The organism is Brevibacterium paucivorans, assembly GCF_016907735.1.
Taxonomy (GTDB): Bacteria; Actinomycetota; Actinomycetes; order Actinomycetales; family Brevibacteriaceae; genus Brevibacterium; species Brevibacterium paucivorans.
On sequence record NZ_JAFBCP010000001.1, the window covers coordinates 802,795 to 860,465 of the forward strand.

The following is a 57,671-nucleotide window of genomic DNA, read 5'->3' on the forward strand; positions in this document are numbered from 1 at the left end:
CGGCCGTGACACCCCAACCTGGGGCCGCCTCGACACCCAAAGAACGCAAGGGGCCATCATGGGGCGGCGTCATTGCGATCGCAACGGTCGCGGCCCTTCTTGCCGGCGGAATAGGAGCCGGCGCCACCTACGCCCTGCAGTCACTACAGAACTCCACTTCTGCACAAGAGACCTCGACTGCAGACGAGAAGATCAAGACCGCTGACGTTCCCGACTGGGCCTCCATCGCCTCCGACGCAGCCAAGAGCGTGGTCGCCATCCAGGTGGGGCGCGACGGAAAAGTAGGCGAACTTGGGTCCGGGTTCGTGTACAAGAACAAAGACAGCGACAGCCTGTTTATCGTCACCAACAACCACGTGGTTGCAAGCGGAGACTCCGCCGGTGGCGAGGTCAAAGCTGTCTTCCGAAGTGGCGCCACCGTGGCTGCGGAAATTGTTGGCCGCGACCCGGAAACTGACGTCGCCGTTTTGAAAATGAAGGATGTCCCCCGAGGTGTCGACGCGCTTCCTGTGGGCAACTCGGATGCTCTCAAAGTGGGCGAGCCTGTCATGGCATTGGGTAACCCACTGGGATTGGCCGACACCGTGACAACAGGAATCGTTTCCGCACTCAACCGCCCCGTAGCCACGGCAAACCCAGGCAAGAGCGACCAGCCGGAGGTCGCTACGATCACTAACGCGATCCAAACCGACGCGGCAATCAACCCCGGTAACTCCGGTGGCCCGCTGGTGAACGGGGCCGGGAAAGTGATTGGGGTCAACAGCTCTGCGGCCGCGCTACCAGGCACTGCCGAGAGCGGTCAAGCTGGTTCGATCGGTATCGGGTTCGCCATTCCGATTGCGCAGGCGACATGGATTGCCGACCAGCTCATTGATACTGGGCAGGCAAGGCACGCGTATCTGGGCGTGAAAATCGTCTCTGGAGACGTCTCCAGAAGTGGTGTGACGGTCGGTTCAGCTGTCGTTGACGATGTGGAAAACGGTTCGCCAGCTGAGCAAGGTGGCCTCAACAAGGGCGATCACATCGTGGCGTTTAACGACACCCCCGTGAATGGAGCTGTGAGCCTCCAAGCTCTCACGCGTTCAAAGAAGGAGGGTGACACGGTCAAACTCACAGTCGTCCGAGGTGGTCAACCCACTGATCTGAACGTCACCCTGGCCGCCAAATAGGTGGAGGAACTCTGTGGATGACGGTAGCCACTGCGTGGCTTCCGTCCTGTGGACGTGGGACAGTTTTCCACAAGCGCTGTTTTGCCTGTTTCATTTGCGCCCGTAGGCATGCACTGTGAGAACACATCAACTCAAACGATGTGATATCTCCAGAAAGGAACGCAATGTCTTACTTCGAAGTCGATTCAGAGCGCGTCATCTCCGCGGCCGGCATGGCCAACAAGAGCGTCGAAACTCTCAGTACAGAAACTGACGCGTTGATGTCCCAGCTAAACTCCCTTGCCGACAGCTGGAAAGGTGGCGCAGCGCAGAACTTCCAAACGGTTGCAAACGAATGGGAAGGCGTCCAGCGGCGCGTTCACGAATCTCTTGGAAAGATCCGCGACGCATTGCAGACAGCAGGAACCCAGTACTCCGATGTTGAGAACGCCAACATGAGAATGTTCAGCGCGTAGCCCGCACATGTCCGCGAGTGGCATGTCTCTGTGGTCGTCTCACTAAAGAAATTCACAGCGGAACACAGTAATGTTAGGTGTGGACGTATCGACCAAATTAACGGTCAAGTAGGTGACCAAGGAGACATCCGCTCATGAGCATCTTTAAGCGCATCGCCATGCTTTTCGGCGCAAAAGCCAACAAGGCTTTGGACAAGGCCGAAAACCCCAACGAAACCCTCGACTACTCGTACCAAAAACAGCTCGAACTGCTTCAGAAGGTTCGTCGCGGTGTAGCTGATGTGGCGACAAGCCGTAAACGTTTGGAACTCCAGATTGGCCAGCTCGAACAGCAGCAGGACAAACTGCAGGGTCAGGCGCAGAAGGCAATGGAAATGGGTCGTGAAGACCTTGCTCGTGAAGCTTTGACGCGCAAGTCGGGCCTTAACCAGCAAATCGCAGACCTGCAGGCTCAGCACCAGAACCTGCAGGCTGAAGAACAGAAGCTCGTCAACGCGTCGCAGCGTCTGCAGAGCAAGGTTGAGTCCTTCCGCACTCGCAAAGAAACCATCAAGGCGAACTACAACGCTGCCGAGGCTCAAAGCAAGATCGGTGAGGCGTTCAGTGGCATCTCCGAAGAGTTCGGCGATGTGGGACTGGCAGTTCAGCGCGCCGAAGACAAGACTGCTGCCTTGCAGGCTCGTGCTGGAGCCGTTGACGAACTGATCGCCAGTGGTGCTCTCGAAGACGTCTCCGCAGGGCCCAACGACGACATCGACCGCCAGCTCGCTCAGTTGTCGAGCGACTCCGATGTTGAAACTGAGCTCGCTCGCATGCGTGACTCACTGCCCGCTTCCAACAACGCGTCACGCCCACAGTTGGAAGAAGCACAGGACGCACAGGTCGAGGGAGAACAGAAGTGATCATTCGTGTAATGGGCGAAGGCCAGTTCAATGTGGCCGACGTCGATGAAGACCAGCTTCAAACGTATGACAACGAAGTAGAGAAAGCAGTCGCCGACAAGGACCTCGAACACGTCCAGGATGCACTTACACGCCTGCGTGACTTCGTTCTGGAACACGCCACACCAGTAGACGAAGACTACCTAGGCCCGTCAGATATCGTGATTCCTTTCGCTGACTCAAACCTTGAAGAGATCGATGAACTGCTGACTGGCGAAGGGTTCATCCCAGACCTCTCATAAAACCACATAAAAGGAGGCTCCCGTGTCTGCGCGTGGGCGCTTTGTCAAAGACCATGGCCTGAACTTCCGAATGAGCATGGCCCTGTTCCTCAACGGGCTGATTTACGTCATTCTGATTTTGGGTATCTGGTTCGTGCTGGGGCGTAGCCCAGCAGGTGTTGCAATCGCCCTCGTGATTAGCGTGGGAGCCTTCTTTTTCCAGTGGTACTTCTCCGACTCTCTCGCGCTCCGCGCTATGCGCGCACGGGTGGTCTCCGAGCAGGAAGCACCGGAGCTTCACGCAATCGTCGACCGCTTGTGCCAACTTGCAGACTCCCCCAAACCACGTGTGGCATATTCGACTTCACCTGTACCAAACGCCTTCGCGACAGGACGTTCCCCGCAGCGTTCCGTGGTCTGTGTGACGCAAGGGTTACTGCAAACACTTGAACCCAAAGAAGTCGAAGTTGTCCTCGCCCACGAACTCTCCCACGTTGCGCACCGAGACGTCACAGTCATGACAGTCGCAGGTGTTTCCGGTGTCGTTGCGGGGCTCATGGTTCGCATGGGCTACTACTCGCGCTACCGCGGTTCAAGCAATAACAACAACGGCGCCTTAATCCTCCTTGGACTCATGGCGGTAGGTGCCATCGTATACGTGCTCAGTTTCTTCTTGATTCGCGTTCTTTCCCGCTATCGTGAGCTCGCAGCCGACCGCGCGGCCGCTCTTCTCACCGGCGCCCCGTCGACTCTCGCCTCGGCCCTGACAAAACTCAGCGGACAAATGACCAACGTTCCCACGCAAGACCTGCGTGCGCAGGGGGCCGCAAACCACTTGGCATTCCTGCCCGCGGTCAACGGAAAGTCAGTCAAACAACTGTTCTCAACCCACCCGTCGCTGGAAAAGCGCCTCGAACAGTTGAGCAAGATTTCGACGCAACTGTCGCGTCCGCAGTAGACCTGACACACGCTCAATGGCAACGACAACGAAGGCACGGTATGGGATTCTTTGACGCGCTCATGGGCCGTAGCAAGCCCAAGAAACCAAAACTCGACAACCTTTTTGCAGTTCCCGGAGCAACCCTCACGCTCGAGGTGGCAACTGATTTCACGCCCACGGGAGTCGCTGCGGTTGCCTTCCGCGCCATGGAGGGTGCCGCGATTGCTCAAGCCGAACGCGAAAGTGTCGACCTCATCAAGATGGACGACGCCACCAGTGTTCGACAAGAATCCGACGAGTTCGGATACACGTGGCAGGTGATCCGCGACCAAGACAAAGACATGTCACGGCTCATGACAAACGTACACGCGATTAACTCGGCGCTCGAAAACCAGGGCTTCGGGCCCATGCTCTTGTGCTCTGCCACGTACTTCCGTGACTCAAAAGGGCAAAATGCCGCCATCGTGTACCTGTATAAGCGCGGGACCTTCTACCCGTTCGTTCAAACGGGGAAGAACACACGCGACACGTCAGTGGAGTTCAACCTCAAAGCCGCTATCGGCGCCGACCTCCCCATGGAAGATGACACGTCTAAGTGGTCACCCCTGTGGGATGCCCCCGGCATGACGGACCGTTAGCCGCGACCTGAAATTTCGAACTCAACCCCAGCGACACTCACCACATCGCCGATCCGCAGGGTGGCACCTCGGCGGGTATCTACCTGGCCATTCACGGTCACTTCCCCACCCTGGATCATCTCTTTAGCCATGAAGCCGTCTTCGGCTACACCGTGAAGTTTAAGGGCTTGGCCAAGCTTGATTGTTTCGTCGCGAATCTCGAGTTTTTCCATCAGAAGTCGAACCCACCAAAGTCTCCGCCACCGAAGTCTCCTCCGCCGCCAAAGTCGCCTCCGGCGTCTGCGCCACCGGCGTCCCCGTTCATAGCGTCGTGGTATCCGTCCGCGTACAAGCCGTCAAAATTGTGCGCGCCACCAAACATCATGGCTCCCATTAGCATGCCCGGAAGCAATCCAGAACCAGCGTAAGAATTGAAGTACCCCCGGTTATACGCGGCGTACGAAGGTCCGGCCTCCCAGTAGTTCCGGCGCGTGTAGCCGTCCGCTGTGGTGACCTTGCGGGCGGCGGGTTCGGCACCCACGGCAACACGTTCCGCATCCGCTGCGCACACCGGAATCGGCCGAGGTTGCCCTCCCACGGGCGCCCAATCGACGTTTTCGACGCTGGGGCCGTGTTGCGGGTTGAAAAAGCACGGCGGGGTTCGAGTGGGTAGGGGCTTCCCGTCAACGCGAGCCCGGACACAACTGGCCGCATACCGGCCGTCCTCCAGCGCCTCCGTGACATGTTTAATGGCTTCCGGGTCTTTGACCCGCTCCAAGGTTTCCTTTGCCGTTTCATACGCATTCAGAGCACGCTGGTAGTCCTGACGACCACCTTCGTTCAGCTCAACACCTGCAGTAATGGTGTCCAAGTACGCGACTTCCTCGCCAAACTCAGTCACATCTTCGTGAGCGGTTTTCTTCACTGCTTCCAAGGCTGCCTGCGCACGAGCGTGTTCCTGTTGTTTATTTGATCGGTGAATCATAAACGCGCCCACGAACGTCACCGCGAGCAAAACAAGAAACACGTAAAGCATTCAAACCCTTTCAGGGGATGAGACCTTAATTGAGTGTCACTATTATCGCGAATCACTCTGAGCACAAGCTGAGTTCTACCAGGTGTTTCACCACTATTTGAGCGGGTAAGAGGTATGCGAGCGACGCCTTTGCCCGCGCGTACTTTCTAACTTGTGAGTTCAGCACAGCCCTTGATGATGGTGAGAACACCACCCAGCATTGCTAAAGACAACATGACCACACGGGAAAACTGCACCGGAACCTTACGCGAACCGAAATCACCGACCACCTGGCCAACTAACAACGCGGCAACCACGGCGAGCCACACCTCGGGAGCCAACTGCGGCCACGCCGACTCCTCCAAAACCATTTTGCTCGCAACCGACGCCATCCCAACCGTGATGAAGACCGGCTGGATGGACGCAGCAAAAGCGATCTGTTGCCACCGTGTAAGCACGGCGTAGGAACTCAAGAACGGCCCGCCCATGCCGGCCGACGCGTTCATCACACCCGCACCGGCACCAAACAGGAAGGCGTTTCGCGAACAAAACTTGATGGGGTCGAAGATTCGGCTCAGATACAGCGACGTCGCAAGTGAGCCCACAATCAACACACCGATGAACACGTGGAGCCAGGAGCTGGGCATACTGTTTGCGAGCAAGGCACCCGGGAACGTACCAGCAAGAGCGCCCGCTATGAGCACACCTGACTGCCTCCAGTGGACATTTCGCCACGTTCGAGCGAACACAATGACGGACGACAACGCGCCCAAGATATTCACCAGCACAACGCCCGGAATTGGGGCAAGAACGAGAACAATGAATGGCCCCGAGACCAACGCAAACCCCATGCCTGCCATCCGCTGTAAGAGCGCGCCCACAAAGGCGGTGCTACAGATCACAAAAATGGCAAGAGTCATTCGCCCACTGTAACCCAATGTGGCCCTCTACCGAGCGGTAGAGGGCCACATCTGAGACGAGCGGTTACGGACTAGAAGTCCATGCCACCCATACCACCAGTTGGGTCAGCAGGAGCCGCAGGTGCAGGCTCAGGCTTGTCAGCCACAACTGCTTCGGTGGTGAGGAACAGACCTGCAATCGATGCAGCGTTCTGCAGTGCTGAACGCGTCACCTTAACAGGGTCGTTAATTCCTTCAGCAAGCAGGTCGACGTATTCGCCGGTTGCTGCGTTCAGACCGTGGCCGTCTTCCAGACCGCGGACCTTTTCAGCTACGACGCCAGGCTCCAGACCTGCGTTCGTTGCGATCTGCTTGAGAGGCGCGTCGATCGCGACCTTCACAATGTTGGCACCGGTTGCTTCGTCACCTTCAAGCGAGAGGGTGTCGAATGCCTTCTTGCCTGCCTGGATCAGAGCAACACCACCACCGGCGACGATACCTTCGTCAACGGCTGCCTTAGCGTTGCGGACAGCGTCCTCAATACGGTGCTTACGTTCCTTGAGCTCAACCTCGGTAGCAGCACCAGCCTTGATGACTGCGACACCACCAGCGAGCTTCGCCAGACGCTCCTGGAGCTTCTCGCGGTCGTAGTCGGAGTCGGAGTTTTCGATCTCCTGGCGGATCTGAGCTACGCGACCCGCAATCTCGTCGGAGTCTCCAGCACCTTCCACGATCGTGGTTTCGTCCTTGGTGACAACAACCTTGCGTGCGGTACCCAGAAGGTCCAGGGTCGCGTTCTCGAGCTTGAGACCAACTTCTTCCGCGATGACCTGACCACCGGTGAGGATCGCGATGTCAGCCAGCTGAGCCTTACGGCGGTCACCAAAGCCAGGAGCCTTAACAGCAACCGACTTGAAGGTTCCGCGGATCTTGTTGACAACCAGAACTGCGAGTGCTTCACCTTCAACGTCTTCTGCGATGATCAGAAGAGGCTTACCGGACTGCTGGATCTTCTCCAGAACCGGCAGAAGGTCCTTCACGTTCGAGATCTTGGAGTTGACGATCAGGATGTATGGGTCTTCGAGAACCGTTTCCTGACGCTCGGCGTCGGTGACGAAGTATCCGGAGATGTAGCCCTTGTCGAAGCGCATACCTTCAGTGAGCTCAAGCTCAAGACCAAAGGTGTTGGATTCTTCAACGGTGACAACGCCTTCTTTACCGACCTTGTCGATAGCTTCGGCGATCAGTTCACCAATTGCAGGGTCACCAGCCGAAATACCAGCGGTAGCAGCGATCTGCTCCTTGGTTTCGACGTCCTTAGCGGTTTCGAGAAGAACCTTGGTGACTGCTTCGACAGCCTTTTCGATTCCGCGCTTGAGGCTCAGTGGGTCAGCACCGGCCGCGACGTTACGCAGACCTTCACGCACCAGAGCCTGAGCGAGAACCGTAGCGGTAGTCGTACCGTCACCAGCGATGTCGTCAGTCTTCTTCGCTACTTCCTTAACCAGCTCGGCGCCGATCTTTTCGTAAGCGTCTTCGAGCTCGATTTCCTTAGCAATGGAGACACCGTCGTTGGTAATCGTCGGTGCGCCCCACTTCTTTTCCAGCACAACGTTGCGACCGCGGGGTCCCAGCGTCACCTTGACTGCATCAGCCAGGGTGTTCAAACCAGTCTCGAGGCCACGACGAGCTTCTTCGTCAAATGCAATGAGCTTTGCCATAGTGGCGAGCATCCTCCCTGTGCGGGTGGCTTATGTTCACGTCATACAGAGCCCGCGACGGCGGGGTTTATCTAACCGATTCCCTTCTTCGGTTTAACAAACCCTCATCTGCACTCAGTGCTTGCCACGTCTAGATTTAGCACTCTCCACCATCGAGTGCAAATGCAGAACGCCTGAGGCGCCCGAAAGTCTATGAAAATCGCGTTTAGAGGGGCGTAACAGCTTCAGCCTGCGGGCCCTTGTCGCCCTGTCCTACGTTGAACTCAACCTGCTGGCCTTCTTGCAGTGAACGATATCCATCCATCTGGATCTCCGAGTAGTGCACGAAGATGTCTTGGTCGCTGTCGTCAACGGTGATAAACCCGTAGCCCTTTTCAGCGTTGAACCACTTGACCGTTCCCTGCGTCATTGTCATCTCCAACTGTGTATTGCTTCGTTGCGTACGTGTAGCACTCCCGATACTACAGAGGTTTAACCAATGTTTTTGCAGGTCGCAGCGTATTTATGCCCTGTTAGCTCCACACATTTGCGCCCATATATCCAAAGGAAATATCGCCAAAGACGCAAAACAACACAAGGGCCCTAATTTTTCACGCAGATGCGACACGTAGCGTCGATCCTCGTAGGAAAATGCACAGAAAGAATTTTTCAACACGGCGTGTGCAATAACCGAACATGCCCCACGTGTTTATTCACTAACGCCGGCTTCTTCACCAGACGGGTCACCAGCACCGCCGTCGGCTTCGCCACCGGACTGATCGCCGCCGTCGGATCCACCACCGGATTGATCACCAGCTCCACCGTCAGAGCCGTCAGATTGGTCGCTTCCTCCACCACCGGAGTCGCGACCAGCCCCACCGGACCTGTCGCCAGAACGGCCACCGGAGTCGCGACCAGACCCGCTACGGGATTTGCCGCCAGAGCGATCACCAGAGTCGCGACCAGACCCGCTACGGGATTTGCCGCCGGAGCGATCACCAGAGTCGCGACCAGCCCCACCGGACCTGTCGCCAGAACGACCGCTGGATCCACTTCCCGACCCGCCACCTGTGCGACTATTGGCCACCCCATCAGTGTCTTCACCGGCGCCCTCGCCAGATCCACTACTAGTCTCGTCAGAGGGCTCTTCCGAACCCGCGTTTTTGGCAATATCCGAGTTCAGCAACAGGGTGATGTCCGTGCTGTATTCGGAGCTGGACTCGACTTCTTCTACTCCGATGAGTTCGGCCAGCTCTTTGGCTTCTTCCTCAAAATCGTCCGCGTAGTACACCACCGACGTCGACGAAGCTGACCGTCCAGGCTCCGTCTTGACATCCTTCCACCCGGCGTCTTCGATCTTCTTTGCGATCTCTTTTTCAGCACCGGTCACACCAGATGCGTTGAGCACCTGCACAGTACCCGAGTGCTCCTTGACATCGACCGTAGTTTCGGTAGGTGCCGGTGTTTCGGTTTCACTGTTTGCAGGCTCAGCCGTCTGCTCTTCGGGGTCAACGGCAGAAGAACCAATGATCCGCACTGCGCCGATCACGAGTACAAGAGCGACGACCGCCAGAACGGCAATAAGCGAAATCGCTGCCGTCTGACTCATACCACTCGATTGGCGACGGTGCGCTCCCTTTCGCCCCGAAGGAACGATGGAGTCGAATTCGTCTCGTGGGTATTTGGTCATGTTTTAACGGGCCATCCTCTGTGCTCGATCACGCTGGCGTCCGTCCCGGATTCGACGGAGGCGTTTGATCAAAATAGGGTCTTGCTCATACGCGTGCGGGTTATCCAAAAGTGAGTTCAGAATCTGGAAGTATCCGGTAGAGCTCATGTTGAACTGTTCTCGGATCGCATGCTCCTTGACACCACCCAGAGTGTGCCACTGCCGCTCGAATTCGAGCACCTTCTGCTCGAGCTCACTAAGCTTCTCAGACTCCATGTCACCTTCCTTCACTGCGCGCTATTCTACCCACCATTGACCGGCACGCATTTCAGACACTTCGAGGGAAGAAGAAACGGGAGTGCTATGCACTCCCGTTTCTGTCTCGCCGAGGTCGTTCTCACCCACCATTGGCACAGTGAGTGTCCGCGGGTGAAGTTCAGCGAATCGCTACGTTGATCTGCTTGATCTGGGTGAAGCCTTCAAGCATTCCTTCTAGCGAAGCCTCGCGTCCAAATCCAGAGGTCTTCATACCACCGTAGGACTGACCGACCTGCTGGCCACCGCCCTGGTTGACCTGGACCCAACCGGATTCAATTGCGTTAGCTACGCGCAACGCACGGTCGATGTCCTTGGTGAACACGTATGCTGCAAGTCCGTAGTCGGAGTCGTTTGCCATAGCAATGACTTCTTCTTCGGTTTCGAATCGGATGACCGAAAGAACCGGGCCAAAAATCTCTTCGCGGCTGGTCTGCCAGTCGTTCTTGGCGTTCGCGAACACAACAGGTGCGTGGTAGAAACCAGGCTCACCAACCTCCAAAGAGTCGCTGCCGTCATATGCGACGTCCACACCCTCCATAGAGCGACCGATTTCAATGTACTGCGCGATCTGGTCATACTGCTTTTCGTTGATCACACATCCGATGTCGGACGACTCGTCGCGTGGGTCACCGACCTTCATGCCCTTGATGCGCTCAACGAGCTTGCCCAAGAATTCGTCGTAGATGTCAGCGTGGATGAACAGACGCGAGCCCATGGTGCAAGACTGCCCCTGACGTGCAAAACGTGTCGACAGCAATACCTGATCCAGAACCTCGTCCGACATTGCGTCGGGGAACACGAGGTTGGGGCTCTTACCGCCCAACTCCATAGACGAGTGAGCGAGCCGGGAGCCTGCCACCTCGGCAACATGGCGACCCACGCCAGTGGAACCGGTGAAGGACACCTTGTCGACGTCAGGGTGCTGCGTGAGCGCTTCACCAATGACCGATCCCTTACCCGTGACAACGTTGAGAACACCAGCTGGGAGGATGTCGCCAATCACCTGAGCCATTCGCAGAATCGTCAGTGGGGCGTCTTCTGCACACTTAAGAACAATCGTGTTTCCAGCAGCCAAAGCTGCAGGGGTTTTGAACGCGGCGATCATGAGTGGCGAGTTCCACGGAAGAATACCGGCAACAACACCGAGTGGCACACGCTTGGTGAACTGCAACTGATCTGGCCCCGTTGGCAGGGTATTGCCTTTCACTTCGCCTGCAACTCCACCAAAGTAGCGGAACAGGTCCACGAGGATGTTGGTTTCTGGGCGGGCCTGCGTGCGAACCGCGTTACCGGTGTCCAAGGCAGTGAGCTGAGCGAGATCCTCAGATGCTTCCTCAAGTGCATCGGCACACTGGGTGAGCAACTTCTGGCGTTCCTTAAAGTGCAACTGTGACCATGCGGGGAACGCGGCGCGGGCTGCTTTGACCGCTACATCAGCGTCTTCAGCTTTTCCGTTAGGAACGGTTGCAATGACCTGGTTGCGGTCAATGGGAGTGATGACGTTTGAACGGTCACCGTCAACCGCTTCAACCCATTCGCCACCAATGAACATCTGCCAGTCTTGTGCCTGAGGGAAATCAGCCATGTCGATCCTTTCGTTGGATAAACCTCCCAGCCAGCATAGCGACACTGAGTGACGCGCGACACATCAGCCCACGATCTTCACACCCGAAAAATTTGCACACGGGCTGTGCGCCCTGCACTAGGCTCGAGAATATGGCTCTGACTGACATCATGGCCCCCGACTGGGCCCACGCAATGGAACCTGTAGCAGACAAGATCGCCCGCATGGGCGACTTCTTGCGCGCTGAGATCGCCCAGGACCGTGGCTATCTGCCTGCCGGGAACGCGGTTTTCCGTGCCTTTGAAGAGCCCCTGGCCAACGTCAAGGTTCTCATTGTGGGACAAGACCCCTACCCCACAGTTGGCCACCCCATTGGACTGTCGTTCGCAGTCGACCCGCACGTCCGCCCTCTCCCCCGCTCCCTTGCCAACATTTACCGCGAACTGTACGACGACCTCGGCGTTGAACCTGCCCAACACGGCGACCTGCAGGCGTGGCAGCGCCAAGGCGTTATGCTCCTCAACCGGGTTCTCACCGTTTCGCCAGGCGTCCCAGGGTCGCATAGGGGCGCGGGCTGGGAGGACATCACTGATCACGCAATCCGGGTATTGGCTCGCCGAGGTGGTCCGCTGGTTGCGATTTTGTGGGGCCGGCAGGCGCAGTCCCTGGCTCGCGAATTAGGGGACGTGCCCACCATCGAGTCGGCGCACCCGTCACCTTTATCGGCTTCCCGCGGGTTCTTTGGGTCGCGGCCGTTCAGTCGAGCGAATCAGATTCTTCAGGATCAGGGTTCTGAGCCTGTTGTTTGGCGTTTACCCGACGCTTCATAAACGGGCGCACAATAAAGTCACCCAGGATTGCTCCCACACCAATAGCAGCGTTCGCGGTCAGTGCGGCGAACAGGGCAGACAGACCGTTTGCAAGGCTCACGAATTCTTCCGGTTCAACGATCTTGTACACCGACGAGAAGATCGACAGACCTTGGAGGAGCGGGAAAATGGTGGGGATCATGAGCACGATGACCGGTGCGCCACGTTTGAACGCGGCCGGCCGGCACAGGAAACCCACCACGGTCGACGAAACGAAGCACGCCAGAATGTTTCCCACGCCCAGCACCATGAGCCCGACGAGAACCACAAAACCGATCAGTCCAATGACCCCAGCGATCATCACGGTTCGTTTGGCGGCTTGATACCCAATAGCGCCACAGGCCGCTACCAAGAATGCTGCGAACAAGGCAACGATTGTGGTCAGGGCGTCAATCCCACTCGAGCGGACAATCACGTCGATTTCGCGCAAGTGCATAAGGCGCCCAACGTACAGGCCAAATGCAATGCCGGACACAATCCCGGCAAAGGACATAAACAGCGTGATCGACCTGCCCGCCGCTGTGAGCGGGAAGTCCGTGAGCGCATCCTGTACCGCAGACACCAATGTCACCGTGGGGAGCAGGAGCACGATTCCCCCGGCGATCATGTATTGCGGACTGGCGATCAGTCCGAACGAGTACGTGACCATCGCGACCAACGTCACCACGACCGTCTGCGCCATGATCACGAAGAATGGCGGCACGCTGACGCGGTAGAGGACCTTGCCGAACCAGTCGGACGCAATCGCGATCACAAAACCCAGAATCGAAGCCACGCCGTTTCCACCGACCAGGTTGATGAAGCACATGACAAGAACACCCCACGCCAGGGTGACGACCCATTCAGCGTACGGCCGTTTCTGCCGGCGAATCGCGTCGAGCCTGGAGCGTGCTTCGTCGTAGTCGATCTTGCCGTCGACCATGTCAGCGACGAGCGAATGAACGGAAGACAGTTTGGCGAAGTGAAGAGACAGTGCGCGCACCACACGCACAACCGTGAGGAGTTTGCCGTCGGGGTCGGAGTAGTGAACGGTGAGCGACGTAGCCGTCAGGTCGACTTCGGCATTAGGAAGTCCCATGGCTGAACACGTGGCGATAACAGCGAGTTCAGTTTCGGCACTCGAGGCGCCCCCGCGCAACATGATCGCCCCCAGGTCCACAGAAAGGTCCAAGATGAGGCGGGCTTCGGACTCGGTTTTTGCACGGGCTTCGACAGGCTCCTGAAAAGGGGTTCCTTTGAGCATCGCCACAATAGGAACCGGCTGAGTGGGCGGCGAAGGGTCAGAGACGATCTTCTCTACCGTGCGGCGGGCAATGTCTTCTGCGCGTTTGCGCGTGGACTTGCGTAAAGGTGCCGAGGTGGTCGCCAGGAGTTTCCTGGCCCGCGACTGACGCTTGGGTTGCGGCGCAGGTTCGGTTTTCAGCGCCGACTGAGGAAGGGCCGCACCGCGGGTTGTTGGTTGCGTTGTTGGCTTCTGCTCGCTCACGCTGACATCAAACCTTCTGCACCGTTGAAGCTCAATGAATGTAGGTGTCCCGATGTGCGCGGACGGTAAACGTTCACTGTGCTCCTTTCGTGGACGTGTGGGGTGTGTGAGCGTCTTCGCGTCAGAATCGTACACTCCTACGTTACCCGCATTCTGGGCGACTTCTACACGCACGGTGGGCATAGTGTGAAGGTCGAATGTGAGGAGGTCTGAAGGGGGCCGATTACGCCTGAAAAGTCGTATTATGAGGTCACAGTACGCACTCCATCAGGTCGAAGGAAAAATGTCAGATTCCACCCATGACGCTGAGCAACAGGAACTCGAACCACAAGCCGAACGCATCCATCGCTACGCGGCCTTAGGCGATTCGTTTACCGAAGGCCTCATGGACGGTCAAGGCGACACGTTCAATGGGTGGGCCGACCGGTTCGCAATCGCACTGAGCGAGACTCCGCTTTCTACTCCAGAGTTGGAGTACGCGAATCTGGCGGTGCGCGGAAAGGTCCTTCACCAGGTCATCGACGAACAACTGGCGTTTGCCCTCGACACCAAGCCCGACCTGGTGTCATTCGTCGCAGGTGGAAACGACTGCATGCGGCCGGGAGCTAAGGTTGACCACCTCGCGTCAGTGATTGAGAACTCGATCATCGCCCTTCGCAGGGAAGGCATCCAGGTTCTCATGGGCAACGGGTACGACACCTCGGCGTTTTCACCTCTTTTACGCGCGCTGCGGTCACGCGTCGCCATCTACAACTCACACTTGTGGACCATTTCGCAACGCCACGGGTGCTACATGCTGGATCTGTGGGGAACGCGCCGGCTCTACCGCCCGCAGATGTGGGCCCAAGACCGTATCCATTTGAGTAGCGAGGGGCACGCTGTTGTCGCTGAGAAGGCATTGTCCACCCTGTTGAACCGGTCAGCCGAAAAGAGCGGTTTCAAGATCCCCAAGCAACCGGCGAAGCCCGTACGTGAAAAGCTTGCCCACGAAGCTTTGTGGGTTCGCGAACACTTTGTGCCGTGGGTGGGTAGGCGCATCCAAGGGGTGAGCTCTGGGGATTCGATCAATCCTAAATACCCTGACTACATTCCGGTCTCGCAGATCAGGTAAGCGCGGAGGCGACGCGCTTTGGTCGACCCTACGCACCACCTAGTGCGTTTTGCAGGGGTCCGGAAACGAAGTACAGAACAAACATCCCGGCAGTTAGATACATGAGCGGGTGAATGTCCTGGAACTCTCCGCGCGCCATTTTCAGCACCACGTACGTCACGAATCCGGCCCCGATCCCGTTGGTGATCGAGTACGAAAACGGCATGAGAACGATCGTGAGGAACGCTGGAATCGCGATCTCGGGGTTGGCCCAGTCGATCTTGACCACCTGTTGCATCATGAGGAATCCCACGAGGATCAAGGTGGGCGCAGCGGCTTCGGACGGGATCACTGAGGCCAGCGGCGAGAGCACGATCGTGGCCAGAAACAGCACCCCGGTCACCACGTTTGCCAGCCCGGTGCGGGCGCCGTCCCCGGCACCCACAGTTGACTCGATAAACCCGGAGTTCGCCGAGGTGGCACCCAGTCCACCTCCGATCGCGCCTACCGCGTCGGCAATCATTATGCGCTTGGAGTGTGGAATCTGCCCGTGTTTGTCAGCGAGCCCGCTGGTGTTTGCCACGGCCATCATGGTGCCCAGCAGGTCAAAGAAGTTGGTAAGAAGCAGCGTGAACACGATGAGCACGCCTGTAATAATGCCCACGGAGCTGAAGGAACCAAGCAGGTTGAAGTTACCCAAAGTCGAAAGGTCGGGAAGGCTCAGCCACTCTTGGTTGAGCGTGGGAACGGTGAGCTGCCAGCCGTTGGGGTTAACCACCTCGCCACCGGATACTTTGGGGCCGGGCTTGAAGATGGCTTCGACGATGAGGGCGAGCGCGGTTGCTCCCAGAATCGACACCAGGATCGCTGAACGTACCTTCTTGCTGTGCAGAATGAACAGCACTAAAAGGGTGGCGATAAACACCAGCATGGGCCATCCCACCAGGTAACCGTTGTTACCAAGCTCAAGGGCGTTTCCGCCTGCGTTAGCGATAAACCCTGCGTTGATCATTCCGATCAGCGCGATGAACATTCCGATACCCACCGAAATAGAGGTCTTCAGTTGATCGGGAACGGCGTTGAAGATGGCTTGTCGGAAACCGGTGAGAACCAGGATCAGAAGAATGATCCCCTCGATGACAACGAGCCCCATCGCATCGGCCCATGTCATGCCGGGAATCACGACGATTCCGAAGGTAATAAAAGCGCTCATACCCAGTGATGACGACACTGCCATGGGGAAGTTACCAATGAGCCCCATGAGGATGGTCAAAATACCGGATATGAGCGATGTGGCAGCTGCGATTGCTGCGAAATTGGGTTCGGTTCCCCCGCCTAGGAACTTGCCGGTGGAGTCGGCGGCTGCTCCGATGATGAGTGGGTTGAGCACTACGATGTAGCTCATTGCGAAGAACGTGGAGAGCCCTCCGCGCACTTCGCGGCCTACCGTTGACCCGCGAGCTGAGATCTCAAAGAATCGGTCAATCGTGTCGCGGGCCAACGTCCCTCCCAGAGTCCAGTGGAATAGTCACTGGATCAGTCTAATGTGATCTATGACCCTGGTTTGTAGGGAGGGATGTCTGGAAGGTCCTCCGAGTAGTTGTCCCACTTCTGGCGGGCTTCCTTCCGCGTCCGAGGTTTTTGCTTCTCTGCGTTTTCGTTGGCTTCGCGTACTGCGTTGACCTGCAGGAGCGTGGTGCGGATTTCTTCGCTCAGGTTGCCCAACTGCCCTGGGTTATTAGGGAGCAGGAGCACGTTGGAGCGCCCGTTGCGTGCCACGTCCTGCATGGTGTCGAAGTACTGGGTCATGAGCAGAAGTTGTTCTGCAGTCTCTTCAATACCCACCTCGCGCAGAAGTTCGTACTGTTCAGCAATACCAGTTGCGATCGCTTTACGCTGAGCTGCGATACCCACACCTTGGAGGCGCTTGGACTCAGCTTCGGCTTCTGCCTGTGTGACGAGCTTGATCTTGTCAGCTTCGGCGAGGGCCTGGGCTGCTTCGCGGTCACGCTGTGCCGCGTTAATGGAGTTCATCGAGTCACGCACACGGGAGTCTGGCGAGATGTCCGTGACCAGCGTGTTCACGATGCGGAATCCGTAACGGGCCATGGATTCGGACAGACGCTGTTCGACGCTGTAGGCAATGTCGTCTTTGGATTCGAATGCGGAGTCCAGGGTCAGAGTTGAAAGCGCGGAGCGCACGGTGTCGAACACGTACGACCGGATCTGCTCTTCTGGGTTGGCCAGGCTGTAGTAGGCATCGCGTACTGATTCGGGGCTCACCACGTATTGCACAGCTACTGGCACCATGACGAACACGTTGTCTTGGGTCTTCGTTTCAATGTTGACTTCCAGCTGCTGGACGCGCAATGAAACGGGTTTTGTTGTGGTTTCAATGAACGGCATCTTAGTGTTTAACCCTGCGTTGCACACCTTCTTGAACCGCCCAAAGCGTTCAACGATGACGGCTTCCTGAGTACGCACGGTAAAGAAAATGCTAGTGCGCAGACCACCAAAAAGAAGAACCGCAATAACGATGATGAAAATTACGAAGACAACGAGTGCTGTCCCCAATCCTTCAAGCAATCCCATGTGAGTCGGGCCTTTCGTGTTTGTGTGATTCTTCTACTTATCCTAACGATTCAGCCCTCTGATCTAGGGATTAACCATGTGCCGGTTCTGTAACGACTCAACGGCTCACGCACGGGTTATAAGGCCACGCGTTCATTTCAGGAACACAGAAGCCCTTCACCAGGGAGGGTGTTTCTGGTGAAGGGCGATGTGAGCCCCCTGTCGGATTCGAACCGACGACCCTCCGCTTACAAGGCGGATGCTCTGGCCAACTGAGCTAAGGAGGCGTTGCTTCAGACCTAGCTGATCTGAAGCCAGTTCAGTTTAGCCGAATTCCGGCACCAAAGTCACATTTGGTTGCCTACCCGGCTTACTTCTTCTTTTCGCCACCGATCTGACCGGTCGCTTCAAGCAAGGTCCGTCCAAACGCTTGCGGGTTCGCCCACACTTTAGGCTCGATGTCCTTGCCGTTGACCTGGATGCGCGGGGTACCGCTCAGGTCTTTGTCCTGTGCCACCTTGGTGGACTGCTGAACGTACTTTTCAAACGATGTGTTCGTCACGCAGTCGCGCACACTTGGCTGTTCGTCAAGCGCGGTAGTCTTAGCGTCCAGATCGACTTCGGCTTTCTTGAGAATGTCGAGAATCTGGTCGTCTTCCATGCCGTTTCCGCCTTCTTCGGGCTGCTGCGCGAAGAATCCTTGCAGAACACCTACCAGTTTGTCGTCGTTCTTCGCATCCGCAGCGCACATGAACGCGTTGGCAGCGCGGGTCGAGAACTTGTTTCCGCCCGAAGCTCCGTCGAGGATCGAAACCGGGTGGTATGTAACAGTGATGTCGCCACTTTCTATGAGTTTCGCGAGGCTGGCACCGTTGGCGTCTTCAAAGTTCTTGCACGCAGGGCACTGGAAGTCCAAATACACGTCTACGTGTGCAGCGTCGTCCTTCTGTTTACCGGTGTCATATGCCGGCAGTCCCTCGGGGACGTTTTCTTTATCCGACGGGTGAGCAACGGCGACGTCGCCGTTGTCGCCCTTCGCCAAAGTAATTCCACCATTGACCATTGAGACCGGACCAACCGCAGGACGCGATGACTGAACGATCAGCACAACAATCACTGCAATAACAGCGATAACGACGATGCCGATCCCTGACCACAGGATGGTCTTGGCACGCTTTTCTCTGTTGGCCTGAGCTTGCGCAATCTGACGAGCTTTTTCACGCGCAGCTTGCCTGCGTTCAACTTGGTCTTTGGCCATTTTTCCTCTTCTACGGTTTCACCCAAGAGCACTCGCTTGCTCGTGGGCACATTATCACAACGGTTGAAGACACAACTTCCCTATGCGTCATTTACCGGCAAAAGCTCAAACGGGCTGTCTTGCACCGGCCACCAGGTCACTCCGACCCCACTGGCAACCGTCAGCAACGCCAGTATCGCGAGCACGCTCGCCAAGCCGATTGCACACCAATGCCCCACTGCCGACTTACCAACTGCCACTGCCGCAATCTGGCGCGAACCTCGGCGCAGATTCGACGAAGTGGGGCCAAACCACATGACAACCGCGCCAGCGCTCGCGGCAGCGATCAGCGCGGTCTCCTCGGCGTACCCTCGTGGCACGATCCCGGCGACGTCCAACCACATCATGAGCGCCACGGCGCATGCCGCAATGAGCGGCAAAATGAGCCCCACGGCCGTCAAAAGCCCCGCAGTCAGAAGTGCAACAGGCGTGCGTGCCACAGTGCCGGATGCGCTCGCCTTTCCGGTTGCCATGATTCGATCGCGGTGACTTTTCACCATGGTTCCTACCGTCCGCGCAAGAACTTGCCACACAATTACCACACCCAAAGTGATCATCGGTGCCAGTGCGGTGAGCGCGATCGACAACAATACGAGCGCAAGCACAGTCAAGGCCGACAGCTTCGACGCCCAGGCAGGGGGTCCCAGCACCGCCGGCTGTTCGTAGTGGTTTTGCGAACTGTATTGGGGGTGCGGGGTCCCAACCGGCGCAGACGCGTAGGCCGGTTGCTGAGTGAAATCCTGCGGGGGTGGCTGAATGTTGGCCGGCGGTACGTGTTGCTGAACCGGGTGGCCTCCCGGCCGTGGGCTCCCCATGAGTCCCATGGCAGAATGACGGTCCTGGCTGTGTGCGCCGAGGTCGTTGTTTGGGAACGCGGGCCCGTTGTCGAACGCTGGTTGTCCGGCAAAAGCCGCGTTTCCGTCCGGTGGCGCGGGGATCGCTGGCCCACCCACCATGGTGTCGCCGAGGTTGGGGGCAGGTGGGGGTGCTGGAACGGCACCGCCCAGACTTGGCATCTGGCCAGACTCGATCTCGACAAGTGCTTCCAAGATCATTTGACCAGAAGGACGGCGTTCCGGTTTGGGATCCAGGCATGCCCTCAGAAGGGGAACGAAGCGTTCGGGAACACCCTGCAGATTGGCTCGCCCTGAGGCGACACGAGCAATTACGGCTTCGATTCCGCCCGACCCATACGGGTTGTGCCCCGTTGCCGCAAACGCCATGGTGGCGGCCCATCCCCACCAGTCAGTCTTTTCGTTGGACTGTTTTCCGTCCACAATTTCAGGGCTCAAGTATCCCGGAGTTCCCATGACCAGGCCGGTAACCGTGACCTTGACTTCGTCGGCTGCCTGCGCAATACCAAAGTCGATCACCATGGGCTCGCCGTCCATGATCATCACGTTTGCTGGTTTGAGGTCACGGTGAACAACACCGGCGTTGTGAACTGCTGTCAGCGCGTCCAAAAGTGCGTGGCCAAAGTGGACGAGTTCGTCTTCTGCAAACGGACCGTTTTCACGTACGTCATCGGAAAGCGTGAGGCCATCGACGAATTCGGTCACCACATACGGGGTATCGGTTTCGAGTTCCGCATCGAGGACTGCGGCAATGCGTGGGTGTTGAATGCGTCGAAGGGTTCGCACCTCACGCGCTAGGCGCATCCGCGCTGTTTGATCATTGGCGATAGAAGGGTGCAACACCTTGACGGCTACGGGTTTGTTGTTCGGGTCCACCGCCAGGTAGACCACACCCATGCCGCCTGAACCAAGTTCTTCTATGAGGCGATAATTGCCCAACTGTTCAACAGCCATCCGTACCAGCCTATGCCAACACCTTAAAATATGTTTTGAGCGTACTTTCCGAAAGGGACACATGAAACGGTTAGGTGAAGGTAAGTATCAATCGAAGCGGATCGATCCGCCACAGTCGGGCCCCGATTTTGTCGTCATTGCCAACCGTCTTCCGGTTGACCGGGACACCTCGGTCGACCCACCTGCTTGGCGCACCTCCCCCGGCGGACTCGTCACAGCCCTTGACCCCGTCATGTCACGCACGGACGGCGCGTGGGTCGGTTGGGCAGGTCAGCCAGATGAAGAACTCGAACCTTTTGATAAAGACGGTATCCACATCGTGCCCGTCACTCTTTCAGCAACTGAAGTCCGCCGTTATTACGAAGGTTTCTCTAACGCCACACTGTGGCCCCTGTTTCACGACGTCATTGTGCCTCCTGAATACCACCGCACATGGTGGGACGCGTACCGCGAAGTCAACGAACGGTTCGCCCACCGCGCAGCTGAGGTCGCAGCCGAAGGAGCCACCGTATGGGTCAACGACTACCAGTTACTCTTAGTCCCTCTTCTCTTGAGAGCTAAGCGCCCGGACCTCAAGATCGGGTTCTTCAACCACATACCGTTTCCCGCATGGGAACTTTTTTCACAGTTACCGTGGCGAGTAGAAATTCTGACCGGTCTCCAAGGTGCTGACCTGATCGGGTTCCAGCGTCCCTCCGATGCCGCGAACTTCCGCTCCGCTGTACGCATTCTCTGCGGTACTTCCACGCGCGCGGAGCGACTCACCGTGCCAGCTCAGGACGACCTCGGCGTTCCAGGACACACGTCGATTGCCCGACACTTCCCTATCTCTGTCGACACGGAGTCCCTCCAAGAACTTGCGTCGGATCCCCACATCATTGAGCGCGCTGCCCAAATCAGACGTGACCTGGGCAACCCGGAAATTCTCATGCTCGGAGTGGACCGGCTCGATTACACAAAGGGAATCAGACACCGCATTAAAGCGTTCGAAGAACTCCTTCGCGACAAACGCCTCAACCCGGAGTCCGTGACACTGGTTCAAGTTGCCACGCCCAGTCGTGAACGCGTAGAGCAGTACAAGCAGATTCGCCACGACGTCGAATTGGCCGTGGGCCGAATCAACGGAGAATTTTCCGACCTCAACAACCAAGTGGTCCACTACCTGCACCACTCGTATCCGCGCGACCAAATGGTTGCCCTGTTCCTCGCCGCCGACGTGTGCCTGGTGACAGCCCTGCGCGACGGCATGAACCTGGTCGCAAAAGAATATGTCGCGTGCAGGCTCGACGACACGGGCGCGCTCGTCTTAAGCGAGTTCACGGGTGCTGCCGACCAACTGACCCAAGCGCTCAAGGTGAATCCGCACGACATCGACAACATGAAAAACACCATCATGCGCGCGTGCGAACTGCCGACCAAGGAACAGCGCCACCGCATGCGCCTCATGCGTAAGCGCTTAGAAAAGGACACCGTGCATGTGTGGTCGCGTAGTTTCCTCGACGCGCTCGACGACGCGGCCGCCCACCGCGCCCACGGGCTCCCCCACGACCTGCAAGACGCCCTGAACCGGCTGGCCCAAGCGCCGCAGTTGACCGTTGCGTTGGATTTTGACGGGGTTCTGGCCCCGCTTGTCGACGACCCCTACACGTCTGCTCCCCTGCCGGGTTCCGCCGCCGAGGTGAGGGCCCTGTCTGCCATGAACGGCACCCGGGTAGCACTGGTGTCGGGGCGGAATTTGGAGAACCTGTTCAACGTGTACGAACCACCCACCGGAACGCTCATGTACGGTTCTCACGGGTCCGAAACTGCCCACGTTCTGCCTGGTAAGCGTGGAATGGAAGCCACACAGGTGAACCTTACGGACGCTGAAGAAGCGACGCTCACCGACTTGGAAAACTACGTGAAGGAGTTTGAAGAGAAGTTCGCTGACTCTGGCGCGTGGATCGAACGCAAACCGTTTGGTCGCACATTCCACTGGCGAACCGTACAACCCGAGTTCCGCGAAAACGTTCTGGCCCACGTCCAAGAGGCCCAAGAACGCTTCAGCCACGTGCGGCAAGTCAGTGGTCACGACATTCTGGAGCTCACTGTCCGCCACGTCACCAAAGGGGACGCTGTCAACGAATTAACCACCTCGGCGCCGGAAATCCTGTACGTAGGCGACGACGTCACGGACGAAGACGCGTTCGCCGCACTTGCACAGAACCCCAACGCGGTCACAGTCAAGGTAGGCGACGGGGAAACGCGCGCTACCTACCGCGTGAGTTCACCGGCCGATGTCACCGACCTGTTGTTCCACCTGCGAGTAGCCCGCGCACAACATCAAGCTCAGTAGCCTTAGCGCTTGCGGATCGGTTTTTCTGAACTGCGCAAAACAAGCTCAGGCGACATGGAGTAGGCCGGCATGTAACCGGGGCGGCTGAGCATGGTTTCGAGCATGCCTACAGCTGTTTCGGCGACAGCCTGCCAGTCGTAGGTGACTTGGGAGATGGGCGGGGCCAGAACATCGGCGTCACGGATGTCTCCCACCGTCAAGAGCGACACGTGTTCGGGGACGCTCAGCCGTTCACGCCGGGCAGCTTCGAGGAGCCCAAAGGTCAACGACGGCGATGTCGCGATCACTGCGGTGCAGTTGGCCGTCAGCAGTTTTTGTGCCGCATGAATACCCGCGGGAAGGCCAGGTTCAGCCATGGCGACCGGGGCTTGGTCGCGGGTCGCCGAAATGTGCAGGAGTTCAGCGAGGCGTTTACGGAATGTCGAAATACGGGCAGCCGCCGCGCTGTTTCGTGGAACCGCCAGCCCAATCCTGGTGTGCCCCAAGTTCACTAAATGGCTCAGTGCCGTGTCCAAGGACGTCGTGGGGTCCAAAACAATCTGCGCGGTTTCAGCGTAGGTGGACTGGGCAATGCGCAAAACCCGGATGCCCTCTTCTTGCATGCGGACCGCCTCGGGCCCGGCAGAGCTACCACCCAACACCAGAGCGCCTTGGATCCCAGACCGGGTCAGCAAAGGAGTGGCCGAGGGAATTCCAGGGCCGGCGAGAACCCTGACCGCTGCCCGACCCACGTCAAACAAGCGTTCCGAGACGTGAAGAAACAGGGTTTCGTACGGGTCGATGTCGCTTCCCACAGGAACTGCTTGTACCACCGCAATTGCAGAAGACGACTCGGGCGTTGTTCCATAGCCCAGCGTGCGAACAGCGGTTTCCACCGCCCGAACAGCAGACTCACTCACCGACGACTTCCCACGAAGGACGCGGCTCACTGTAGCGACGGAAAGACCGGAAAGTTCAGCGATGTGTTTGAGAGTGGGTCGGCTCATGAGCGACCTGCCGAGGTTGATCCGCGGGCAATGAGTTTGGGGCGGAAATTGGGGGGTACTGACTTCATGTGTTCGCCGGGAATATGTAAAACGGCGCGTGTGGCTGCCGCGAGCGCTTGTGCCATGGCTACAGTATCCAGCGAAAGGACAGTTGCAGGTGGGCCCGTGTACTGGGTCGTCAGGCTGTCGCCGATCCCCACCACGGAAAGGTCACGTGGCACGGTGAGTCCGCGCTTGCGGATTGCATCCAGAACACCAAAAAGCTGCAGCTGTCCTTGCACAATAACGGCTGTTCCTCCCGCGTCTTTGAGGCGCAGAGCCGCGTGGATACCACCGGAGTATGACTTGGATACTCGGACGATCCAGTCGTTGGCATCACCCAAGTGGCGCATGGGGTGTTCGGCGAGGAACCGTGCGGCGAGCAGGTCCGCGAGTTCACCCGTGTCTTTACACACCAGGCCGATCTTGCGGTGTCCCAGGTCGGTTAAGTGTTCAAACGCCAAGCTCAGGCCGGTAGCCAGGTCGAGTTTGGCGGCAATGGTTTCATTGGCAGACGTGCTGGGGCTGGCAAACGACGTTTCATCGAATCGGACCACGGGAACGTCGACATCAAGGTGTGTGAACGTGGGGGTAACGACGAGTCCGGCACCGGCTCGAATCGAAGTTTCCAAGGATTCGAGGTGGGTGTCGATGAGCGGGGTCATGGTGAGGATCCCGTGCGACTGCAGTTCCGCGTTGACCAGTCGGCTGACTTCGAGCTGCCAGTGTTCGGGGTCCTGTGGGGTGGCCACAGCGATGAAGCGTGCGTCATTGCGCGGGAGGAACGTGGAACGCGAGTATCCCACTTTGTGCGCAGCGTCGAGAACCTTTTGGCGTGTTGATTCGGCGACAATGCCACGGTCAGACAGCACGCGAGAAACGGTCGTGACAGAAACACCGGCCGCGTTGGCCACGTCCTGGATGCGCACTGTCATACGCGTAGTCTACGAGATCGCCGTCTGCGTGGTCATGTAACCGCACTGCCTATGACACGGATACACGGAACGGCATGTGGACACTCTTCCGTGAGCCTAGTCACTAAACGTAGTGTTGTTTCATCGATAGCACCGATCACATGCGAAAGGCCCCAGTCATGACACACGTCCCCAACATTCCGAACCTGTTCAATATGAGCGACCACACGGCCGTTGTCGTGGGCAGTGGTTCCGGTCTGGGACAGGTTTCAGCGCTGGGCCTAGCCGATGCCGGTGCGCACGTTGTCTGCGCGGACCTCAACACTGAAGCCGCCCGGGCCACCGCTCAGATCATTGCAGAGCGCGGAGGTTCGGCTGAAGCGTTTACCGTGGACATCACCGATACGAGCAGTGTCGACGCGCTCGCCCAGTCGTTTGCCGATGCTCACGCACTGGTGATCACGCCAGGGGCAAACGTCCGTAAGCGCCTGCTGGACACCACGGATGACGAGTTCGATCGCGTGATCGACATCAACCTCAAAGGAACCTATCGTCTGATGCGCGCGTTCGGTGACAACATGCGCGAACGCGGCCGGGGTTCGATCGTCACCTTTGCGTCGTTCCGTGCCGAGGTTGTTGAACCTGGGCAAGGTCTGTACGCCGCGGCGAAGGCAGGGGTTGTTCAGTTGACCAAGACGCTTGCGAGCGAACTCGGTGGTTCGGGGGTCCGCGTGAATACGATTCTGCCCGGCCCGTTCGACACACCGTTGACCGCCCAGATCAAATCCGACACCGAATGGTGGGACGCGTATGCCAACAAGACTGCAGTGGGCCGATGGGGTCACTTGCACGAAATGGCAGGCCCCGTTTTGTTCTTGGCGTCTGACGCGTCGACGTATGTCACGGGTACGCCCCTGCTGGTAGACGGTGGCTGGATGGCCCACGACGGGCGTTTTTCGCCGCGCGTCTGACCTCAGCGCACAGGCGCACCTCAGAGCATGCGGGTGCGCGCCACCTCGTACAGGGCGACTCCTGCCGCAACTCCCGCGTTGAGCGATTCGGTGCTTGCGCTGATGGGGATCGACACAATCTGGTCGCACTTTTCACGCACCAGACGCGAAAGACCTTTACCTTCTGACCCCACGACCAGACACACGGGTTCGCGAGCGAGATCCAGTTTGGGCAGTTGCACGTCCCCGCCCATGTCCAGGCCAAGAACGAACACGCCGTTCTTCTTGAGGTCGTCAATAGCCCGGGATAAGTTCACAACCTGCGCTACCGGGATTCGGGAAGCTGCCCCCGCCGAGGTCTTCCATGCTGCCGCTGTCATGGCAGCTGCGCGGCGTTCTGTGATGATGACACCGTGTCCGCCAAATGCTGCCGTGGAACGGACGATGGCTCCGAGGTTGCGAGGGTCGGTGATTCCGTCCAACGCTACGACGAGCGGGTGTTCCGCGCGGTCGCGGGCAAGGGCCAGCAGGTCGTCCGGGTGTGAGTACTCGTACGGTGGAATCTGAAGGGCGACACCCTGGTGGATGGCGCCATCAGTGATCCGATCGAGGTCAGGCTTCCCAGCTTCGAGCATGGGAATTCCCCGATCTGACGCGGCTTCGATGATGTCGCGGACGCGCTCGTCGGCGTCAATCCGGCGAGCCACGTACAGGGTGGTAGCGGGAATTCCTTCACGTAGGGCCTCGAGAACGGAGTTACGCCCGGCCACCATATCGGAGCCGTGCTCCTTCTTCTTTTTGCGCGCTTGCTGCTGTGCCGCCCGCTTGAGTCGTTCTTGTTTTGCCTTGTACGCCTTGTGGTAGACGCGGTCTTCGGCCTTGGGCGTGGGGCCTTTACCGGCGAGTGCTCGGCGTCCGTGCCCTCCGGTTCCTTTGCGAGCGCGTGATCCTGGTTTCGACATGACTAGTCCTTTAAGTGGTAGCGGAATCCATCCGCGGTGTCTTCGATGACAATGCCTGCTTGCGTGAGCTGATCGCGAATCGCGTCAGCGGTTGCGAAGTCTTTTTCCTTTTTGGCTTCGAGCCTGCGTGTGGCGAGTTCGGATACGAGCACGTCCAGCGCCTGGGCGGCGGCGTCTGCACTGTCACCGGTTTCTGCCCACACTGGCCCGGTGGGGTTGATTCCCAACGTGTCGAGCATCGTTTCGACCGCCACCAGTGTGTGCGAAAGTTCTTCGCGGTTGGCTGACGCGCCGTCTTCCAAGAGTTTGTATCCCTGGCTGACATACTCAAAAACCACCGCGAGCGCCCGAGGTGTACTCAAGTCATCGTCCATGGCCTGAGCGAACTCTGGTGCCACGTGGCCGGATTCGTAGCCGTTCTCGAAGGACACGACGGCAGGTGCCGCGTCCCCAAGTTCGGTTCGGGCCCGCGTGAGGAAGTTTGAGATGCGTGTGACCGCCGCCTGTTGTTGTGCCACGTTCTCCCGGGTGAACTCGAGTTGAGATCGGTAGTGGCCCGAGGTGAGAAAGAAGCGCACGAGTAGTGGCGAGTATTCGTCAAAAAGGTCGTGGGCGAAAATCGAGTTGCCCAAGGACTTGGACATCTTGTTGCCATCGACGCTCACCAACCCGGAGTGCATCCACAGGTTTGCGAACGGGTCTCCCGCCGCGTTGGACTGTGCCATTTCGTTTTCGTGGTGAGGGAAACGCAGATCGCGTCCGCCTCCGTGGATATCGAACTGCGCACCCAAATACTTGGTACTCATTGCCGAGCATTCAATATGCCAGCCGGGACGACCTCGGCCCCATGGGGTTTCCCATGACGCTGTAACCGGGTCAGAATCCTTGTGGCCCTTCCAGACCGCGAAGTCACGCGGGTCGCGCTTGCCGCGCACAGGTGCGTCAGCGGCGTCTTCCATGCTGTCGCGGTCTTGGCGGGTCAGCGATCCGTATTCGGGCCACGAGGCGGTGTCGAAGTAGACATCGCCGGAACCGTCTTGCGCAGGGTACGCATGGCCTGCCTCAATGATACGGGCGATCAGGGCAATCATCTCGGGAATGTGCCCGGTTGCGCGTGGTTCGTAGGTAGGTGGTGCGACTCCGATTCGGGCGTATGCGTCCGTAAAGACTTGTTCGTAAAGGAACGCGTGAGCCCACCACGGGCGACCCTCATCAACGGACTTGGAGAGGATCTTGTCGTCAATATCCGTGACGTTTCGGACCAGGGTGACGTCAAAATTCCGGAAGGTCATCCAGCGACGCAACTGATCGAAAACAACTGCTGAACGCATGTGCCCAATGTGCGGAGCCCCCTGAACAGTGGCACCACATACGTAGAGGCTGGCACGCCCTGGGTTCACGGGAGCGAAAGGCTCTAGCTTGCGGGTCTTCGAGTTATACAGCTGAATCGTCACGCATCAAGTGTACTTAAACACTGAACTTGTCTACGATGTGGGATTGAATTACAAGGACGTGATTCACGCTATATATTTCACGTTCTGTCGGCCCCGCGAAGTTCGCGGGGTTTAATCACGTGCATTGCACATTTCTGTGCAGTTTTACGGACAACACAGGTTTAAAAGGACAGTCGATGAAACAAGAAACTTCCTCTCAGCCACGCCAGGTGTTTAATTCACAGTCGGCGTTCATCATGGCTGCGGTTGGATCGGCCGTAGGGTTGGGAAACATTTGGCGCTTCCCCTACGTCGCATATGAAAACGGTGGCGGCGCGTTTATTCTGCCCTATTTGATTGCGCTCCTCACCGTGGGAATCCCGTTTTTGTTCTTGGACTATTCGATCGGCCACAAGTTCCGTTCGTCCTCACCTCTGAACTTTCGTCTTTTGAATCGCGGAACCGAGCCGATCGGTTGGGTTCACGTGGGAATCGCTTTTGTGATTGCCATTTATTACGCAGTCATTATTGCATGGGCAATCTGCTACACCTTCTTTTCTATCAACCAGACCTGGGGCGACGACGCGGAAACGTTCTTTGGCTCCACGTTCCTTCAACAGTCGACGGAGGCCACGTTTAGTCTGCAACCGGTGACGGGGGTTTTGTTGCCGCTCATTGCAGTATGGGTCATTACCCTTTTCATCCTTGTGGGTGGTGTGCAAAACGGAATTGCGCGTGTGAGCAAGATTTTCTTGCCCGTCCTGATGGTGCTGTTTTTAGCACTGGTGGTTCGCTCTCTTATGCTGCCTGGGGCAGCTGAAGGACTCGACGCGTTCTTTACCCCAAACTTCAGCGCACTGACGGACCCCCATGTGTGGATTGCCACGTACGGTCAGATCTTCTTTTCACTATCAGTGGCGTTTGGGATCATGATCACCTACGCGTCGTACCTCAAACCGCGCACGAACCTCACCGGCTCTGGGATGGTCGTTGGATTCGCTAACTCCAGCTTTGAGATCTTGGCAGGAATTGGGGTGTTCGCGGCTCTGGGCTTCATGGCCCACCAGACGGGAACTCCTGTCAGCGACGCTGTTGCAGGTGGGCCGGGACTTGCGTTTGTTGCCTTCCCATCCCTCATTTCGCAAATGCCCGGCGGATCTATCTTCGGAATCTTGTTCTTCTTGTCCTTGGTGTTCGCCGGCCTGACATCCCTGATCTCGCTGGTTCAGGTCGTCACAGCGGCGGTTGCAGACAAACTTGGCATTTCACCCAAAACCTCAACCATTGTTTTTGGTGGTGTGATGGCGGTGGCGTCATGCGTCCTCTACCCCACAGTCACGGGTATGAGTGTGTTGGATGTGGTTGATGCGTTCGTCAACAACTTGGGCATCGTGGGAATTGCTTTGGTTGTTCTCATTTGCCTGGCATGGGTGATCCGCGCCCTGCCCATGTTGCGCGATCACCTCAACAAGGTCAGCAGCTTCAAAGTGGGCTGGGTCTGGATGGCCTTGCTAGGTGTTGTCATCCCACTCGTTTTGGGTTACATGTTCATTTCGTCCACATATGACATGGCCACTAACGGCTATGGCGAATACCCCGGATGGTTCGTGGGCGTGTTCGGCTGGGGCATGGTGGCTGGGCTCGTGGTTTTCGCAGTCGTCCTGTCGCTGATCCCATGGCGAAAGGGCACGGTTGAAGCAGCACGCGCGCACCACGATGAAGCTCAAAAAGAAATCAGTAGCGCAGACAATCAAGGAGACCCCGCATGAGCACACCTGCAATCATCATGATGGTTCTGGCCATCGCTACTCTTTGGGGTGGCTTGGGAGCTGCGATCGTACATTTGATGAGACATCCAGACGCTTCTGGAAGCTGAACTCGATTCCTACATAGACTGGCTTTAGACACATAGTCAATCACGCATAGGAGATGACGTGCCCACGACAGTTAAAGGCGTTGTTGCTAAAGCCAAAGGACAGCCGGTCGAACTCGTTGACATTGTGATTCCGGATCCCGGACCAGGCGAAGTCGTGGTCGACATAAAGTCGTGCGGTGTGTGCCACACGGACTTCCACTATCGCGAAGGCGGGATCGGCGACAACTACCCATACCTGTTGGGCCACGAGTCAGCAGGAGTCGTAGCCCAGGTAGGCGAAGGCGTTACAAATGTGGAGCCAGGCGACTTCGTTGTTCTCAACTGGCGCGCGATCTGTGGAGAATGCCGTGCGTGCAAGCGTGGCGAACCGTGGTACTGCTTCGACACCCACAACGCAACGCAGAAAATGGCGCTCACCGACGGAACTGAACTCGAAGCCGCCCTGGGGATCGGCAGTTTCGCAGACAAGACCTTGGTCGCCGCTGGCCAATGCACCAAAGTCGAAGAAACCGATCCGGCAGTCGCGGGTCTCTTGGGTTGCGGCGTCATGGCCGGCCTGGGAGCGGCCATTAACACCGGTGGAGTCACCCGCGGCAAATCGGTCGCAGTGATCGGTTGCGGAGGCGTGGGAGCAGCCGCTGTTGCAGGAGCACGTCTAGCCGGCGCCTCCCCCATCATCGCGCTCGACTTTGACGACCGGAAACTCCAGTGGGCAAAAGACCTGGGCGCCACTCACACGATCAACTCGAGCGACCTCGGCGAAGATGACGTAGTCAAGGCCGTTCAAGAACTCACAGGCGGCTTTGGTGCAGACGTCGTCATTGACGCGGTGGGCGTACCAGACACCTGGCGACAAGCGTTCTATGCCCGTGACCTCGCGGGAACTGTGGTTCTTGTGGGGGTTCCTACCCCTGAAATGGAACTCACCGTGTCGCTGCTCGACGTCTTTGGCCGAGGTGGTTCACTGAAGTCCAGCTGGTATGGCGACTGCCTACCTGAACGCGACTTCCCCATGTACATCGACCTTTTCAAACAAGGACGCCTGCCACTGGACAAATTCGTCTCTGAACGCATCACCATTGACCAAGTCGAAGACGCATTTGCCAAAATGGGACGCGGAGAAGTCCTACGATCGGTGGTTATCAATGACAGCACGAATTGAACGCCTCATCACGTCCGGCACGTTTTCGCTTGACGGCGGAACGTGGGACGTGGACAACAATGTGTGGATTGTGGGGGATGACGCCGAGGTCGTTGTCATCGACCCTGCCCACGACCCTGAACTTGTGTCAGACAAGGCGGGAACCCGTTTTTGTGAACGTATTCTGCTCACGCATGGCCACGACGACCACATCCGCTACGCGCTTGAGACAAAGGACGCGCTGGGTGGAATCCCCGTATGCCTGAACTCGGAAGACTCCATGTTGTGGGACGCTGTCTTCCCCGATGTTGAGCCCGATGAAAACATCTCCGCTGGCAACACGTTCAGAATCGCCGGGCTCGAGTTACAAGCCCTGCACACTCCGGGCCACTCCCCCGGATCCACATGCTTCTACATCGAAAGTGGACTCACACTCGCCCAGTTGCCTAACGACCTCGGGCAGGCTGTAGACCAACTTCGCAAAGAGCTTGGTGAGAACGCCAGCACGCCGGTTCTGTTGTCCGGCGACACGCTGTTCGCTGGCGGCCCGGGAGCCACGGGACGTTCGTACTCGTCCTTTGACACCATCATTGATTCGATCCGTTCCACGCTGTTTGAGTTGCCGGACTCAACGGTGGTTCTGACAGGTCACGGCGACGCAACCACAATCGGTGCCGAACGCCCTCACCTGAGCGAATGGATCGCCCGCGGGCACTAACCCCACTAAACTGTCTATATCAACCTTCATCAACAAGGGAGTTAGCGTCCGTGGTTGACCAGTATCCAATCCTCACGATCCTTCCGCCTGTCATCGCGATTCTCAGTGCAATCATCACACGGCGGGTCCTTGTAAGTCTCGGGTTGGGTGTGGTTCTCGCTGCTCTTCTCGTCGAGAACTTCAATCCGCTTGGCACGCTGTCACAAATTTGGTCAGCGTTCGCCGTTATCTTTTGGGACTCAGAAGCGGGTCGTGTGAACACCGACCAGGTGTTCAACTTGATCTTCTTGGTGGTCTTGGGCGTCATCACGGCTTTGGTGCTCATGGCCGGGGGTACCGAGGCGTTTTCGGACTGGGCAGTTAAACACATCAAATCGCGCCGTGGCGCAAAACTGCTCGCCGCGTTCTTAGGAATCGCCATCTTCATCGATGACTATTTCAACGCGTTGGCCGTGGGACAGGTCGCCCGCCCAGTATCTGACCGGTTCAAGGTTTCGCGCGCAAAACTCGCGTACATCATCGACTCGACTGCTGCGCCTGTTTCGGTCCTTGCACCGTTTTCCAGTTGGGGTGCGTCGATTATCGGTCTTATGGCGCCCATCATCGCGGCAGCCGCGGTAGCACCCAACGGTGTCATGGGCTTTTTGGGGGCTGCGGCCGCTAACTATTACGCAATCGGTGCGATTGTCGCGGTATTCCTGGTGATCCTGTTCAGCCTGGAAGCTGGCCCCATGCGACGTGAAGAGCGCAGGGCGTTGGCCAAGGGTGAAATGTTCGCAAAAGACGCCGAGATCCCCGGTGAGCTTTCCGAAGACCTCCCGGTCTACCGCCCCGGCGCTCTGCGTTCGTTGATCGTTCCGTTCGTGTTCTTGGTTGCTGGTGTTATTGGCGCCATGTTCGTGACCGGGTACATGGAAAGCGGAAGCGCCAACCCCATGGACATGCTGGCCTCAACCCTGGTGCCTAACTCGCTTCTCTACGGAGGCATTGCGGGTCTGATCGCTGCCGTGTTCTACTACTTCCGCTACACACGCAACCACGACAAGTTCAACGCTGGAACGTTGTTCCAAGGAATAGCCGAGGGCACCAAGTCCATGCTTCCGGCAATCTACATCTTGATCCTCGCGTGGATGTTGGGAACTGTGGTCGAAGCTTTGGGAACCGGTGAGTACCTGGGCGGGCTCGTTGAGAATGCGGGAATCCCAACCCAGTGGCTGGTTCCGCTCATGTTCGTCATTGCGGCAGCCATGGCATTTGCTACTGGAACGTCGTGGGGCTCATTTGGTCTGCTGATTCCACTTGCCGGTGACATCCTGTTGGCAGTGGGGGCAACCGACATGGTGATTCCTGCTTTGGGTGCCGTTCTTGCCGGTGCGGTCATGGGTGACCACTGCTCGCCTATTTCTGACACCACGATTTTGTCCTCCACGGGTGCCGGCTGTGAAGTGGTCACTCACGTGCAAACGCAGCTTCCATACGCCCTGGCAACGGCAGTGGCCGCACTGCTGGGTTATGTCTCCGTAGCACTCACTCACCAGGTGTGGGTAGGTATGATCGTCACACTCGTGGTTCTCATCGGCTTAATCCTGGCTGGCGTGTGGCGCTGGACGCGTTTGGAAAAGATCCACGGCTTCGAACTTGATGACGAACCTATGGCCTCCGAAACGAGCGAGGCATAGTTTCACGTAAAGGACTAGTGCATGACAGCGTGCTCTGACTTTTTTGATGAGCCTCTTCCCGGGACTGCTCTTGAAGCGACCCTGTGGGTATGTGTGGAGTTCAGCCACGGTTGGGGGCATGATGCTTTAGATGGCCATGCCTTGGGCGAGGAACTGGCATCCCAGATCAAAGCCCACATGAACGCGCACAACGCGCGGTTCCAGTTCATTCGCGAACCTGGCTCAGGCGGTCAAGACTCAGGCGGCCACCGCGTCCTCATCGCCGAGTCGACTCCTGGCCATGAGGCTCTTTACGCCACTACTATCGGTAGCGTCTCGGACCTTCTGTCCTTGGACGTGTCCCATCCGGAAACGATTCCGGGCGCAACTACCCTCGACTCCCCCGTCGCTCTGATCTGTACGCATGGCAAGCGCGACGTGTGCTGTGCACTGAAAGGTCGTCCGGTTGCAGCGCTCCTTTCGCAGCACGCCAGCGGGTCATCGGACGGTGCAGACGCGCCGGAAACCACCTCGGCCCGGGTATGGGAAACCAGCCACACGGGCGGGCACCGGTTCGCACCTGCCATGATCGTCCTCCCCTGGGGATTCACGTACGGGCGGGCGGGCGCGCAGGCGGCGCGCCAGATCTGGGATCTGGCGGTTGATGGTCAGGTTGAGTTGGATCTGTTGCGTGGGCGCAGTGCGTTTTCCAAGCCGGGGCAGGCCGCCGAGGTGGCAGTGCGGTCTCGCTTTCACCTCACCGGGGTTGCCGATGTGGTTGCGGTGGAGAACACGAGTGAGACGGTGTTCCGGGTCGTGTGCGCAGATGGAAGCGCCCACTCGGTTGAGGTCGTGCAGACGGCGAGCGACCTGCCCGCGCGTCCTGCCACGTGCGGCAAGGGTGATAAAAAGGTCAAGGTGTTCCGCGCTACGTTGCTATGACGTACACATAATGAGATGCGGATCACATTTTTTGCGGGTAAGATCCGTACATGGGACACAGTAGTTTTGACCAGATCGAAAAGACACACCTCGAGCAGATGGCACAAGCTACCGGACCTCGCCTGTCGGTGCTCATGCCAGTTGACCGCACTGATCAACAGTCACGCGAATCTTCCACGCGCCTCAAGTCGCTTCTGGGTGAAGCACAACGACAGCTTTCAACCGCTGGGCTCGACAGCAATGCAATCGATGCGCGCTTGGAACCGTTTACGTCGCTGATCAACGACGGGCCGTTTTGGCGTAACCAGGGCGACGGCCTTGCCCTATTCTCTGCAGACGACGTTCACTTTGTTTTCCGGGTGGGCGTTCCGTTGGATGAACTCGTCCACGTGGGTGAACAGTTCGCGTTGCGTCCGCTGGCAACCGCGCTGGCTGAGTCTTCGAAGTTCTACATTCTGGCCCTCTCACGTGCAAAGGTGCGTTTGTTTGACGCAACCCGCGATTCGGTCACGGAGTTGGATCTGGGTGACACAGTCCCCGCGTCGATGGACGACGTTGTGAGTGCAGATGAACGCCAGCGACAGCTGCAGTCCCGTTCGGTTGGCGGTGATCGTGCCATGTTCCACGGGCATGGAGCAGGCGACGAAGCCGATTCCGTTTTCGTGGACAAGTTCCTCAAAGCAGTGGGCCAGGGTGTTGGTGACTTGCTGGGTAAAGCCAGGTCGCGTCCCATGATTTTGGCCGCCGTTGCCGAGGCGCACCCGGTGTTCAAACAGTTCTGCACGTACCCCGCACTACAAGACGCGATGGTCAAAGGGAACCCGGACGACCGCTCCCCCAAAGAACTTCACGCTGCCGCATGGGACGCGATTCTTCCCACGTTCAAAGCACAAGACGACGCTGTGTTTGAACGTTTCTCAGCCAAGCTCGGAACTGGCTTGAGCGCTACCCAAAGCGACAAGATTCGCGACGCGGCGGTTGAGGGGCGCGTGGACACGCTCTTCATCAATCCCGGCGTGACTCTGAACGCTGATGACGTGAACGAAGCCATCTTGGCCACGCTACAAAGCTCCGGAAAACTCATCATCATGTCAGACGGAAGTGTGGAGAACGTCGCTGCTCTCTTCCGGTACTGAGCAGGAGTACTGAAAAACACAGCGAGCGCCCACGGCTAGCGTGCGGGAGAAGTGATCCTTAACCACGGATTGAACATCGTGTAACCAGAATCACCGTTTTCACATTTTAGACTCATAGAGTCCTCAAAACCTCTACGAAAAGAGCCCCCCGAGATGCGAATTCGCACCCTTGCCGCCGCTGTCACAGCGTGCGCGATCACTGGAAGCCCGGTAGTTGCACTGGCGCAACCGGCACCGGAAAACCTTGACCTGAGTTTCCTTGCAACAACCGACGTGCACGGACACATTTACGACTTCGACTACTTCACAGACCAGCCGTACCCTTCCGACGACTCACTTGGCCTGACCCACGTGAACTCAATCGTGAAAAAGGTACGCGCCGAACGTGGAGCCGACAAGGTTTTCGTCTTCGACAACGGTGACAGCATCCAGGGAAGCCCGCTCACCAGCTACTACGCCAACCAGGAAAACATCCTGAAGACCGGCAAAGAGCACCCCATGGCTACCGCAAACAACATGATCGGCTATGACGCTCAGGTTGTCGGTAACCACGAATTTAACTACGGGCTCGAATTCCTTGAGCGTTACCAGAGCCAGGTCGACTTCCCACTTGTGGGCGCAAACGTCATTGACGACGCGACCGGCGAACCGATGTTCGACCCGTACACCATCGTTGAACGTGAAATTGACGGGAAGACCGTCAAGGTGGGTGTCGTTGGTGTGACGCCGCCCGGCTCTGCCGTGTGGGACAAGCAGCACCTCGACGGCAAAGCACACTTCGATGACATCGTAACTTCTGCAAAGAAGTGGGCTCCCAAGGCAAAAGAAGCCGGCGCTGACGTCGTGGTTGCCCTCGCTCACTCCGGTAAGGACCCTGAAGGCTCCAGCTGGGACCCTAAAGCCAAGACCGACGACCTTTCCACCTCGGTCGCCCGCGAAGTCCCCGACATTGACATTGTGATCGCAGGGCACTCTCACCAGGATGAGCCTGAAGAGTACGTCAAGCAGGTAGACGGCACTCAGGCACTGGTGACGCAGCCTAAGTTCTGGGCTCGTTCCGTCTCCGAGGTGGGTCTGTCCCTGGTGCCGAACGAAAAGGGCGGCTTCGAGGTTGACTGGTCTGAAGGCAACAAGCCTAAGGTCACCCCGCACTACTCGGGTGACGCCCCTGAGGACAAAGAACTCAAGGACGCGCTGAAGGTTCCACACGAAAAGACCATCAAGCACGTGAACAAAGTGGTTGGTCAGGCAACCGAAACCATGAGCGCAAAGACCTCGCGTTACGAAGACACCGCAATCGTGGACTTCATTTCCTACGTGCAGGCTGAAACGGTTCGCGATGCGCTCAAGGACAGCGAATACAAGGACCTGCCGGTCATTTCGCAGGCGTCACCGTTCAGCCGTACCGCTGAGTTCAAGAAGGGCGATGTCACGATCCGCGACGTTGCCGGACTGTACGTGTACGACAACACGCTTTCGGGTGTCAAGATCAACGGTAAGCAGCTGCGTGAATACCTCGAATGGTCGGCGCGCTACTTCAAGCAGGTCGACGAAGGCGCCGAGTTCAACCCTGAAGAAGTCACCAATGCACCGGACAAGGAACGCGGACGTGACATTCCAGACTACTCATACGACGCTGTCACCGGTGTGAAGTACGACATCAACATTTCCAAGCCGGTTGGAGAGCGCATCGAGAACCTGCGTTTGGAAGATGGCTCTGAGCTCAAGGACTCCGACGAGTTCGTCATGGCGATCAACAACTACCGTGCGTCTGGTGGTTCGGGTTACCCGGTAAGTGACCTGCCCGAGGTGTACAACGACCAGATTGCGATCCGCGAGGCGATCGTCGACTGGACTGTGAAGAACAAGACCATCGACCCCAAGGACTTCTTCGTCGAAAGCTGGTGGCTGACCTCGTCGACCCGCCCAGTTGAAGACGAACCTGGCGAAGAAAAGCCTGGTGAAGACAAGCCAGGTGAGGAAAAGCCTGGTGAAAACAAGCCAAGCGAGGACCCAACTGAAGGCTCACCAACTGACAAGCCTTCCGAGGACGCTCCTTCGCAGAAGCCGGATGACGACTCCAACGATTCTGACGGCTCTGACAACGAAGCTGGCAAGGATTCCTCGAACCCGCTGCCACGTACAGGTGCGCAGATCGGTGTTGCGTTGGGCGTCGGTGTTGCCCTCCTTGCAGCAGGTGCCGTGATCTCGGTAGCTACTCGTCGCAAGAACTAAGCAACCACGAAAAACTGAATAGCATAGGCGGGGCTGATCAGAGATCAGCCCCGCCTTCACATCATTGGTCCCGGTTATACTCGGTCAGTCATCGCCTTGAACAAAGCGGTACCCCATGCCCGGTTCCGTAATGAAGTACTTTGGCGTTGCAGAATCAACTTCGAGCTTCTGCCTAATTTGTGACATGTAGACGCGCGCGTAGTTGCTTTCCTTTTCATAGCCCTTGCCCCATACGTGTGTCAGGAGTTCTTCCCGGCGGACCAAGCGATTAGGGTGGCGTGCCAGGTAACCGACGATCTTCCACTCGTGTGGCGTGAGGCTAATCTGTTCGCCCGACACCGACACGACGTTGCGGGCCAAGTCAATCGACAACCGGCCGTCGGAGGTGACGACGACCGGTTCAGCCGTTTCCTGCGGAACACGACGCAAGTTTGCTCGCAGTCTGGCCAACAACTCACCTAGTGCAAATGGCTTAGTGACGTAGTCGTCAGCACCGCGGTCTAAAGCCTCGATTTTTGATTGCGTTTCATGTCGCGCAGTCACCACGATGATGGGGACTTGTGACCAACCGCGGATTCCGTCGATGACATCCAGACCACTCATGTTCGGTAGTCCAAGGTCAAGCAAAATAGCTTCGATCGGGTGATCTGACGCCAAGGTTAGCGCCTGCTCCCCCGTGTTAGCAGTAAGCACCTTGTAGCCACGCGCAATGAGGTTCACTGCCATTGCACGTGACAGGGTCGGGTCGTCCTCAACAATGAGAATCACAGCGTACTCCTTGTCGTCATGTGATCTGATACGAACGGTGTGTGAATGACTTTTCCAATGGGCAGAGACAGAACCATCGTGAGCCCACCGCCAGGGGTGTCATCGGCGACAAGTTCGCCACCGATTCCTTCGGCTAGCCCTTTCGCAACGGCGGCACCAAGTCCCAGTCCACGCGAGTTAGTGGTGTCGCCCATGCGAGTAAACGGGGTGAACAGTTGTTGTTTCGCTTCATCGCTGAGACCCGGGCCAAAGTCAATGACACGAATTGCTACCCGGTCTCCCTCTCGCGCCGCATCGATCTTCACTCCATTTCCTGTATGTTTAGCGGCGTTCGACAACAGGTTTTCCAGGATTCGCTCCACCAAGCTTGCGTCAGTTCTGACCAGGGGAAGGTCGTTGGGAACCGCAATTTCAAGCGGTTCAGGTTTCAACGTTGGGTCCATGTGATCGACAGTGCGGGCCACCAGTTCGCTGGGTCCAATAACGGATTCGTTGATATTGAGCGTGTTCGTTTGCACTCGTGACATGTCCAAAAGGTCAGCCACGATCCTGTCGAGCCGATCAGAGGATGCTTCAATCGAACGCAACAGCTCAGCTTGCAGATCTTTTGGCAGGTCTACATCATCGAGAAGTAGACCGGAAACTGAGGTTTTGATTGTTGCCAGAGGCGTCCGCAGATCGTGCGAAACGGCACTGAGTAATGCTGTACGAATCGCGTTCGCAGCTTCCAACTGGCGGGCTTGCAAGCGCGCTTCGGTCAGCTGCGTCTGAGTCATGAGACCAACGAGACGTCCCGTGTACGCGTCCAATACTCTCTGTTCACTCGCATTGAGCGGGCGCCCAGCCAACAGAAGTACGTGGTGGTCATCCAGAGTAAACGTCTCATCGGCTTCGTTTGCTGACGTGAGCTCCTTTCCCGAACGGTATTCCGTTACAAGACTCTTGTTGTCGTCGAAGTAGCCCAAGGTGACGCTGTCTTGGCCAAACGCTTGAGAGATCTTGTCCAGAATGGCCTGGATATCAACACCTTCGCGAATCACTGATCCTGCCAGTTCGGTCATGAGCTGTGCGTTAGCACGAGCCGTTCGTGCTTCTTGCGTCCTCCGCGCGGCCCCGTCAACTACACGTGCCACGAGAGCTGCAACCACGATGAACACGAACAACAAGAAGATGTTTTCCGGTTCAGCGATCGACATGGTGTGCAAAGGCTCAGTGAAGAACCAGTTGAGTAATCCGGTTCCCACAACAGCGGATGCGAGCGCCGGCCACAGTCCCCCGACAAGGGCAACAACCACAACCACCAGGACATAAGCCATGCTCAAAGTGGAAAACGCGACCACTTCATGAGCCTCTGAAATTCCCATCGCTGTAATGCCGGCGATACACACACCGGCCAAAACCCACGCGCTCACCGTGCGTGCTACAGACAGGTTTCGCCGAGGTCGTCGTCGCGGTGGTTGTGGTTCACCGGCTCCGTGGTTCGTCACGATATGGACGTCGATGTCTCCCGCACCGTCGATGATGCGTGAGCTCGTTGGTCGCGATAGTAGTTTCTTGTACCACGGCGTTCGCGAAGACCCGATGACCAGCTGGGTGGCGTTGATGGTATTGGCAAACTCTAAAAGAGTTTCCGCGTAGTCTTCACCCGATAGAGTGTGCCACGTACCTCCAAGGGATTCCGTCAACGTTCTCGCCTGTTGAATCTCTGTATCAGCCATGAGTGGCGCACCGTCCGTGGGAACGATGTGAACAACCACAAGTTCACGTCCAGCCATACGCCCCACGATTCGCATACCTCGGCGGATCAAAGTGGGTACGTGTGGTCCTCCAGCAACCGCAACAAGGATACGTTCGCGTGCGGGCCACGTGGAGTGAATGCCTTCTTCGTTCCGGTACTTCGCTAAGCCCTCATCGACTTGATCGGCAAGCCACAGCAACGCGAGTTCGCGAAGCGCGGTGAGGTTCCCTTTCCGGAAGAACCGTGAAAGGGCAGCGTCAGCAGCGGCTGGCTTGTAAATCTGACCTCGACGTAGGCGGATGCGAAGGGCGTCCGGACTTAAGTCAATGAGTTCGATGTCGTCAGCATTACGCAAAACAGCGTCGGGAATTGTTTCATTCTGAACATGTCCCGTTATGTCAGCGACAACGTCATTGAGCGATTCCACGTGCTGGATGTTTACCGTCGAAATCACGTCGATTCCGGCGTTGAGAATCGTTTCCACATCCTGCCAACGCTTGCATGAGCTTTCCGCTCCCACGATTGTGTGTGCAAGCTCATCGACGAGCACTACTTCCGGGCGCCGTTCCAGGATCGCGTCAACGTCGAGCTCGTCATACTCAGATCCTCGATAGAGCACCTTTTTAGTTGGGATAAGTTCCAAGCCTTCAACTTTGGCAGCTGTCCCAGCGCGCCCGTGCGTGTGCACAACGCCAACAACCACGTCGGTTCCAGACTTCGACAAGGAGTGGGCTTCCTCCAACATTGCGTAGGTTTTGCCCACTCCCGGAGCGGCACCCAAGAAAACCTTGAGCGATCCGCGGTGTCCGTTCATTTCAGCCCTTTGCCTTAACCACGTCCAGGTTGAGGGTGTTGACGTTCACTCGTGGACTACCGATGAATCCGAAGATCGACCCGTATGAGTTCTTCTCAACAAGTTCTTCGACTTTGTCGACCGATAGACCCGAGTTTTTCGCAACACGTTCAATCTGAATGTGAGCATACTCCTTGCTGATATGTGGATCTAGACCTGAGCTACTCGCTGTTACGGCATCGGCAGGAACCTCGGCCGGATCGACATTGTTTTCCTCAGCAATAGACTTCTTGGCGTCTTCGATAGTCTTTTGCAACTCATCGCCTACTGGGCTGAGGTTGGAGCCACCGGAGGACATTCCGTCGTAGTCACCAGATGAAAGACGCGGGTGAAACAGACTTGGGTCATCCGAAGTGTCTTGTCCAATGAGTTTTGACCCAACGGCCTGGCCGTTGTACTCCAAGAACGAACCGTCCGCACCGTTGGCGTTGAGTCGTCCTACTAGCCACGTCACACAGGGGTAAATGAGCCCCAGAATGACCAGCAAGACCAATAATGTGCGAGTTGCTTGAACGGTAGCCGAAACTACCCCTGCGGTTTTCTGTGCCATGAGACTTTCCTTAGAAACCAGGTAGAAGCGAAACGATCATGTCGATGATCTTGATACCGATAAAGGGAACGACGAACCCGCCCAGTCCGTACACAACAAGGTTGCGGCGTAATAGCTGGTGCGATGTTCCGGGAACGTATTTCACACCGCGTAGCGCTAGAGGAATCAACAACACAATGATGATCGCGTTGAAGATCACCGCAGATGTGATTGCTGACTCTGGCGAGGACAGGCGCATGATGTTCAGAACATCGAGGCCGGGGAACGCCACCACAAACATAGCCGGCACGATCGCAAAGTATTTTGCAATGTCGTTCGCGATCGAGAACGTCGTAAGGGCACCGCGGGTGATCAAGAGCTGTTTACCGATCTCCACGATCTCAATGAGCTTGGTGGGGTCGGAGTCCAGATCAACCATGTTTCCGGCTTCTTTCGCGGCCTGAGTACCGGTATTCATGGCTACACCCACGTCAGCTTGGGCCAGTGCGGGAGCGTCATTCGTTCCGTCACCGGTCATCGCCACCATGTTTCCGCCTTTTTGTTCGCGACGGATCAGTGCCAGCTTGTCTTCCGGTTTAGCTTGAGCCAGAAAGTCGTCGACGCCAGCTTCACGTGCAATTGCTCGAGCTGTCAGTTCGTTGTCACCTGTGATCATCACGGTGCGGATACCCATCGAGCGCAAGGTTTTAAAGCGTTCGACCATACCCTCTTTGATGATGTCTTTCAGATGAATGGTCCCCAGGACTTGGCGTTTCCCGTTTTCTTCTTCTGCTACGACGAGTGCTGTACCACCGTCATTCGAAATGCGGTCAATCGCTTGCTTGACATCGTCACCAACCTTCACGCCAGACTGCTCGACCCACTTGACCATTTCAGTAGCAGCACCCTTGACGACTTGGTGATTTTCCGACAGTTTGACACCACTCATTCGAGTTTCTGCACTGAACGGAATGAACTCCGCTTGAGCAAAATCAGCTTCGGGAACTTCTCCTAACCCAAGACCGTCCTGGGCCAGTACCACGATCGAACGCCCTTCGGGAGTTTCGTCGGCAAGTGAGGACAGCTGAGCTTTGCGAGCCAACTCGATTTCCGAGATTCCTTCAGCCGCGACAAAGGCTGTGGCTTTGCGGTTACCAACCGTGATAGTTCCAGTTTTATCCAGCAACAGCGTTGTCACGTCGCCGGCAGCTTCCACTGCCTTTCCCGAGGTGGCAAGGACGTTGCGTTTGATCAACCGGTCCATACCCGCAATCCCAATTGCAGACAAAAGCGCACCAATCGTCGTTGGGATCAGACACACCAGCAACGCAATCAGCACGGTGATCGGTTGCTGAGCGTTCGAGTAGTTCGCCATTGGAACCAAGGTGAGAACAACAAGGACGAAGATCAGCGTCAGCACGGACAGGAACGCGCTCAAAGCAAGTTCATTTGGCGTCTTCTGACGGCTTGCACCTTCCACCAAACCAATCATGCGGTCGATGAACGTGTTTCCCGGTTCCGAGGTGATTCTCACCTCAATGGTGTCGGATAGTACGCGTGTACCACCTGTAACGGCTGAGCGGTCACCGCCGGATTCGCGAATCACTGGCGCCGACTCCCCCGTGACCGCCGATTCGTCGACGGTTGCCGCCCCTGCGATCACATCGCCGTCGCCAGGGATTGTTTCACCTGCAGACACGATGACAACGTCACCGGGTCGCAAGGACGAAGATGGAACTTCTTCGACCTCTCCACTTGGGCGTCGCACACGGCCAGTCGATGCCGTCTGGGTCTTTCGAAGCGCGTCAGCTTGGGCTTTACCCCGCCCTTCGGCAACCGCCTCGGCCAGGTTCGCAAAAACCACGGTCAGGAACAGCCAGATTGCCAACGTAAACGTGAACAGGCTGGGGTGGATGAACCCTAGGACGAGAGTGATGGCCGCACCAACCTCCACGATGAACATCACGGGAGTTCGAACCATGGTCGCAGGGTTGAGTTTGCGGAGCGCCTGGGGCAACGATGCCAGAATCAGCTTTCCACTGATTCCAGACTGTGCCGAGGCGGTATTCCGGGTTTCAGTTTCAGTTTCCTGAATCTGAGTGGTCATGACATGAACCTTTCAGCAAGAGGTCCGAGAGCAAGTGTCGGAAGGAAGGACAGGCCGGTAATCAGTAAAGCTGTTCCGGCCATGACAACCGAGAAAAGAGGAGTGTCGGTGGGTAGTGTTCCCTTGGTTTTTGCCACTGGGGCTTGAACAGACAAACGTCCGGCAAGGCAGAGCACCAGCGCAATTGGGACGAAGCGACCCAAAAGCATTGCGAAACCAAGCGCAACGTTAAAGAACGGGGTGTTTGCGTTGAGACCAGCAAACGCTGACCCGTTGTTGTTACCTGCCGACGTGAACGCGTAGAGAACTTCGCTCAAGCCGTGTGGGCCAAAGTTGGCCAATGAGTCACGGGTTGATGGAAGCGCGATTGCGAGACCCGTACCAAGCAGTACAACAACAGGCACGACGAGCGCGTACATGCTGATGAGCTTGACTTCAGTGGGTCCGATTCGTTTGCCCATATATTCCGGGCTACGGCCCACCATGAGTCCGCTGATGAAGACTCCGATGATCGCGACAACAAGCATTCCATACAGGCCCGATCCCACACCACCAGGGGAAATTTCACCCAAGAGCATGTTGAAGATCAAAAGACCACCGGAGAGCGGTTCGTATGACGAGTGCATAGAGTCTACTGCGCCGGTTGACGTCAGCGTGGTGGCTGTAGCAAAAAGCGTCGATCCAAGAACGCCAAAACGGGTTTCTTTTCCTTCCATTGCAGCCAGGTTTTTGTCCGCGAAGCTCATCTGAAGGGCAGTGAGGCTCACAAGTGAACCGATGGCCAGAATCGCCATCGCACCAAGTACCGTATATCCCTGACGCTTGTCACCAACCATGACGCCGTAGGTGCGTGGGAGTGCAAACGGGATCAACAGAATGAGGAACACCTCAAGGAGGTTGGTCCAACCGTTAGGGTTCTCAAAGGGGTGGGCGGAGTTCGCGTTGAAGAAACCACCACCGTTGGTGCCCAATTCTTTAATGGCTTCTTGGCTCGCGACCGGTCCACCTGGAATGGTTTGTTGGCCACCAGCCAGTGTCTGCACAACTTGCGGGCCGTTGAAGTTCTGGATCGCCCCACCCAGGATCAAAAGCACTGCACCTATAAAAGCGATGGGCAAAAGAATACGGAGGCAACAGCGAACGAGGTCAACCCAAAAGTTCCCCAATTTATCGGTTTCGCGGTATGCGATCGCACGAATAAGCACGATAGCCACGACGATTCCAACAGCTGCCGAAATGAAGTTCTGGAAGTTCTGAGCCAGCATCTGGGTCAGGTGACTCATGGTAGTTTCGCCACCATAGGACTGCCAGTTGGTGTTTGTCACGAATGAGGTGGCGGTGTTCCATGCCTGGTCCGCAGGTACTGGTCCCAGTCCCATATTCATGGGAAGCCACTGCTGAATCCGCTGGAGGATGTACATTCCCAACACGGAAAGCGCGGAAAGCACCAGGATATTACGCAGATACATCTTCCACGTGTGTTGTGCTTCCGGGTTCACGCCCGCAAGGCGGTACATGAAGCGTTCAATCTTCAAGTGTTTAGCGCTCGTAAAAGTGTGCGCCATATAGTTGCCCATAGGTACATGCACAACAGCAAGCAGGGCGACCATTAACGGAAGTTGCAAAAGTTCCACTGTCAGTCGAACCTTTCAGGACGGATGAGCGAGTAAAAAACGTAAGCCGTTGTGACGGAACAAAACGCTAACCACACGATGTCTACGAGGCTCATAGTTTGTTCACCGCCCAACCGAACACACCAACAACGGCAAAATACGCCACGGTGAGTGCAATGAAGAGGATGTCTAACACGTTTCAGCTTTCTGAGTGATTTCAGAATTCGCGTCGATTCGCCTCGGCGCGAAGCCACTCAGTTGAGTGACAGTGAATATCAAAACGCACCCGCGAACAGGACACTGCGGGTCCTTACGGTTCCTTTACACCCAGCAGGAAATTCTTTACACGCTCTTAATACGGTGCTCGGTGGGGCACGAGCGTCAGCCCGCGACCACTATGGAATCACTGAGTCCGATACACCAGGGCGGTGGCAATGGCAGCCACACCTTCACCTCGGCCGGTTAAACCCAAGCGGTCAGTCGTTGTCCCGGAAACATGAACGGTTGCCCCTGCGGCTTCGCTGAGCACACGTTGCGCTTCGTCGCGCCGCGTACCAATTTTTGGTCGGTTGCATACCGCCTGCACGCTGATATTGCCAATCTCAAAGCCAGCACGCCTCACGATTCGTGCGGCTTCGCGCAAGAGAGTGCACCCGCTGGCGCCGGCAAATTCGGGGCGGTCTGTGCCAAAGTGTGCGCCCAAGTCACCGACGCCGGCTGCAGAAAAGATGGCGTCGCAACACGCGTGAGCTACCGCGTCGGAGTCCGAGTGACCTTCCAGCCCCACGACACCTTCCCACAATAGACCTGCCAGCCACATGGGCCGGTCGGGGTTGTCGCTTATAGCGTGGACGTCTACACCGATTCCAACCTGAGGAACAATCACGTGTATTCCTTCCGTCCGCACAACATACGCGCGAGTTCGAGGTCCAGCGGGTGGGTGATTTTAAACGCTTCATGGGACCCTTCGACGCCTACCGAGGGGATCCCCATCGTTTCAAGCAAGCTTGCATCATCGGTCATCTGCGTTGAAGTGTCGCGTGCAAACCGGTCGTGCGCTGCCACCAAGTCATCAAACGTGAATCCTTGCGGTGTTTGCACGGCCCGCAACCGGGCGCGCTCTACGGGAGCTCCCAAGGGCGCGACTTCCTCAGGCTGTTGCGACGTTAGCGTTCGCACGGTGTCTGATACAGGGAGGACTGGGACCACGTTCCGGTGTCCGGCACGGAGCGCGGTGAGGACACGGTCAAACACACGCCGAGGTGTCAGTGGCCTGGCAGCGTCATGCACCAGCGCGTATGTGGGTTTGCCGTCGATGGCTGCGAGTGCATTCCGTACTGACTCTGTGCGTTCCGTTCCGCCGATCACCGTCTGAACGTTTGGTTGCGTGCGGAACATGTCTAGCGCGCGGGCTTTAAGGTCTCGTGGCACCGCGATGACAACCAGCTCGATACCTGCGTTGAGTACACCAGCAACAGCGTGTTCGAGGAGGGTGCGACCCCCTAAAGGAACAAATGCTTTGGGGGTTTCTAACCTCAGTCGAGTTCCAGACCCTGCCGCTGGAATGATCGCCACCGTCTCCATATGCGCAACTCTAGTCCACGTGTACATACAAAAATGGGGGCAACGTCACGTCACCCCCATTTACTTCTTCACTTTTATGAAGCGAGAACCTTTTCCAGCATTGCTTCGGCTTCTGTCTCTTCTTTTTCTTCTGCCAGAGCCAGCTCCGACACGAGCACCTGACGAGCCTTGGCAAGCATGCGCTTTTCACCTGTGGAAAGACCGCGGTCCTGTTCGCGACGCCACAGGTCACGAACGACCTCGGCTACCTTAATAACGTCACCGGACTGGAATTTTTCGAGGTTCGCTTTGTAGCGACGTGACCAGTTGGTTGGTTCTTCAGTAACTTCAGCACGCAAGACCTGGAAGACTTTTTCCAAACCTTCTTCGCCCACAACATCGCGGACACCCACGAGGTCGCAATTTTCAGCGGGGACTTCAATCGTTAGGTCGCCGTGTGAGACCTGCAGTTTCAAGTAAAGTTTGTCTTCGCCCTTGATCGTGCGGGTCTTAATTTCTTGGATTGTCGCCGCTCCGTGGTGCGGATAAACAACAGTGTCGCCGACCTGAAAACTCATCTTATTTTTTCCCCTTTCGCGGACTTCCAGTTTAACATGACGCACAACACAACCGCGAAGTGATGTCCGAAATGCGCAATAGAGCTCGTCTCCTGTGATAGGTTGCCCGGTTGCATCAGTGGCGCACGCAACTCGGAAAGTGACCCATAGTTTCTACGCGGGGTGAAAAACAGGTAACATACACGGTGTTCCTTAAGAATTTGTTGCGTACCACTTTGAGGAGTATGTGAACGTGAAACGGCTAACCCGCGCAGCTGTCGCAGCCGCAGCGATTGCCCTTGTTGTCCCTGTCAGCGGTTGCGCGGCCCTGTTGTCGAACCAGCAGACTCACAATTACGTCTACCACGGCGGTGACGGCGCGTGGGCATCAATCGGCGGAGTCGAGTTCCGTGGCATTCTGCTCATCGCAAACGAAGACAACTCCCAAGCACAGCTCTTCTACACCATTGTGAACAACTCCAATGGCCCAGCAAAGATCACCCTCAAGGTGAGAGACTACCAGAAGCAGGTCAAGCTCAAGAAGGGCGAACGCATCGTTCAGAACCCGCAGTCGCCTGACTCGAATGGCGAAGAAGCGGTTGTCAAGGGTCTCAACGCCAAGGTTGGCGAACAGGTTGAGGTTGAAGTCAGCGCAAACGGCATGGAAAAGACTGTGCGCGCACAGGTGCTGAACGCCGAACACTGGTACTACGAAGACGCCCAGCCTAAAGGAAGCTCATCAACCGGCGCTCCAGCTGAAGGCGCTACCCAAGCTCCTGCCCAAGGTGAAGCCACCCCAGCTCCTGAAGAAACCGAAGGACAGTAAGTACACGTAGGTACACAACTGCCGACGGTTCAAACTCCGGTGGCCTAGGTAAGGCAAAGATTGTTTACCTAGGCCACCGGTGTTTTACGCTTCGAACTTGTACCCCAGGCCACGCACAGTGACCAGTAGCTTAGGTTCAGACGGGGTTTCTTCGATCTTGGCACGCAAACGCTTGACGTGAACATCCAGGGTCTTGGTGTCGCCCACGTAGTCCTGTCCCCAGATTCGGTCGATGAGCTGGCCGCGTGTCATGACACGACCTGCGTTACGCACCAGCATTTCAAGAAGTTCAAACTCTTTGAGTGGCAATGCAAGTTCGGTTCCCCGAACGCTTGCCACGTGACGTTCAACGTCGATGCGCACTCCCCCAGCTTCAAGAACACCGTCGTCAATGTCTGAAGACTCTGTGTTGCGACGCATCACTGCCCGAATACGGGCCAACAGCTCACGAGACGAGTACGGCTTTGTCACGTAGTCGTCTGCACCCAACTCCAGACCCACAACCTTGTCGATCTCGGAGTCCTTTGCCGTCAGCATGATGATGGGCACCTTGGACTTGGAGCGCAACTGGCGACACACCTCGGTCCCGGAAGCCCCGGGCAACATGAGGTCCAGAAGAACCAGATCAGTACCGTGCGCGTCGAACTCCGCAAGAGCCTGCAAGCCGTCCGCGGCGACTGTCACGTCATAACCCTCTTTACCCAACAGGTACGCAAGTGGGTCCGAAATTGATTCTTCGTCTTCGACGAGCAGAATCCGCGTCACGACTTCTCCTTTTGTGTCTGCATTTGTGTCTGTGCGACGGTCAACGGTTGGCCGCTGGAATCGCTGAGCAAAATTCCGTCTTGCTGAGCCTGAGACAAATCAACCTCAGAGTGAGCAAGAGGTAAAACAATAGTAAAGGTAGAACCTTGATCCAGCTTCGACCATACGCGAACTTCGCCGCCGTGCGTAGCGACGATGTGTTTCACAATGCTTAGGCCAAGCCCGGTTCCACCGGTCATACGTGAACGCGCAGGGTCGACCCGGTAGAAGCGTTCAAAAACACGTTGAGTGTCTTCAGTCGACAGCCCTATCCCTTGGTCAGTCACCGAAATCAAGACATTGCCACCGTCTTCTTTTGCACCCACGCCCACTTTTGTTCCGTCGTTGGAATAGCTAATGGCGTTGTCAATGAGGTTACGCACGGCGTTCACCAGCAAGTCGTGGCTTCCCAAAACAGTCCACTCACCCGTAGGGACCATGTCAATTGAAATGTTTTTGGCTTCCGCACGGGTTTTGGCGCGATCCACCGCCTCTTCGATGACCTTCGCGATACTCACGTCTTCCGTAGCCCCCGGGGCTTCGTGATCCTGAACGCGTGAAAGGTCGATGATCTCCTGAACCAGCTGCGTGAGCCTCTTTGACTCCTGCTGAATGCGACCCCCAAACCGGGCGACCGCCTCGGGATCGTCAGCACAGTCCGTGACCGCCTCGGCCAGCAACGACAGCGCACCCACGGGAGTTTTCAGCTCGTGGGACACATTCGCTACGAAATCCCGGCGCACTTCGTGGACCCGCTTAGCCTCAGTCTGGTCGTCAGCCAACACCAACACATACGCCGAACCCAGAGGCGCCACGCGAGCGTGGAGGTGACGCACAAACCCGCGGTCGCCTCCGCGCTCCTTCTTGAAGTTCACTTCTTCAATCAGGCCGCGCGCTCGCACGCGCACAACAACTTCTAGAAGCTCATCGGACGAAAGCGAGTGGCCACGAACAAGGCCGTAGGTGTAGGCAGCGGGAGAAGCTTTGACGACATCGTCACCCGCGTCGACAACAATGGCTGCAGACGGCAAGACAGCCAGGACTTCAGCAATACCTTCGGGAAGTTCTTCGTCGGAGTGAAGATCAGCACTATTACGGCTCTTTTCCGACAGGCGGAACGCCAAAATGCCGGAAATACCCAACCCCAGACCCACTACACCGGTCAACAGGGAAATAATCAACACGTCCACGTTGTTAGCCTAGTAGTACGTGCCACCTGGTCTAACACCGGCACTGAGATTGTGCGCACATGTCAGCATGAATTCACCTTGGTGTCAGTGGTCGTTCACAGACAAGTGGGAACGTAAAACAGTCCATGCCCTTTGGCATGCCCGCGACTTACTCTGAAAGGACCGCAATGCGCGAAGTCTTTACCAAAGAACTTGAAGCACTTGCTGATGGTCTCGTTGACCTCGGAAACCTTGCCGTTGACGCTATCAAACAGTCCAACAAGGCACTCGCTACCAACGACCTCCAGCTTGCTGAGCAGGTCATCACCGACGACGCCCAGGTCAACGCGAACCAGGTCGAAATTGACCGTCGCGCTGTCGAACTCCTTGCACTCCAGGCACCTGTTGCGGCCGACCTCCGCATCGTTGTTGCAGCTCTGAAGATGAGCGTTGCGCTTGAGCGCATGGGTGACCTTGCCCGCCACATTTCCGCTCAGGTCCGCATCCGCTACCCAGAACACGCTATCCCAGAAGCCTTCACTCGCATTTTCGAACGCATGGGTTCGGTTGCTGAACGCATTGGTGAAAGCATGGTCGAACTTCTTTCGACGCCAGGTCTTGCAGCTGTCCCAATGATTTCGGCTCTGGACGAAGAACTCGACGCGCTGCACCTGGAAGTGTTCACCGTAATCGCTTCGCTGAACGCCGATCAAATCACCCCCAGCCAGATCGCTGACGTGACCCTGCTGGCCCGCTACTACGAGCGCTTTGGTGACCAGGCAGTCAACGTTGCTCAGCGCGTAGACTACATGCTGTCCGGAAACCTGGACTCAGACGCTTCCTCGGCGGAGTAACCACACTCCCCAGCGTCAGTGCGAGCCTCATTCAGAGGCTTACTCAAGACAACACGATGGCCCGCCAGTTTCACACTGGCGGGCCATTGTTTTCCGGCCTAACAGCCCTGGCTCTTACTTGCCTTGGTTTGCGACCGCAGCGGCCGCTTCCTTAGCAGCTTCTGGGTCAAGATAGGTGCCACCGGGCTTCACTGGCGCAAAGTTGTCGTCCAGTTCGTAGTGCAGTGGGATTCCCGTTGGAATGTTGAGTCCGGCGATGTCTTCGTCGCTGATCCCGTCGAGGTGCTTTACGAGCGCGCGCAGTGAGTTACCGTGCGCGGTGACCAGGACGGTCTTGCCTTCGCGCAGATCAGGGATTACAGCGTCGTACCAGTACGGGAGTAGACGCGCGATCACGTCTTTGAGGCATTCGGTGCGTGGAATCGAGTCGCCCAAGTTGGCGTAACGAGCGTCGCCTGCCTGTGACCATTCGCTGGAGTCATCCAGCACAGGTGGTGGCGTGTCAAAGGATCGACGCCACGTCATGAACTGTTCTTCGCCGTATTCGTCGCGAATCTCTTTCTTGTTCTTGCCCTGCAACGCACCGTAGTGGCGTTCGTTGAGGCGCCACGAACGCTTCACATCGATCCAGTGGCGGTCAGCTGCGTCGAGTGCGAGGTTTGCAGTCACAATCGCACGGCGCAGGCGCGAAGTGTGCAAAACGTCGGGGAGGAGTCCGGCGTCGATGAGCAGTTCGCCTGCTCGTGCCGCTTCCGTGCGTCCCTGTTCGGTGAGAGGGACGTCGACCCATCCGGTGAAGAGGTTTTTCTGGTTCCATTCGCTCTGGCCGTGGCGCAAGAGCACGAGATTGTACGTCATACTTCTATTCTGTCATGCGGGCGTCATTCTGACATGTGGCCGCTGTTCTTCTTGGCTTCCGGATCCAGGATTTTCCTGAACGCTTCGAGGTTCCGCGTGGATTCGCCTCGCGACACCCGCCATTCCCATTCCTTCTTCATCGAGGTGATGAACCCGCGCACCAAAAGCTCGTTAAAAGATGAGTCAGCGACCGTAAGAAATTCGCCCATGAGCCGGTCAATGAGGTCTTCGGTCACCGCTTCACGGGGAATGGCCGCACGTAGGTACACGTCGCCGAGGTGGTCGACAGCGAACGCTGTCATGGACAGTTCCAGGTTCTTCCGTAAGAGGTAGGTGGCGAAGGTGAGGTGGTTTTCGTCGGGGCGACGAATGATAAAGGCTTGGCAGTCGAGGCTGTGGTGGTTCTCTTTAACCGACACCGCTGTTTTGAGTTTCTTCTCCCCCGGCAAAACGACAACCGCGTGGTGGTCGTTCACCGTGTCGATGTCGACGTCATTCTGTGTGGCCCACGTGTGGAGCACGTCAATAGCTGGCATTGATCTCCTCTCACAGCTGATTCAACACGTTACGCACGCACGTATCCCACGTAAAGCTCTGTGCGTGTAGCACGCCGGCTTGTCCCATGCGTTCACGTTCGTCCGGGTCACTGAGCAGTTCCGTGATGGCGCGTGCCAACCCAACGTGATCGCCAGGTTCGAACAACACCCCGGTTTCACCGTCGACCACCACACTGGGCAACCCACCCACCCGGGAGGCGACAACACACGCCCCACTGGCTGCCGCCTCGGCGGCAACGAACCCAAACGACTCCGAACGCGACGGGACAATCACCAGATCAGCCCGGCGGTACCACGTGACGAGTTCGTGGGGAGGCACGGGCGGGGTGATGTCGACACCGTCAGACACACCCAGCTCAGTGGCGAGGCGCTCAAAATCCTGGGTGTCAGGGCCTCCGGAGCCACCCCCTAAGAACTCCACGCGCACGTTCATGCCGGCCTGGCGCAGTTCGGCGAGCGCGCGCATCATGATGTCGGTGCCTTTGATGTATTGCATGCGGCCCACACACACCAGGGTGTGGGGGCTGGCAGGCGCGCTGGGCAGGCGAGCGTCCCCCGGCTCCCCTGTTTCACACGTTTCATCGGGCGTGAAAATCTTGTGGTTCACGCCAGGTTGGGCAACCACAATGCGTGCGTTCGGGTCCAACAGTTCACGCATGGCGCGCGCTTCCAGCGGAGTGTTCGCCACCAGCAGGTGAGCGTCGCGGGCAATCTGAGCTTCGGCCTCGAGGCGTTGGGCAGGTTCCAGGCTGGTTCCCGTGTCGCGGTTTTTCACCGCCCCGATCGTATGGAAGCTCACCACGACCGGCTTTCGTGAAGCGCTACTGTCATTGCTCATCAGGGCCGTCTGCGCTGAGATCCAGTAGTGCGCCCACACCCAATCGGCGTCGCGATATTCCGGTGTGCGTGCCAGCTGTGCGGCCAGTTCAGTCATGTGTTGCGGAAGGTCGTCCTTGCCGGTCGCACTCACGCGCAGATGCCGCACCTCGAACTGGTCCCGTGTGACGCTATCTGGCCCGTCCCATGCGGGGTCGGCAGTAAAAATCGTGACCTGATGGCTGAGGTCGCATAGGACTCGGGCGGTGTTCGTCACGTAGACGTTGAGTCCCCCTGCATCGCCCTGGCCGGGCTGGGCAAGTGGGGAGGTGTGAAGAGAGAGGATAGCAACGCGCACGTTTGAAGTGTATCGGTCAGTGCGTCAGCGCCCGCGGTATCGCGGATCCACCGCGCGCAGTGCTTTACGGACATCGGCGAAGTACACCCCGGCCGCCACAATACCTAAAAGTGTCACGAAGGGGATTCGAATGTGCATAGGTGGCAGAGCAATGAACGCCAGGGCCGATGCAACACCCAAAATTCCTGACCAGAACACTCGCGTTCGTTTACCAGCAGCGTTGTAGACCTCTTGCGAGTACCGAAGCGAGTCGATGAACGCGAAAAGCTGGAAAACAAACGCTGCCACGGTAAGGAGCAGAAAAATAAGCGACTGAAGATTGCCGAGTGCCTCAAGCATGGATGCCAGTTTACCTTTTACTTGTGGAGTTACTCGTCGAGTTCGGGTAGCACGTCGTTTGCCGCGTCTTCCGTCATACCAGCTGCCGACATCAAGTCGTTCGCAAGCGGACGGAGCAACAAAACGAGCGTTTCATCGTGCCGGTCGGTCACAAAGTCAGCTTTAGGACTCAAGGTGCGGGCGACCTCGGTCAGGAACTTTTCAGCAGGAACCCGGGACGTTCCACGACGCAACGCGATCCGCAGCATGGCAGCGCCTTCACCCAACTGCTCAATGGGGTGGGCGACGCCCGGACGTTTTTCGCCGGTAGCGGTCATCGCGACGACTCGGCGCGCAACCACACGTACCAGACGCATGGCACGGTCAGCGTATTCGCACGCCCTGGCCAGGCGGGTAACCTCAGCGGCGTACCGGCGTGAACGCGCGTTGATTCGGGTCGCTTCCTGGGACACGCTGATCGACGTTCTCCACGAATCGACGAACGCTTGGCTTTCGCGCGCACGCTCAAGAACACGTTGAGCTAAATCAGCGTCGGCAGTGCGCAGTGCTTTCGCGGTTCCTTTGAGCAAGACCGAGATTTCGTACAGAAGGTTAGCGGCTCGGTTTCGTGGCCGTTTACGCGCATCCGACGGAACGATCAGTGCCATCAAAATCGCAATTACTGCCCCCACGATCGCGTCGACCGTGCGGTCAAAAGGTTTGGTGGCAATGGACATGGGGACGGCCACCACGTACACGGCCTGGATTGCGATTTGGTTGACGAACAGGGCACCCGAATTCAGGATGTTCCCCACAACCAGCCCGGCGAAAATCACCACCGCGATCTGCCAGACCCCGATACCGAACATGTGGACCAGAATTTCGCCCACCAATACGCCCAGGGTAGCTCCCAAACCAATCTCAATGGATCGGCGCAAACGTTTGTCAGCCGTGACACCCGTCCCAATGACAGCGGCAACAGCGGCCAAAAACGGAGCAGGGTGGCCAAGAACATAGTGACAAAACGCGTACCCGCTGGTGGCTCCGATCACCACCTGGAAAATCTGGCTGGAGTTCTCGATTGCGCGAAGCCCACCTAATCGGACGCGCACTCCGAGTGCCCCACTGAGACGCCTATAAAGGGGCTTCTTTGTGCTAGCCTGCGTCATTTTCACCCCTTCCTCGCTCAAGTCTAGTCGACTCTTCAACACGCACTTGGAAAAATGTGGCAAGGTGAGGAGAGCTGATAACGGAGGACACATGACCACAAATCTGAAACGCAGTGAAGCTGCCACCCGATCCGAACTACTGGCTACTCACAGCTACACGGTGCACCTCGACATTACTTCGGCGCCGGACCTCGCGAAAAAGACATTCACATCAACGTCGACTGTCGTTTTTGACGCGCACCAGGACGCTGACACGTTCATCGATTTCATCGCAGACTCCGTCAGCGAGATCACCATCAACGGGCAGTCTCTGGACCCGGCAAAAAACTTCGACGGCGCCCGGGTGACATTCCCCGTCACGGCAGGCTCCAACACCCTCACCGTCACAGGGCAAGCCATCTACTCAACAAGCGGTGAAGGCATGCACCGCTTCGTCGACCCGGCTGATGACAAGATCTACCTGTACACACAGTACGAACCCACGGACGCCAGGCGCGTATTCGCCAACTTCGACCAGCCTGACCTCAAAGCGACGTTCACGTTTTCAGTGACGGCGCCTCAGGATTTCATCGTCCTCAACAACACCGCGCCCACGGAATCGCAGGCAACCACCCCGGAAGTCGCACCGACAGCGGAAGCCGCGACGACCTCGGCGGTCACCCACGAATTTGCCTCCACGGAACGCATGTCCACCTACATCACTTGCGTGTGCGCAGGGCACTACGTGGGAGCGCACGACACATACACGCGCGGCGACCTGACAATCCCGTTGAGCGTGTACGTGCGCGCGTCTCTGGCCGAAAGCATGGATGCCGACAACATCTTCACCGTCACCAAACAGGGACTGGACTTCTACCACGACAACTTCGAATTCCCGTATCCGTGGGGCAAGTACGACCAGATTTTCGTGCCCGAATACAACCTGGGGGCCATGGAAAACCCGGGCTTGGTGACCTTTGTCGACTCGTTCATCTACCGCGATGCCGTCACCCGCACCGAATACGAATCGCGCGCGAACGTGATCCTGCACGAAATGGCGCACATGTGGTTCGGCGACTTGGTCACCATGCAGTGGTGGGACGACCTGTGGTTGAAGGAGTCGTTCGCCGACTACATGGCGTCGCTCGCCCTGACCACCGCAACCGAGTTCACCGACGGCTGGGTGACCTTCGCTCTGCGTCGCAAGGACTGGGCGTACCGCCAAGACCAGTACCCCACGACCCACCCCATCGTGGCCGACATTCCCGATGTCGAAGCCGCCCGGCTCAACTTCGACGGGATCACCTACGCCAAGGGAGCTTCGGTTCTCAAGCAACTGGTCGCGTTCGTGGGACTGGACGCTTTCATGGCCGGCTCCCGCGACTACTTCGCAAAGCACGCGTTTGGCAACACCACGCTGGTGGACTTCCTTGACGCGCTTGAAGCGCGCACGGATGGCCGCGACGTGCGTGCTTGGGCCGACGCATGGCTCGCCACAACGGGCGTGAGTGAAATCAGCGTCGACGTCGAAACCGATGACGCGGGCACCATCACCAAGGCCACCGTTTCACAGAGCAACACCGGACCCCAGGTGGTTCGCCCTCACACATTCACGCTTGCCGGTTTCAATCGCCAACGCAGTGCCATGCACCCAACGGAAACATGGAAGGTCGACTTTGACACCGCCTCGGCGGACCTTCCTCAGCTGGTGGGCACCAAGCGCCCCGACCTTCTTCTGCCCGGCCACGGTGACGACGATTTCGCCAAAATGCGTCTGGACGAAGCCTCAACGGCACACGCGTTGCACAGCGTGACCAAGTTGCCTGACGCGCTGGATCGAGCGGTCGTGTGGTCTGCTTTGACGAACGCGATGCGCGACGGCTCGCTGAGCGTGAGCTCCTTCGTTGACGCGTACGCTCGTTCGCTGGGTCGTGAACGGCATGCAGGCATCAACGCCGGTCTGCGCGCCCAGGCGCTCACAGCGGTGAAGTTGTGGACAACGGATGTCAATGGCACGCTCAGCACGATCCTGGGTGCGGCTTTGGACGCGCTTGAGAGCGCTGAACCAGGCTCAGATACCCAGCTCAACCTGGCAGAAGTCGTCCTCATTTTTGTTGCGCATTCGGCGACCGTCGTGACCCCCGGTCCCGAGGTCGTCGCGGCTCGCGACTTCGCCTCCCGCGTTCTGGCGTCCGGAACCACGCTTGAGGGTTACGGCCTGAAGGTAGACAACGCCTTGAAGTGGAAGGCGCTCATTTCGCTGGTGGTTTTGGGCTGGGCC

53 protein-coding genes and 1 tRNA gene (2 of these 54 only partly in view) are annotated in these 57,671 nt (G+C 57.4%); 21 read left to right on the top strand and 33 right to left on the bottom strand.

Translation table 11 applies throughout. From position 1 onward, the window contains the following. The 6 genes from JOE56_RS03755 to pspAB all read left to right on the top strand — a co-directional run. Window positions 1–1,169 carry the 3' portion of a trypsin-like peptidase domain-containing protein gene (locus tag JOE56_RS03755; RefSeq protein ID WP_204514896.1) on the top strand. Its footprint begins 196 nt before the window's first position, so the window shows 1,169 of its 1,365 coding nt (coding positions 197–1,365); its start codon lies beyond the left edge, outside the window; the stop codon is at window positions 1,167–1,169. Between the two features lie 164 nt (window positions 1,170–1,333). Next, window positions 1,334–1,624, top strand: coding sequence for a WXG100 family type VII secretion target (locus tag JOE56_RS03760; RefSeq protein WP_204514897.1), 291 nt, complete (start codon window positions 1,334–1,336; stop codon window positions 1,622–1,624). Between the two features lie 134 nt (window positions 1,625–1,758). Further along, complete coding sequence (locus JOE56_RS03765; RefSeq protein WP_204514898.1) at window positions 1,759–2,526, top strand: PspA/IM30 family protein; 768 nt, start codon at window positions 1,759–1,761, stop codon at window positions 2,524–2,526. Beyond that, entirely contained in the window at window positions 2,523–2,807 is a 285-nt protein-coding gene (pspAA, locus tag JOE56_RS03770) for a PspA-associated protein PspAA (protein ID WP_204514899.1), read from the top strand. The genes JOE56_RS03765 and pspAA overlap by 4 nt, the downstream gene beginning before the upstream one ends. A gap of 22 nt (window positions 2,808–2,829) precedes the next feature. Next, complete coding sequence (gene htpX, locus JOE56_RS03775) at window positions 2,830–3,744, top strand: zinc metalloprotease HtpX (protein ID WP_204514900.1); 915 nt, start codon at window positions 2,830–2,832, stop codon at window positions 3,742–3,744. A 41-nt stretch (window positions 3,745–3,785) separates the two neighbouring features. Further along, on the top strand, window positions 3,786–4,364 hold the full coding sequence (pspAB, locus tag JOE56_RS03780; RefSeq protein ID WP_102239077.1) for a PspA-associated protein PspAB: 579 nt from the start codon (window positions 3,786–3,788) through the stop codon (window positions 4,362–4,364). Here pspAB and JOE56_RS03785 read toward each other — a convergent pair. The 8 genes from JOE56_RS03785 to JOE56_RS03820 all read right to left on the bottom strand — a co-directional run bounded on the left by JOE56_RS03785 (window position 4,361) and on the right by JOE56_RS03820 (window position 11,529). After that, on the bottom strand, window positions 4,361–4,576 hold the full coding sequence (locus JOE56_RS03785; protein ID WP_102239076.1) for an RNA-binding S4 domain-containing protein: 216 nt from the start codon (window positions 4,574–4,576) through the stop codon (window positions 4,361–4,363). The genes pspAB and JOE56_RS03785 overlap by 4 nt on opposite strands. Further along, window positions 4,576–5,379 (bottom strand): hypothetical protein, encoded by an 804-nt coding sequence (locus JOE56_RS03790; RefSeq protein ID WP_204514901.1) that lies wholly within the window; start codon window positions 5,377–5,379, stop codon window positions 4,576–4,578. Before JOE56_RS03790 ends, JOE56_RS03785 begins: the two co-directional genes overlap by 1 nt. Window positions 5,380–5,525: 146 nt before the next feature. After that, window positions 5,526–6,278 carry a sulfite exporter TauE/SafE family protein gene (locus JOE56_RS03795; RefSeq protein WP_204514902.1) on the bottom strand — a complete coding sequence of 251 codons (753 nt, stop codon included), beginning with the start codon at window positions 6,276–6,278 and terminating at the stop codon, window positions 5,526–5,528. Window positions 6,279–6,349: 71 nt separating this feature from the next. Further along, window positions 6,350–7,978: a chaperonin GroEL gene (gene groL / locus JOE56_RS03800; RefSeq protein WP_204514903.1), complete on the bottom strand. Its 1,629-nt coding sequence runs from the start codon at window positions 7,976–7,978 to the stop codon at window positions 6,350–6,352. 205 nt (window positions 7,979–8,183) lie between these two features. Further along, complete coding sequence (locus tag JOE56_RS03805; protein WP_204516058.1) at window positions 8,184–8,387, bottom strand: cold-shock protein; 204 nt, start codon at window positions 8,385–8,387, stop codon at window positions 8,184–8,186. A gap of 279 nt (window positions 8,388–8,666) precedes the next feature. Next, window positions 8,667–9,647 (bottom strand): LytR C-terminal domain-containing protein, encoded by a 981-nt coding sequence (locus JOE56_RS03810; RefSeq protein WP_204514904.1) that lies wholly within the window; start codon window positions 9,645–9,647, stop codon window positions 8,667–8,669. A gap of 3 nt (window positions 9,648–9,650) precedes the next feature. After that, window positions 9,651–9,902 (bottom strand): DUF3263 domain-containing protein, encoded by a 252-nt coding sequence (locus JOE56_RS03815; protein WP_102239070.1) that lies wholly within the window; start codon window positions 9,900–9,902, stop codon window positions 9,651–9,653. A gap of 160 nt (window positions 9,903–10,062) precedes the next feature. After that, window positions 10,063–11,529, bottom strand: coding sequence for an aldehyde dehydrogenase family protein (locus JOE56_RS03820; RefSeq protein ID WP_204514905.1), 1,467 nt, complete (start codon window positions 11,527–11,529; stop codon window positions 10,063–10,065). Between the two features lie 131 nt (window positions 11,530–11,660). Between JOE56_RS03820 and JOE56_RS03825 the strand changes: the two genes are divergently transcribed. Continuing rightward, entirely contained in the window at window positions 11,661–12,338 is a 678-nt protein-coding gene (locus tag JOE56_RS03825) for a uracil-DNA glycosylase (protein WP_204514906.1), read from the top strand. On the opposite strand, the gene JOE56_RS03830 is transcribed toward JOE56_RS03825, so the two are convergent. Next, window positions 12,265–13,863, bottom strand: coding sequence for a threonine/serine exporter family protein (locus JOE56_RS03830; RefSeq protein WP_204514907.1), 1,599 nt, complete (start codon window positions 13,861–13,863; stop codon window positions 12,265–12,267). The two genes, JOE56_RS03825 and JOE56_RS03830, sit on opposite strands and share 74 nt — an antisense overlap. Window positions 13,864–14,146: 283 nt before the next feature. On the opposite strand from JOE56_RS03830, the gene JOE56_RS03835 reads away from it, so the two are divergent. Continuing rightward, the gene (locus tag JOE56_RS03835) at window positions 14,147–14,974 is read left to right on the top strand and encodes an SGNH/GDSL hydrolase family protein (RefSeq protein ID WP_204514908.1); all 828 of its coding nucleotides are present in this window, start codon (window positions 14,147–14,149) and stop codon (window positions 14,972–14,974) included. Between the two features lie 28 nt (window positions 14,975–15,002). On the opposite strand, the gene JOE56_RS03840 is transcribed toward JOE56_RS03835, so the two are convergent. From JOE56_RS03840 to JOE56_RS03860, 5 genes are all read right to left on the bottom strand, one after another. Beyond that, window positions 15,003–16,454, bottom strand: a complete 1,452-nt coding sequence (locus tag JOE56_RS03840) for an NCS2 family permease (RefSeq protein WP_204514909.1) — start codon at window positions 16,452–16,454, stop codon at window positions 15,003–15,005. Between the two features lie 50 nt (window positions 16,455–16,504). Next, window positions 16,505–17,545 (bottom strand): SPFH domain-containing protein, encoded by a 1,041-nt coding sequence (locus JOE56_RS03845; protein WP_204514910.1) that lies wholly within the window; start codon window positions 17,543–17,545, stop codon window positions 16,505–16,507. A 192-nt stretch (window positions 17,546–17,737) separates the two neighbouring features. Further along, window positions 17,738–17,811: transfer RNA gene (locus tag JOE56_RS03850), tRNA-Thr, on the bottom strand. 83 nt (window positions 17,812–17,894) lie between these two features. Continuing rightward, window positions 17,895–18,782, bottom strand: a complete 888-nt coding sequence (locus tag JOE56_RS03855) for a DsbA family protein (protein ID WP_204514911.1) — start codon at window positions 18,780–18,782, stop codon at window positions 17,895–17,897. Window positions 18,783–18,862: 80 nt separating this feature from the next. Beyond that, complete coding sequence (locus JOE56_RS03860; RefSeq protein ID WP_204514912.1) at window positions 18,863–20,629, bottom strand: serine/threonine protein kinase; 1,767 nt, start codon at window positions 20,627–20,629, stop codon at window positions 18,863–18,865. A 61-nt stretch (window positions 20,630–20,690) separates the two neighbouring features. Between JOE56_RS03860 and JOE56_RS03865 the strand changes: the two genes are divergently transcribed. After that, on the top strand, window positions 20,691–22,964 hold the full coding sequence (locus JOE56_RS03865) for a bifunctional alpha,alpha-trehalose-phosphate synthase (UDP-forming)/trehalose-phosphatase (protein WP_204514913.1): 2,274 nt from the start codon (window positions 20,691–20,693) through the stop codon (window positions 22,962–22,964). 2 nt (window positions 22,965–22,966) lie between these two features. On the opposite strand, the gene JOE56_RS03870 is transcribed toward JOE56_RS03865, so the two are convergent. Then, window positions 22,967–23,950 carry a LacI family DNA-binding transcriptional regulator gene (locus JOE56_RS03870; RefSeq protein ID WP_204514914.1) on the bottom strand — a complete coding sequence of 328 codons (984 nt, stop codon included), beginning with the start codon at window positions 23,948–23,950 and terminating at the stop codon, window positions 22,967–22,969. Continuing rightward, the gene (locus tag JOE56_RS03875; RefSeq protein WP_204514915.1) at window positions 23,947–24,924 is read right to left on the bottom strand and encodes a LacI family DNA-binding transcriptional regulator; all 978 of its coding nucleotides are present in this window, start codon (window positions 24,922–24,924) and stop codon (window positions 23,947–23,949) included. Before JOE56_RS03875 ends, JOE56_RS03870 begins: the two co-directional genes overlap by 4 nt. Window positions 24,925–25,082: 158 nt before the next feature. Here JOE56_RS03875 and JOE56_RS03880 point away from each other — a divergent pair, with 158 nt between their 5' ends. Then, entirely contained in the window at window positions 25,083–25,874 is a 792-nt protein-coding gene (locus tag JOE56_RS03880; protein ID WP_204514916.1) for an SDR family NAD(P)-dependent oxidoreductase, read from the top strand. Between the two features lie 20 nt (window positions 25,875–25,894). Here the strand turns inward: JOE56_RS03880 and rlmB are convergent, their stop codons facing one another. Further along, window positions 25,895–26,815: a 23S rRNA (guanosine(2251)-2'-O)-methyltransferase RlmB gene (rlmB, locus tag JOE56_RS03885; RefSeq protein ID WP_204514917.1), complete on the bottom strand. Its 921-nt coding sequence runs from the start codon at window positions 26,813–26,815 to the stop codon at window positions 25,895–25,897. 2 nt (window positions 26,816–26,817) lie between these two features. Then, window positions 26,818–28,269 (bottom strand): cysteine--tRNA ligase, encoded by a 1,452-nt coding sequence (cysS, locus tag JOE56_RS03890; protein ID WP_204514918.1) that lies wholly within the window; start codon window positions 28,267–28,269, stop codon window positions 26,818–26,820. Window positions 28,270–28,445: 176 nt separating this feature from the next. On the opposite strand from cysS, the gene JOE56_RS03895 reads away from it, so the two are divergent. From JOE56_RS03895 to JOE56_RS03930, 8 genes are all read left to right on the top strand, one after another. Then, entirely contained in the window at window positions 28,446–30,017 is a 1,572-nt protein-coding gene (locus JOE56_RS03895) for a sodium-dependent transporter (protein WP_204514919.1), read from the top strand. A gap of 20 nt (window positions 30,018–30,037) precedes the next feature. Further along, on the top strand, window positions 30,038–30,124 hold the full coding sequence (locus JOE56_RS03900; protein WP_239530576.1) for a MetS family NSS transporter small subunit: 87 nt from the start codon (window positions 30,038–30,040) through the stop codon (window positions 30,122–30,124). Between the two features lie 58 nt (window positions 30,125–30,182). Further along, window positions 30,183–31,286, top strand: coding sequence for an S-(hydroxymethyl)mycothiol dehydrogenase (locus tag JOE56_RS03905; RefSeq protein WP_204514920.1), 1,104 nt, complete (start codon window positions 30,183–30,185; stop codon window positions 31,284–31,286). Continuing rightward, the gene (locus JOE56_RS03910) at window positions 31,270–31,983 is read left to right on the top strand and encodes an MBL fold metallo-hydrolase (protein WP_204514921.1); all 714 of its coding nucleotides are present in this window, start codon (window positions 31,270–31,272) and stop codon (window positions 31,981–31,983) included. The genes JOE56_RS03905 and JOE56_RS03910 overlap by 17 nt, the downstream gene beginning before the upstream one ends. A 50-nt stretch (window positions 31,984–32,033) precedes the next feature. Continuing rightward, window positions 32,034–33,662, top strand: a complete 1,629-nt coding sequence (locus JOE56_RS03915; RefSeq protein ID WP_338028617.1) for a Na+/H+ antiporter NhaC family protein — start codon at window positions 32,034–32,036, stop codon at window positions 33,660–33,662. Between the two features lie 21 nt (window positions 33,663–33,683). Beyond that, window positions 33,684–34,583, top strand: a complete 900-nt coding sequence (locus JOE56_RS03920) for a sucrase ferredoxin (protein ID WP_204514923.1) — start codon at window positions 33,684–33,686, stop codon at window positions 34,581–34,583. Between the two features lie 50 nt (window positions 34,584–34,633). Further along, the gene (locus tag JOE56_RS03925) at window positions 34,634–35,719 is read left to right on the top strand and encodes a baeRF3 domain-containing protein (RefSeq protein ID WP_204514924.1); all 1,086 of its coding nucleotides are present in this window, start codon (window positions 34,634–34,636) and stop codon (window positions 35,717–35,719) included. Between the two features lie 153 nt (window positions 35,720–35,872). Then, window positions 35,873–37,954: a bifunctional metallophosphatase/5'-nucleotidase gene (locus JOE56_RS03930; protein WP_204514925.1), complete on the top strand. Its 2,082-nt coding sequence runs from the start codon at window positions 35,873–35,875 to the stop codon at window positions 37,952–37,954. Window positions 37,955–38,038: 84 nt separating this feature from the next. On the opposite strand, the gene JOE56_RS03935 is transcribed toward JOE56_RS03930, so the two are convergent. The 8 genes from JOE56_RS03935 to JOE56_RS03970 all read right to left on the bottom strand — a co-directional run bounded on the left by JOE56_RS03935 (window position 38,039) and on the right by JOE56_RS03970 (window position 47,703). Continuing rightward, window positions 38,039–38,722, bottom strand: coding sequence for a response regulator (locus tag JOE56_RS03935; protein WP_204514926.1), 684 nt, complete (start codon window positions 38,720–38,722; stop codon window positions 38,039–38,041). Then, window positions 38,719–41,274 (bottom strand): DUF4118 domain-containing protein, encoded by a 2,556-nt coding sequence (locus JOE56_RS03940; protein ID WP_204514927.1) that lies wholly within the window; start codon window positions 41,272–41,274, stop codon window positions 38,719–38,721. The genes JOE56_RS03935 and JOE56_RS03940 overlap by 4 nt, the downstream gene beginning before the upstream one ends. Window position 41,275: 1 nt before the next feature. Continuing rightward, window positions 41,276–41,863 (bottom strand): potassium-transporting ATPase subunit C, encoded by a 588-nt coding sequence (locus JOE56_RS03945; RefSeq protein ID WP_204514928.1) that lies wholly within the window; start codon window positions 41,861–41,863, stop codon window positions 41,276–41,278. A 10-nt stretch (window positions 41,864–41,873) separates the two neighbouring features. Then, on the bottom strand, window positions 41,874–43,949 hold the full coding sequence (gene kdpB, locus JOE56_RS03950) for a potassium-transporting ATPase subunit KdpB (RefSeq protein WP_204514929.1): 2,076 nt from the start codon (window positions 43,947–43,949) through the stop codon (window positions 41,874–41,876). Further along, a complete protein-coding gene (gene kdpA / locus JOE56_RS03955) occupies window positions 43,946–45,559 on the bottom strand; it encodes a potassium-transporting ATPase subunit KdpA (protein ID WP_239530578.1) in 1,614 nt (537 codons plus the stop codon). Before kdpA ends, kdpB begins: the two co-directional genes overlap by 4 nt. 406 nt (window positions 45,560–45,965) lie before the next feature. Continuing rightward, window positions 45,966–46,448, bottom strand: coding sequence for a 2-C-methyl-D-erythritol 2,4-cyclodiphosphate synthase (gene ispF / locus JOE56_RS03960; RefSeq protein ID WP_204514931.1), 483 nt, complete (start codon window positions 46,446–46,448; stop codon window positions 45,966–45,968). Beyond that, entirely contained in the window at window positions 46,445–47,146 is a 702-nt protein-coding gene (gene ispD, locus JOE56_RS03965; protein ID WP_204514932.1) for a 2-C-methyl-D-erythritol 4-phosphate cytidylyltransferase, read from the bottom strand. Before ispD ends, ispF begins: the two co-directional genes overlap by 4 nt. A 74-nt stretch (window positions 47,147–47,220) precedes the next feature. After that, window positions 47,221–47,703, bottom strand: a complete 483-nt coding sequence (locus JOE56_RS03970) for a CarD family transcriptional regulator (RefSeq protein ID WP_102239043.1) — start codon at window positions 47,701–47,703, stop codon at window positions 47,221–47,223. A gap of 232 nt (window positions 47,704–47,935) precedes the next feature. Between JOE56_RS03970 and JOE56_RS03975 the strand changes: the two genes are divergently transcribed. Further along, complete coding sequence (locus tag JOE56_RS03975) at window positions 47,936–48,508, top strand: hypothetical protein (protein ID WP_204514933.1); 573 nt, start codon at window positions 47,936–47,938, stop codon at window positions 48,506–48,508. Between the two features lie 84 nt (window positions 48,509–48,592). On the opposite strand, the gene JOE56_RS03980 is transcribed toward JOE56_RS03975, so the two are convergent. Further along, window positions 48,593–49,273 carry a response regulator transcription factor gene (locus JOE56_RS03980; RefSeq protein ID WP_102239041.1) on the bottom strand — a complete coding sequence of 227 codons (681 nt, stop codon included), beginning with the start codon at window positions 49,271–49,273 and terminating at the stop codon, window positions 48,593–48,595. Beyond that, on the bottom strand, window positions 49,270–50,502 hold the full coding sequence (locus JOE56_RS03985; protein ID WP_204514934.1) for an ATP-binding protein: 1,233 nt from the start codon (window positions 50,500–50,502) through the stop codon (window positions 49,270–49,272). Before JOE56_RS03985 ends, JOE56_RS03980 begins: the two co-directional genes overlap by 4 nt. 167 nt (window positions 50,503–50,669) lie before the next feature. Here JOE56_RS03985 and phoU point away from each other — a divergent pair, with 167 nt between their 5' ends. Further along, window positions 50,670–51,335: a phosphate signaling complex protein PhoU gene (gene phoU, locus JOE56_RS03990; protein WP_239530358.1), complete on the top strand. Its 666-nt coding sequence runs from the start codon at window positions 50,670–50,672 to the stop codon at window positions 51,333–51,335. A 114-nt stretch (window positions 51,336–51,449) separates the two neighbouring features. On the opposite strand, the gene JOE56_RS03995 is transcribed toward phoU, so the two are convergent. The 5 genes from JOE56_RS03995 to JOE56_RS04015 are packed head-to-tail and all read right to left on the bottom strand — an operon-like array spanning window position 51,450 to window position 55,411. Then, on the bottom strand, window positions 51,450–52,193 hold the full coding sequence (locus JOE56_RS03995) for a phosphoglyceromutase (protein ID WP_204514936.1): 744 nt from the start codon (window positions 52,191–52,193) through the stop codon (window positions 51,450–51,452). Window positions 52,194–52,216: 23 nt separating this feature from the next. Further along, window positions 52,217–52,729: a type III secretion system chaperone family protein gene (locus tag JOE56_RS04000; protein ID WP_204514937.1), complete on the bottom strand. Its 513-nt coding sequence runs from the start codon at window positions 52,727–52,729 to the stop codon at window positions 52,217–52,219. 10 nt (window positions 52,730–52,739) lie between these two features. Then, complete coding sequence (locus JOE56_RS11570) at window positions 52,740–53,924, bottom strand: glycosyltransferase (protein WP_204514938.1); 1,185 nt, start codon at window positions 53,922–53,924, stop codon at window positions 52,740–52,742. A gap of 24 nt (window positions 53,925–53,948) precedes the next feature. Next, window positions 53,949–54,263 carry a DUF2516 family protein gene (locus tag JOE56_RS04010; RefSeq protein ID WP_102239035.1) on the bottom strand — a complete coding sequence of 105 codons (315 nt, stop codon included), beginning with the start codon at window positions 54,261–54,263 and terminating at the stop codon, window positions 53,949–53,951. 29 nt (window positions 54,264–54,292) lie between these two features. Next, window positions 54,293–55,411, bottom strand: coding sequence for an FUSC family protein (locus JOE56_RS04015; protein ID WP_204514939.1), 1,119 nt, complete (start codon window positions 55,409–55,411; stop codon window positions 54,293–54,295). Window positions 55,412–55,502: 91 nt separating this feature from the next. On the opposite strand from JOE56_RS04015, the gene pepN reads away from it, so the two are divergent. Next, window positions 55,503–57,671, top strand: the 5' portion of a protein-coding gene (gene pepN, locus JOE56_RS04020; protein WP_204514940.1) for an aminopeptidase N. It continues 456 nt past the right edge of the window; the window shows 2,169 of its 2,625 coding nt (coding positions 1–2,169); it begins with the start codon at window positions 55,503–55,505; its stop codon lies off the right edge, out of view.

What these genes read in the sequence shown, in the direction of transcription:
- JOE56_RS03760 (WP_204514897.1), top strand. Translation starts at nt 1,334, where the DNA reads ATGTCTTACTTCGAAGTCGATTCAGAGCGCGTCATCTCCGCGGCCGGC.
- JOE56_RS03765 (WP_204514898.1), top strand. Translation starts at nt 1,759, where the DNA reads ATGAGCATCTTTAAGCGCATCGCCATGCTTTTCGGCGCAAAAGCCAAC.
- pspAB (WP_102239077.1), top strand. Translation starts at nt 3,786, where the DNA reads ATGGGATTCTTTGACGCGCTCATGGGCCGTAGCAAGCCCAAGAAACCA.
- JOE56_RS03785 (WP_102239076.1), bottom strand. Translation starts at nt 4,576, where the DNA reads ATGGAAAAACTCGAGATTCGCGACGAAACAATCAAGCTTGGCCAAGCC.
- JOE56_RS03790 (WP_204514901.1), bottom strand. Translation starts at nt 5,379, where the DNA reads ATGCTTTACGTGTTTCTTGTTTTGCTCGCGGTGACGTTCGTGGGCGCG.
- JOE56_RS03795 (WP_204514902.1), bottom strand. Translation starts at nt 6,278, where the DNA reads ATGACTCTTGCCATTTTTGTGATCTGTAGCACCGCCTTTGTGGGCGCG.
- groL (WP_204514903.1), bottom strand. Translation starts at nt 7,978, where the DNA reads ATGGCAAAGCTCATTGCATTTGACGAAGAAGCTCGTCGTGGCCTCGAG.
- JOE56_RS03805 (WP_204516058.1), bottom strand. Translation starts at nt 8,387, where the DNA reads ATGACGCAGGGAACGGTCAAGTGGTTCAACGCTGAAAAGGGCTACGGG.
- JOE56_RS03810 (WP_204514904.1), bottom strand. Translation starts at nt 9,647, where the DNA reads ATGACCAAATACCCACGAGACGAATTCGACTCCATCGTTCCTTCGGGG.
- JOE56_RS03815 (WP_102239070.1), bottom strand. Translation starts at nt 9,902, where the DNA reads ATGGAGTCTGAGAAGCTTAGTGAGCTCGAGCAGAAGGTGCTCGAATTC.
- JOE56_RS03820 (WP_204514905.1), bottom strand. Translation starts at nt 11,529, where the DNA reads ATGGCTGATTTCCCTCAGGCACAAGACTGGCAGATGTTCATTGGTGGC.
- JOE56_RS03825 (WP_204514906.1), top strand. Translation starts at nt 11,661, where the DNA reads ATGGCTCTGACTGACATCATGGCCCCCGACTGGGCCCACGCAATGGAA.
- JOE56_RS03835 (WP_204514908.1), top strand. Translation starts at nt 14,147, where the DNA reads ATGTCAGATTCCACCCATGACGCTGAGCAACAGGAACTCGAACCACAA.
- JOE56_RS03845 (WP_204514910.1), bottom strand. Translation starts at nt 17,545, where the DNA reads ATGGGATTGCTTGAAGGATTGGGGACAGCACTCGTTGTCTTCGTAATT.
- JOE56_RS03855 (WP_204514911.1), bottom strand. Translation starts at nt 18,782, where the DNA reads ATGGCCAAAGACCAAGTTGAACGCAGGCAAGCTGCGCGTGAAAAAGCT.
- JOE56_RS03860 (WP_204514912.1), bottom strand. Translation starts at nt 20,629, where the DNA reads ATGGCTGTTGAACAGTTGGGCAATTATCGCCTCATAGAAGAACTTGGT.
- JOE56_RS03865 (WP_204514913.1), top strand. Translation starts at nt 20,691, where the DNA reads ATGAAACGGTTAGGTGAAGGTAAGTATCAATCGAAGCGGATCGATCCG.
- JOE56_RS03870 (WP_204514914.1), bottom strand. Translation starts at nt 23,950, where the DNA reads ATGAGCCGACCCACTCTCAAACACATCGCTGAACTTTCCGGTCTTTCC.
- JOE56_RS03875 (WP_204514915.1), bottom strand. Translation starts at nt 24,924, where the DNA reads ATGACAGTGCGCATCCAGGACGTGGCCAACGCGGCCGGTGTTTCTGTC.
- JOE56_RS03880 (WP_204514916.1), top strand. Translation starts at nt 25,083, where the DNA reads ATGACACACGTCCCCAACATTCCGAACCTGTTCAATATGAGCGACCAC.
- rlmB (WP_204514917.1), bottom strand. Translation starts at nt 26,815, where the DNA reads ATGTCGAAACCAGGATCACGCGCTCGCAAAGGAACCGGAGGGCACGGA.
- JOE56_RS03895 (WP_204514919.1), top strand. Translation starts at nt 28,446, where the DNA reads ATGAAACAAGAAACTTCCTCTCAGCCACGCCAGGTGTTTAATTCACAG.
- JOE56_RS03900 (WP_239530576.1), top strand. Translation starts at nt 30,038, where the DNA reads ATGGTTCTGGCCATCGCTACTCTTTGGGGTGGCTTGGGAGCTGCGATC.
- JOE56_RS03910 (WP_204514921.1), top strand. Translation starts at nt 31,270, where the DNA reads ATGACAGCACGAATTGAACGCCTCATCACGTCCGGCACGTTTTCGCTT.
- JOE56_RS03920 (WP_204514923.1), top strand. Translation starts at nt 33,684, where the DNA reads ATGACAGCGTGCTCTGACTTTTTTGATGAGCCTCTTCCCGGGACTGCT.
- JOE56_RS03925 (WP_204514924.1), top strand. Translation starts at nt 34,634, where the DNA reads ATGGGACACAGTAGTTTTGACCAGATCGAAAAGACACACCTCGAGCAG.
- JOE56_RS03930 (WP_204514925.1), top strand. Translation starts at nt 35,873, where the DNA reads ATGCGAATTCGCACCCTTGCCGCCGCTGTCACAGCGTGCGCGATCACT.
- JOE56_RS03940 (WP_204514927.1), bottom strand. Translation starts at nt 41,274, where the DNA reads ATGAACGGACACCGCGGATCGCTCAAGGTTTTCTTGGGTGCCGCTCCG.
- JOE56_RS03945 (WP_204514928.1), bottom strand. Translation starts at nt 41,863, where the DNA reads ATGGCACAGAAAACCGCAGGGGTAGTTTCGGCTACCGTTCAAGCAACT.
- kdpB (WP_204514929.1), bottom strand. Translation starts at nt 43,949, where the DNA reads ATGACCACTCAGATTCAGGAAACTGAAACTGAAACCCGGAATACCGCC.
- kdpA (WP_239530578.1), bottom strand. Translation starts at nt 45,559, where the DNA reads ATGGTCGCCCTGCTTGCTGTTGTGCATGTACCTATGGGCAACTATATG.
- ispD (WP_204514932.1), bottom strand. Translation starts at nt 47,146, where the DNA reads ATGGAGACGGTGGCGATCATTCCAGCGGCAGGGTCTGGAACTCGACTG.
- JOE56_RS03970 (WP_102239043.1), bottom strand. Translation starts at nt 47,703, where the DNA reads ATGAGTTTTCAGGTCGGCGACACTGTTGTTTATCCGCACCACGGAGCG.
- phoU (WP_239530358.1), top strand. Translation starts at nt 50,670, where the DNA reads ATGCGCGAAGTCTTTACCAAAGAACTTGAAGCACTTGCTGATGGTCTC.
- JOE56_RS03995 (WP_204514936.1), bottom strand. Translation starts at nt 52,193, where the DNA reads ATGACGTACAATCTCGTGCTCTTGCGCCACGGCCAGAGCGAATGGAAC.
- JOE56_RS04000 (WP_204514937.1), bottom strand. Translation starts at nt 52,729, where the DNA reads ATGCCAGCTATTGACGTGCTCCACACGTGGGCCACACAGAATGACGTC.
- JOE56_RS04010 (WP_102239035.1), bottom strand. Translation starts at nt 54,263, where the DNA reads ATGCTTGAGGCACTCGGCAATCTTCAGTCGCTTATTTTTCTGCTCCTT.
- JOE56_RS04015 (WP_204514939.1), bottom strand. Translation starts at nt 55,411, where the DNA reads ATGACGCAGGCTAGCACAAAGAAGCCCCTTTATAGGCGTCTCAGTGGG.